The 57,671-nt window shown below is 34.6% G+C and carries 50 protein-coding genes and 1 riboswitch; of the genes, 37 read left to right on the top strand and 13 right to left on the bottom strand.

The window, feature by feature from the left end:
- Positions 1-76: 76 nt before the first annotated feature.
- The 8 genes from RMN97_RS11505 (at position 77) to RMN97_RS11470 (ending at position 7,683) form a co-directional block, all read left to right on the top strand.
- Entirely contained in the window at positions 77-1,054 is a 978-nt protein-coding gene (locus RMN97_RS11505) for a ribonucleotide-diphosphate reductase subunit beta (RefSeq protein ID WP_309614669.1), read from the top strand.
- A gap of 225 nt (positions 1,055-1,279) precedes the next feature.
- On the top strand, positions 1,280-3,700 hold the full coding sequence (locus RMN97_RS11500) for a ribonucleoside-diphosphate reductase subunit alpha (protein ID WP_309614668.1): 2,421 nt from the start codon (positions 1,280-1,282) through the stop codon (positions 3,698-3,700).
- A 191-nt stretch (positions 3,701-3,891) separates the two neighbouring features.
- Positions 3,892-4,362, top strand: a complete 471-nt coding sequence (locus tag RMN97_RS11495) for an RDD family protein (RefSeq protein WP_309614667.1) — start codon at positions 3,892-3,894, stop codon at positions 4,360-4,362.
- A gap of 9 nt (positions 4,363-4,371) precedes the next feature.
- Positions 4,372-4,596: a hypothetical protein gene (locus tag RMN97_RS11490; protein WP_309614666.1), complete on the top strand. Its 225-nt coding sequence runs from the start codon at positions 4,372-4,374 to the stop codon at positions 4,594-4,596.
- Positions 4,597-4,601: 5 nt separating this feature from the next.
- Positions 4,602-5,087 carry an RDD family protein gene (locus RMN97_RS11485; protein ID WP_309614665.1) on the top strand — a complete coding sequence of 162 codons (486 nt, stop codon included), beginning with the start codon at positions 4,602-4,604 and terminating at the stop codon, positions 5,085-5,087.
- A gap of 12 nt (positions 5,088-5,099) precedes the next feature.
- The gene (locus tag RMN97_RS11480; RefSeq protein WP_309614664.1) at positions 5,100-5,549 is read left to right on the top strand and encodes a GNAT family N-acetyltransferase; all 450 of its coding nucleotides are present in this window, start codon (positions 5,100-5,102) and stop codon (positions 5,547-5,549) included.
- A gap of 19 nt (positions 5,550-5,568) precedes the next feature.
- Complete coding sequence (locus tag RMN97_RS11475) at positions 5,569-6,321, top strand: hypothetical protein (protein ID WP_309614663.1); 753 nt, start codon at positions 5,569-5,571, stop codon at positions 6,319-6,321.
- A 27-nt stretch (positions 6,322-6,348) separates the two neighbouring features.
- Positions 6,349-7,683, top strand: a complete 1,335-nt coding sequence (locus RMN97_RS11470) for a deoxyguanosinetriphosphate triphosphohydrolase (protein WP_309614662.1) — start codon at positions 6,349-6,351, stop codon at positions 7,681-7,683.
- A gap of 236 nt (positions 7,684-7,919) precedes the next feature.
- Here RMN97_RS11470 and RMN97_RS11465 read toward each other — a convergent pair whose 3' ends face one another.
- The gene (locus RMN97_RS11465; protein WP_309614661.1) at positions 7,920-9,731 is read right to left on the bottom strand and encodes a 1-deoxy-D-xylulose-5-phosphate synthase; all 1,812 of its coding nucleotides are present in this window, start codon (positions 9,729-9,731) and stop codon (positions 7,920-7,922) included.
- Positions 9,732-9,768: 37 nt separating this feature from the next.
- On the opposite strand from RMN97_RS11465, the gene RMN97_RS11460 reads away from it, so the two are divergent.
- From RMN97_RS11460 to RMN97_RS11440, 5 genes are all read left to right on the top strand, one after another.
- On the top strand, positions 9,769-10,212 hold the full coding sequence (locus RMN97_RS11460) for a nucleoside deaminase (protein WP_309614660.1): 444 nt from the start codon (positions 9,769-9,771) through the stop codon (positions 10,210-10,212).
- Positions 10,213-10,430: 218 nt separating this feature from the next.
- Positions 10,431-16,106 (top strand): MG2 domain-containing protein, encoded by a 5,676-nt coding sequence (locus RMN97_RS11455; RefSeq protein WP_309614659.1) that lies wholly within the window; start codon positions 10,431-10,433, stop codon positions 16,104-16,106.
- Positions 16,107-16,157: 51 nt separating this feature from the next.
- Positions 16,158-18,533, top strand: a complete 2,376-nt coding sequence (gene pbpC, locus RMN97_RS11450; protein ID WP_309614658.1) for a penicillin-binding protein 1C — start codon at positions 16,158-16,160, stop codon at positions 18,531-18,533.
- A 124-nt stretch (positions 18,534-18,657) separates the two neighbouring features.
- Positions 18,658-19,425, top strand: a complete 768-nt coding sequence (locus tag RMN97_RS11445; protein WP_309614657.1) for a DpnI domain-containing protein — start codon at positions 18,658-18,660, stop codon at positions 19,423-19,425.
- Entirely contained in the window at positions 19,425-19,625 is a 201-nt protein-coding gene (locus RMN97_RS11440; protein WP_309614656.1) for a hypothetical protein, read from the top strand. The genes RMN97_RS11445 and RMN97_RS11440 overlap by 1 nt, the downstream gene beginning before the upstream one ends.
- A 224-nt stretch (positions 19,626-19,849) precedes the next feature.
- On the opposite strand, the gene RMN97_RS11435 is transcribed toward RMN97_RS11440, so the two are convergent.
- The 3 genes from RMN97_RS11435 to RMN97_RS11425 all read right to left on the bottom strand — a co-directional run bounded on the left by RMN97_RS11435 (position 19,850) and on the right by RMN97_RS11425 (position 22,815).
- Positions 19,850-20,329, bottom strand: coding sequence for a DNA N-6-adenine-methyltransferase (locus tag RMN97_RS11435; RefSeq protein WP_309614655.1), 480 nt, complete (start codon positions 20,327-20,329; stop codon positions 19,850-19,852).
- Positions 20,330-20,650: 321 nt separating this feature from the next.
- Positions 20,651-22,195, bottom strand: coding sequence for a ribonuclease E/G (locus RMN97_RS11430; protein WP_309614654.1), 1,545 nt, complete (start codon positions 22,193-22,195; stop codon positions 20,651-20,653).
- Between the two features lie 326 nt (positions 22,196-22,521).
- A complete protein-coding gene (locus RMN97_RS11425; RefSeq protein WP_290284092.1) occupies positions 22,522-22,815 on the bottom strand; it encodes an HU family DNA-binding protein in 294 nt (97 codons plus the stop codon).
- 135 nt (positions 22,816-22,950) lie between these two features.
- Between RMN97_RS11425 and mutY the strand changes: the two genes are divergently transcribed.
- Genes mutY through gldD form a run of 4 tightly spaced genes read left to right on the top strand, consistent with a single transcriptional unit; the run spans position 22,951 to position 26,370 of the window.
- Entirely contained in the window at positions 22,951-23,991 is a 1,041-nt protein-coding gene (gene mutY, locus RMN97_RS11420) for an A/G-specific adenine glycosylase (protein WP_309614653.1), read from the top strand.
- 49 nt (positions 23,992-24,040) lie between these two features.
- On the top strand, positions 24,041-24,478 hold the full coding sequence (locus RMN97_RS11415; protein ID WP_309614652.1) for a single-stranded DNA-binding protein: 438 nt from the start codon (positions 24,041-24,043) through the stop codon (positions 24,476-24,478).
- 25 nt (positions 24,479-24,503) lie between these two features.
- On the top strand, positions 24,504-25,799 hold the full coding sequence (locus tag RMN97_RS11410) for a gliding motility-associated protein GldE (protein ID WP_309614651.1): 1,296 nt from the start codon (positions 24,504-24,506) through the stop codon (positions 25,797-25,799).
- A 7-nt stretch (positions 25,800-25,806) separates the two neighbouring features.
- The gene (gene gldD, locus RMN97_RS11405; protein WP_309614650.1) at positions 25,807-26,370 is read left to right on the top strand and encodes a gliding motility lipoprotein GldD; all 564 of its coding nucleotides are present in this window, start codon (positions 25,807-25,809) and stop codon (positions 26,368-26,370) included.
- A 52-nt stretch (positions 26,371-26,422) separates the two neighbouring features.
- On the opposite strand, the gene RMN97_RS11400 is transcribed toward gldD, so the two are convergent.
- Positions 26,423-26,803 carry a heavy metal-associated domain-containing protein gene (locus RMN97_RS11400; protein WP_309614649.1) on the bottom strand — a complete coding sequence of 127 codons (381 nt, stop codon included), beginning with the start codon at positions 26,801-26,803 and terminating at the stop codon, positions 26,423-26,425.
- Positions 26,804-27,003: 200 nt separating this feature from the next.
- Here RMN97_RS11400 and RMN97_RS11395 point away from each other — a divergent pair, with 200 nt between their 5' ends.
- A complete protein-coding gene (locus RMN97_RS11395) occupies positions 27,004-27,870 on the top strand; it encodes a DMT family transporter (RefSeq protein ID WP_309614648.1) in 867 nt (288 codons plus the stop codon).
- Between the two features lie 198 nt (positions 27,871-28,068).
- Here RMN97_RS11395 and RMN97_RS11390 read toward each other — a convergent pair whose 3' ends face one another.
- Together RMN97_RS11390 and RMN97_RS11385 are read right to left on the bottom strand one after the other, a co-directional pair.
- Positions 28,069-30,123 carry a pitrilysin family protein gene (locus RMN97_RS11390; RefSeq protein ID WP_309614647.1) on the bottom strand — a complete coding sequence of 685 codons (2,055 nt, stop codon included), beginning with the start codon at positions 30,121-30,123 and terminating at the stop codon, positions 28,069-28,071.
- Between the two features lie 11 nt (positions 30,124-30,134).
- Complete coding sequence (locus RMN97_RS11385) at positions 30,135-31,466, bottom strand: pitrilysin family protein (protein ID WP_309614646.1); 1,332 nt, start codon at positions 31,464-31,466, stop codon at positions 30,135-30,137.
- A gap of 210 nt (positions 31,467-31,676) precedes the next feature.
- Here RMN97_RS11385 and rplU point away from each other — a divergent pair, with 210 nt between their 5' ends.
- A complete protein-coding gene (gene rplU, locus RMN97_RS11380) occupies positions 31,677-32,153 on the top strand; it encodes a 50S ribosomal protein L21 (protein WP_309614645.1) in 477 nt (158 codons plus the stop codon).
- A 21-nt stretch (positions 32,154-32,174) separates the two neighbouring features.
- Entirely contained in the window at positions 32,175-32,435 is a 261-nt protein-coding gene (rpmA, locus tag RMN97_RS11375) for a 50S ribosomal protein L27 (protein ID WP_309614644.1), read from the top strand.
- A 778-nt stretch (positions 32,436-33,213) separates the two neighbouring features.
- Here rpmA and ahcY read toward each other — a convergent pair.
- Positions 33,214-34,530, bottom strand: coding sequence for an adenosylhomocysteinase (ahcY, locus tag RMN97_RS11370; RefSeq protein WP_309614643.1), 1,317 nt, complete (start codon positions 34,528-34,530; stop codon positions 33,214-33,216).
- Between the two features lie 137 nt (positions 34,531-34,667).
- Here ahcY and RMN97_RS11365 point away from each other — a divergent pair, with 137 nt between their 5' ends.
- The 8 genes from RMN97_RS11365 to RMN97_RS11330 all read left to right on the top strand — a co-directional run bounded on the left by RMN97_RS11365 (position 34,668) and on the right by RMN97_RS11330 (position 42,652).
- Positions 34,668-35,327: a 4-phosphopantetheinyl transferase gene (locus RMN97_RS11365; RefSeq protein ID WP_309614642.1), complete on the top strand. Its 660-nt coding sequence runs from the start codon at positions 34,668-34,670 to the stop codon at positions 35,325-35,327.
- Positions 35,327-36,040 carry a geranylgeranylglyceryl/heptaprenylglyceryl phosphate synthase gene (locus RMN97_RS11360; protein ID WP_309614641.1) on the top strand — a complete coding sequence of 238 codons (714 nt, stop codon included), beginning with the start codon at positions 35,327-35,329 and terminating at the stop codon, positions 36,038-36,040. The genes RMN97_RS11365 and RMN97_RS11360 overlap by 1 nt, the downstream gene beginning before the upstream one ends.
- Positions 36,040-36,657 (top strand): nicotinamide riboside transporter PnuC, encoded by a 618-nt coding sequence (gene pnuC, locus RMN97_RS11355; RefSeq protein ID WP_309614640.1) that lies wholly within the window; start codon positions 36,040-36,042, stop codon positions 36,655-36,657. The genes RMN97_RS11360 and pnuC overlap by 1 nt, the downstream gene beginning before the upstream one ends.
- The gene (locus RMN97_RS11350) at positions 36,624-38,225 is read left to right on the top strand and encodes a DUF4301 family protein (RefSeq protein WP_309614639.1); all 1,602 of its coding nucleotides are present in this window, start codon (positions 36,624-36,626) and stop codon (positions 38,223-38,225) included. Before pnuC ends, RMN97_RS11350 begins: the two co-directional genes overlap by 34 nt.
- A complete protein-coding gene (gene arfB / locus RMN97_RS11345) occupies positions 38,215-38,616 on the top strand; it encodes an alternative ribosome rescue aminoacyl-tRNA hydrolase ArfB (protein ID WP_309614638.1) in 402 nt (133 codons plus the stop codon). Before RMN97_RS11350 ends, arfB begins: the two co-directional genes overlap by 11 nt.
- 54 nt (positions 38,617-38,670) lie before the next feature.
- On the top strand, positions 38,671-39,876 hold the full coding sequence (locus tag RMN97_RS11340) for a kelch repeat-containing protein (protein ID WP_309614637.1): 1,206 nt from the start codon (positions 38,671-38,673) through the stop codon (positions 39,874-39,876).
- Entirely contained in the window at positions 39,839-40,150 is a 312-nt protein-coding gene (locus tag RMN97_RS11335) for a DUF4907 domain-containing protein (RefSeq protein ID WP_309614636.1), read from the top strand. The genes RMN97_RS11340 and RMN97_RS11335 overlap by 38 nt, the downstream gene beginning before the upstream one ends.
- Positions 40,151-40,274: 124 nt before the next feature.
- A riboswitch (TPP riboswitch) is annotated at positions 40,275-40,371 on the top strand.
- 94 nt (positions 40,372-40,465) lie between these two features.
- On the top strand, positions 40,466-42,652 hold the full coding sequence (locus tag RMN97_RS11330) for a TonB-dependent receptor domain-containing protein (protein WP_309614635.1): 2,187 nt from the start codon (positions 40,466-40,468) through the stop codon (positions 42,650-42,652).
- A 44-nt stretch (positions 42,653-42,696) separates the two neighbouring features.
- Here the strand turns inward: RMN97_RS11330 and RMN97_RS11325 are convergent, their stop codons facing one another.
- On the bottom strand, positions 42,697-43,122 hold the full coding sequence (locus tag RMN97_RS11325) for a hypothetical protein (RefSeq protein ID WP_309614634.1): 426 nt from the start codon (positions 43,120-43,122) through the stop codon (positions 42,697-42,699).
- Between the two features lie 162 nt (positions 43,123-43,284).
- Here RMN97_RS11325 and greA point away from each other — a divergent pair, with 162 nt between their 5' ends.
- The 3 genes from greA to RMN97_RS11310 all read left to right on the top strand — a co-directional run bounded on the left by greA (position 43,285) and on the right by RMN97_RS11310 (position 45,481).
- Positions 43,285-43,761 carry a transcription elongation factor GreA gene (greA, locus tag RMN97_RS11320; RefSeq protein ID WP_309614633.1) on the top strand — a complete coding sequence of 159 codons (477 nt, stop codon included), beginning with the start codon at positions 43,285-43,287 and terminating at the stop codon, positions 43,759-43,761.
- Positions 43,762-43,813: 52 nt separating this feature from the next.
- A complete protein-coding gene (locus RMN97_RS11315; protein ID WP_309614632.1) occupies positions 43,814-44,203 on the top strand; it encodes an HIT family protein in 390 nt (129 codons plus the stop codon).
- Positions 44,204-44,278: 75 nt separating this feature from the next.
- Complete coding sequence (locus RMN97_RS11310; protein WP_309614631.1) at positions 44,279-45,481, top strand: transglutaminase domain-containing protein; 1,203 nt, start codon at positions 44,279-44,281, stop codon at positions 45,479-45,481.
- Here the strand turns inward: RMN97_RS11310 and RMN97_RS11305 are convergent, their stop codons facing one another.
- Entirely contained in the window at positions 45,482-46,630 is a 1,149-nt protein-coding gene (locus tag RMN97_RS11305; RefSeq protein WP_309614630.1) for a HAMP domain-containing sensor histidine kinase, read from the bottom strand.
- Between the two features lie 589 nt (positions 46,631-47,219).
- Here RMN97_RS11305 and RMN97_RS11300 point away from each other — a divergent pair.
- The 5 genes from RMN97_RS11300 to aat all read left to right on the top strand — a co-directional run bounded on the left by RMN97_RS11300 (position 47,220) and on the right by aat (position 52,815).
- Complete coding sequence (locus RMN97_RS11300) at positions 47,220-47,933, top strand: GLPGLI family protein (RefSeq protein ID WP_309614629.1); 714 nt, start codon at positions 47,220-47,222, stop codon at positions 47,931-47,933.
- Between the two features lie 85 nt (positions 47,934-48,018).
- A complete protein-coding gene (locus RMN97_RS11295) occupies positions 48,019-50,661 on the top strand; it encodes a TonB-dependent receptor (RefSeq protein WP_309614628.1) in 2,643 nt (880 codons plus the stop codon).
- 91 nt (positions 50,662-50,752) lie between these two features.
- A complete protein-coding gene (locus RMN97_RS11290; protein ID WP_309614702.1) occupies positions 50,753-51,628 on the top strand; it encodes a flavin reductase family protein in 876 nt (291 codons plus the stop codon).
- 2 nt (positions 51,629-51,630) lie between these two features.
- A complete protein-coding gene (locus RMN97_RS11285) occupies positions 51,631-52,008 on the top strand; it encodes a DUF3127 domain-containing protein (RefSeq protein WP_309614627.1) in 378 nt (125 codons plus the stop codon).
- Between the two features lie 129 nt (positions 52,009-52,137).
- The gene (gene aat, locus RMN97_RS11280) at positions 52,138-52,815 is read left to right on the top strand and encodes a leucyl/phenylalanyl-tRNA--protein transferase (protein ID WP_309614626.1); all 678 of its coding nucleotides are present in this window, start codon (positions 52,138-52,140) and stop codon (positions 52,813-52,815) included.
- On the opposite strand, the gene RMN97_RS11275 is transcribed toward aat, so the two are convergent.
- Both RMN97_RS11275 and RMN97_RS11270 read right to left on the bottom strand, forming a co-directional pair.
- The gene (locus RMN97_RS11275; protein WP_309614625.1) at positions 52,778-53,338 is read right to left on the bottom strand and encodes a DNA-3-methyladenine glycosylase I; all 561 of its coding nucleotides are present in this window, start codon (positions 53,336-53,338) and stop codon (positions 52,778-52,780) included. The genes aat and RMN97_RS11275 overlap by 38 nt on opposite strands.
- Positions 53,328-53,978 (bottom strand): queuosine precursor transporter, encoded by a 651-nt coding sequence (locus RMN97_RS11270; protein ID WP_309614624.1) that lies wholly within the window; start codon positions 53,976-53,978, stop codon positions 53,328-53,330. Before RMN97_RS11270 ends, RMN97_RS11275 begins: the two co-directional genes overlap by 11 nt.
- 100 nt (positions 53,979-54,078) lie before the next feature.
- Between RMN97_RS11270 and RMN97_RS11265 the strand changes: the two genes are divergently transcribed.
- A complete protein-coding gene (locus RMN97_RS11265) occupies positions 54,079-56,196 on the top strand; it encodes a M3 family metallopeptidase (protein ID WP_309614623.1) in 2,118 nt (705 codons plus the stop codon).
- 715 nt (positions 56,197-56,911) lie between these two features.
- Here the strand turns inward: RMN97_RS11265 and tsf are convergent.
- The coding region (gene tsf / locus RMN97_RS11260; RefSeq protein WP_309614622.1) for a translation elongation factor Ts at positions 56,912-57,671 on the bottom strand (760 nt) is incomplete at its 5' end.

Below are 57,671 nucleotides of genomic sequence, written 5' to 3'. Positions count from 1 at the left end.
ACGTTTCATTTGACAATCTTTGTAACATACAGATTTTACTAAAAAATCATACAAATACTAAAAAGACAAATTCAAAATGGCCAGCATCGAACCAATTTTACAAGAAAACAAAAACCGCTTCGTGATTTTTCCAATAAAGCATCACGATATTTGGGATTGGTACAAAAAAATGGAAGCTAGTTTTTGGACTGCAGAAGAAATCGATTTGCACCAGGATTTGTCCGATTGGAATAACAAACTGAATGATGACGAGAAATATTTTGTCAAACATATTCTGGCATTTTTCGCCGCTTCTGATGGAATTGTAAATGAGAATTTAGCAGAGAATTTTGTAAACGAAGTGCAATATCCAGAAGCCAAATTTTTCTACGGTTTCCAAATCATGATGGAAAACATCCACAGCGAAACCTATTCGCTTTTGATAGATACTTACGTAAAAGACGAAGCCGAAAAAGCGCAACTTTTCAACGCATTGGAAGTGTTTCCAGCAATTAGAAAGAAAGCAGATTGGGCTTTAAAATGGATTGGTTCCGATTCGTTTGCTGAAAGATTAATCGCTTTTGCTGCTGTTGAAGGAATCTTTTTCTCAGGCGCATTTTGCTCTATTTACTGGTTGAAAAAGCGCGGTTTAATGCCAGGCTTGACCTTCTCTAATGAATTGATTTCACGTGACGAAGGTGTTCACTGTGATTTTGCGGTGCATTTACACAATCATCATTTGGTTCACAAAGTTTCCAAAACAAGAATTACAGAAATCATAACCGATGCTTTAGACATTGAGCGTGAGTTTATTACCGAGTCGCTTCCTGTGAGTTTGATTGGTATGAATGCTACGCTGATGACCCAATATTTAGAGTTTGTTGCCGACAGATTATTGGTAGAATTGGGTTGCAAAAGAGTATACAATTCATCGAATCCTTTTGATTTCATGGACATGATTTCATTACAAGGGAAAACCAATTTCTTCGAAAAACGTGTAGCCGAATACCAAAAAGCCGGAGTAATGAACACCGATTCAGAATCCGGAAAAATTAGTTTCGACGCTGATTTTTAATCTGACTTAGTTTTAGAATCATTCAAAATTTGAACCATTAAGAGATTAAGAAAATTAAGCCTTAATGAAACTTAATGCCTTAATGGTTTTAAAAAAGATATAATGAAAAGCTGGAAAAGGCTGTTAAAAGAAACTGAACTTTTCAATAAATCAGTACAAAACAAAACCTAACAAATAACCAAAAAACAGCGAAGGGATTTTCTGTTTTTAAAAACTGACAAGCTTATGTATGTAGTAAAAAGAGACGGACACAAAGAGCCAGTAATGTTCGACAAAATCACGGACAGAATTAAAAAATTATGTTACGGATTAAACGATTTGGTCGACGCAGTAAAAGTGACCATGCGTGTAATCGAAGGATTGTATGACGGCGTAACTACATCAGAACTTGACAACTTAGCTGCAGAAACTGCTGCTTCCATGACTATTGCACATCCGGATTATGCACAATTAGCAGCGCGTATTGCGATTTCTAACTTGCATAAAAACACCAATAAATCCTTCTCGGAAACCATGAAAGAAATGTACTTTTATGTAAATCCGAGAACAAATCAAAAAGCGCCATTATTATCTGAAGAAGTGCATGAAGCTATTCAGGCAAACGCAGAATTTTTAAATTCTCACATTATTTATAATCGTGATTTCAACTACGATTACTTTGGTTTCAAAACTTTAGAGCGTTCGTATTTGTTAAAAATTAACGGTAAAATTGTAGAGCGTCCACAACATATGTTGATGCGTGTGGCGGTTGGAATTCACTTAAACGACATGGAATCCGTAATCGAAACCTACGATTTGATGTCGAAAAAATTCTTTACGCATGCAACGCCAACCTTGTTTAACGCAGGAACGCCAAAACCACAAATGTCTTCATGTTTCTTGCTAACCATGAAAGACGACAGCATCGACGGAATTTACGATACGCTAAAACAAACGGCAAAAATCTCGCAATCAGCCGGTGGAATTGGATTATCAATCCATAACGTTCGCGCAACAGGTTCTTATATTCGTGGGACTAACGGAACGTCAAATGGAATTGTTCCGATGTTGCGAGTTTTCAATGATACGGCTCGTTATGTAGATCAAGGCGGCGGAAAACGTAAAGGAAGTTTTGCCATCTATTTAGAAACTTGGCATGCTGACATTTTCGAATTTTTGGATTTGAAAAAGAATACCGGAAAAGAAGAAATGCGTGCGCGTGATTTATTTTTCGCCATGTGGACATCCGATTTATTCATGAAACGTGTTCAAGAAGATACAACTTGGACATTGATGTGTCCAAATGAGTGTCCTGGATTGTGTGATGTTTACGGTGAAGAATTCGAAGCATTATATACTTCTTACGAAGCACAAAACAAAGGAAGAAAAACAATAAAAGCGCGTGAACTTTGGGAGAAAATCCTTGAATCACAAATAGAAACTGGAACGCCATACATGTTGTATAAAGATGCAGCAAACAGAAAATCAAACCAAAAGAATTTGGGAACTATTCGTTCGTCAAACCTTTGTACCGAAATCATGGAATATACTTCTGAAGACGAAATCGCAGTATGTAATTTAGCTTCTATTTCGTTACCAATGTTTATTGAAAACGGTGAATTCAACCATCAATTGTTATACAACGTAACAAAACGTGTAACCAGAAACTTGAACAGAGTAATCGACAGAAATTATTATCCTGTACAGGAAGCCGAAAACTCTAACCTTCGTCACCGTCCGGTTGGATTGGGTGTACAAGGTTTAGCTGATGCATTCATTTTGTTGAGAATGCCATTCACCAGTGATGAAGCTAAAAAATTGAACCAGGAAATTTTCGAAACCTTATACTTCGCAGCAGTTACGGCTTCAATGGAAGAAGCCAAAGTCGAAGGACCATATTCGACTTTCAAAGGTTCACCAATTTCAGAAGGAGAATTCCAACACAATCTTTGGAACATCAAAGACGAGGAACTTTCCGGCCGTTGGGATTGGAAAGCGTTGAGAAAAGAGGTAATGAAGCATGGCGTTAGAAACTCATTGTTGGTTGCGCCAATGCCAACAGCTTCTACATCACAAATTTTAGGAAACAATGAAGCGTTTGAACCATATACTTCAAACATTTATACACGTCGTGTATTGTCTGGTGAATTCATTGTAGTAAACAAACATTTACTGGAAGATTTAGTAAAACGTGGGCTTTGGACTGAAGATTTGAAACAACAATTGATGCGTAACAATGGTTCGGTTCAGGATTTGGATATTCCACAAGACTTGAAAGATTTGTACAAAACGGTTTGGGAAATGTCGATGAAAGATATTATCGATATGTCGCGTCACAGAGGGTATTTCATTGACCAATCACAATCGTTGAACTTGTTTATGCAAGATGCGAATTACGCGAAACTAACGTCGATGCATTTTTATGCATGGCAAAGTGGCTTGAAAACCGGAATGTACTATTTGAGAACCAAAGCTGCGGTTGACGCAATCAAGTTCACCTTGAACAACGATAAAAAAGCAGAACCAACAGCACAGCTTGCAGAACCAGTAGCCGTTGAGGTTGTAGCGCCAAACGAAACAGGTGAAATGACCTCCGAAGATTTCAAAGCAATGATAGAACAAGCTCGAAATGCAGGCCCGGATGATTGCGAAATGTGTGGGTCTTAAAAAAGGAAAATAGAATAAAGAACAAAGAGTAAAGAAAAACAGCTGTCATTGATAGCTGTTTTTTTAGTATTTTTAGGAGCTATTTCCCGCTATCCGTTGCAATCTGTCATTGCGAGGAACGAAGCAATCTCATCATGATTGTCGAACGCAATGTCAGGATTTCCACTACTATCGGGGCTATTTATATTAAAATGAAAGACTTTGTAATTCCGAAATATATCTACGCGACCAAAAATACAAGAGCTATCAATTTTATTATTGATATCATTATCATTAAACTCCTTACATCTGTTGTTTTGATAATTATTGATAATATTAAACAAGAATATTCGCTGATGTCTTGGTATGATTCTCTTGATGTTTATGAATTGTATCTATTTAGTTCAGCGACAATGTTTGTTTATTATTTTCTGACCGAGAATTTTCTCTCTCGCTCATTATCTAAATTTATTACTAATACGATTGTCATTAAAGATGATGGGACAAAACCCAATACAATAGATATATTAGCACGAAGCGTATTGCGAATTATCCCTTTTGAATATTTTACTTTTTTGAGAGGAAGAAAACCTGGAATGCATGATGAATATTCTAATACCTTTGTAGTTCAAAAAAATAAATTCAAAAAAAGCATCAAAGAATTTAATGAGATGCTAAACTAAAAAAATATTATGTCAAAAGATAAAAAAGGAGTGTACACAGGAATCATCGAAAAGGATAAAGACGGCAATTATTTTTGCGGCGAATACCTATTGGATTATAAATACACCGAAGCCGGTTTCAAACTTGGTGACGAAATCAACATCAAAACCGTGATTGCCAATCCAAGTGATAAAAGCTATAATCTATACCCAAAAAAATCAAGAAATTTCTTTTTGGCAAACCAAAAGGAATAACCATTATGGAAGAAAAAAACAAAAAACAATTTATGGTAACAGAAGAAATTTTGGCATCGCATAGCCAGCGTTTTCTCAACTTACTGATGGATTATATTGCACAATTGTTCCTATTTATAATCGCATTTACGATAGCGGTCACCATCGCCGAGACTAATGGAAATAAAGAATTCGCGGCGAATTTTGTAAAAAATGACATTGCACAATACACTTTTGTTGCTTGTATATCTTTGGTGTATTACAATGTTTTTGAAATTTTCTTCGCCAGAACTGTCGGCAAGTTTATAACACAAACCATAGTGGTAGATGAAAATGGCGAAAAACCAAATAACGAAAGAATTTTAGTGCGTACGCTTTGTCGGTTGATTCCGTTTGAAATACTTTCTTTTTTGGGAATGCCGGCGAGAGGATGGCATGATAGTATTTCGAAAACCTATGTGGTCAATAAGAATTTATTAGACGAGAAAAAGAAACAGTTTTATTCTTTATAAAATTAATAAATCATGATTTCCATTCAAAAAACTACTTCTGACAATCCCGATTTTAAGCATCTTACACGACTTTTCGATGAATACCTAGTTGATATTGACGGCGATGAAAAAGATTTTTTTGCACAATTCAACCAAATTTATCTTGACTATGTTATTGTGTATTATGAAAACGAAATTGCTATTGGTTGTGGTGCATTTAAGGAATATGAACCAAAAGTTGCCGAAATTAAAAGAATGTTTGTTTTACCCGAACAACGCGGAAAAGGAATCGCCGTTTCGATTTTAAAAGAATTAGAAATTTGGGCAAAAGCATCAGGTTATCAATACACAATGTTAGAAACATCGGTCCGACTTGAAAGCGCGATTGCTTTGTATAAAAAATCAGGATATAAAGTCATTCCGAATTATGGGCAGTATATTGGCGTGGCAAGCAGTGTTTGTATGAAGAAAAGCATAAAATAAAACCTAACAAATTAACCTATTGAAGCATTTACCCAAAATAAATCTTTTTTATTGGACACTAATTATTAGTGCTAATACTTTGGGCGAAACTGCCGGAGATTTAATCTCACAAACGTTTAATTTGGGGTATGGCGGCGGAACAATAACATTGATTACCTTTTTCCTGATTGCGTTGCTGATTTCTATTTATTCAAAAAATCAAAAACCACCTTTATATTGGACAGTAATAACGCTTGCAAGCACTGCCGGGACAACAATTTCCGACTATTTAACAAGAACATTATTTAGAGATAATTTAGGATATACTGAGCAGCAAGGCTATTTATTTGGCACAATTTTGCTAATTTTTGCTTTGGGGTTAACGTTTATTATTTGGAAAACTAATGTTAAGTCAAATACAGTTGAAACCGGTCTAAACAAAACAACCGAGTTTTTGTATTGGGTAGCTATTTTAACTTCGAGTACATTAGGAACGGCGTTTGGAGATATGCTAGCACATAATACGCCATTGGGTTTTGACGGAGGAACATTATTATTATCCGCACTACTCGCATTGGTAGTTGGATTAGTATATTTGACAAAAATATCAAGAGAGTTTCTATACTGGACGGCAATCATACTGACGCACCCAATTGGAGCAACGATGGGAGATTATTTGACAAAACCTGAAGGAATGAATCTAGGAAATATAAACGCAAGCTTGGTTTTAGTTGTTGTATTTATAGTAGTAATTGTGATGGGACAATTTACTAAAAAGAAACAACTGAATTAAAAACAACAACAATAAACCACAAACAATATGAACTGGGAACAACTTTTATCACTAAAACGTCAAGGCGACACCAGCAAACGGTTACGTATTGAACAAGATGATACGCGTCTCGGCTTTGAAGTGGATTATGACAGAATTATCTTTTCGTCGGCGTTTCGAAGTTTACAGGATAAAACACAGGTAATTCCGCTTTCTAAAACCGATTTTGTACATACGCGTTTGACACACAGTTTGGAAGTTTCCGTTGTTGGTCGTTCCATTGGAAGATTGGTTGGGAAAAAAATCCTTGAAAAGTATCCGCATTTGCAGGAAATCCATGGTTTTCATATGAACGATTTTGGCGCCATCGTTGCCGCGGCTTCGTTAGCACACGATATTGGAAATCCACCATTCGGACATTCAGGAGAAAAAGCGATTGGTGAATATTTCTCTATTGGAAATGGTAAACAATACAAAGACCAATTAACCGATAAACAATGGCAGGATTTAATCGATTTTGAAGGCAATGCCAATGGTTTTTCCGTGCTTTCAAGTTCGCGTCCCGGAATTGAAGGAAGTCTGCGTTTGACCTATGCGGTTTTGGGTGCGTTTATGAAATATCCAAAAGAAAGTTTGCCCAAAAAACCAACAAAAAACATCTCGGATAAAAAATATGGTTTCTTTCAATCGGACAAGGATTTCTTTAAAGAAGTTGCAGAAGAATTGGGAATGATTTCCAACAAAATCGGAAACGATATTGGTTACGAGCGTCATCCGTTAGCTTTTTTAGTTGAAGCTGCCGATGATATTTGTTACACCATTATTGATTTTGAAGATGGAATAAATCTAGGTTTGGTTTCCGAAGATTTTGCATTGGAATATTTAATCAAATTGGTAAAAGACACGATTGATACAGCAAAATATCAAACTTTAACAACGAAGGAAGACCGAATTAGTTATTTGCGTGCGTTAGCTATTGGGAACCTAATCAATGATGCAGTAAGAGTATTTATAGAAAATGAAGAAGCGATTTTAAAGGGACAATTCCATTTTGCCTTAACTGATAAAAGCAAGTACAAAGCGCAAATGGATGACATAATCAAGTTGAGCGTAAAGAATATTTATCAGAGTCGCGAAGTAATTGAAAAGGAACTTTCGGGTTACCAAATCATCAATAATTTACTCGATAAATTCATCACGGCTTACAACAACAATCACGAAGGAAAAGCCACGAATTACGATAAATTGCTATTGAAAATCTTACCGGAAAAACATCATTTGGAAAAAGAAACTTTATACGAAAGATTACTTCACATTTGCCATTTCATCTCCATGCTTACCGATGGAAAAGCGGTGCTTTATAACAAGATTGTAACAGCTTAATGAATACTTTTTTGGCCTTAGAATCTGCCAGGCGAGTGTCAATTAATTGAAAAATCCGTAAAAAGAAAAGCTGTTTGAGCGAAGCGAGTTCTTTTCTTTTAGGATTTAAAATTAAAATTGACCGCCGAAGATTCCAAGCCTTGATTTTTTGTTTCTTTTGCATCAAGGCAAAAGAAAAATAGCATTATCGCATTGGAAAGTGTTTTAATTATAGGGTATGAAAGCATTGCAACTCCTTAATCTTCGTCTTCCTCTTCTTCTTCAAGCAAACCGGAGAAAAGCGATCGTAAACCATCCACATCTATGTTGCAGAATTGCTGGAGTTCATCAACGGTTCCGTGTTCTATAAAATAATCGGGAACACCGCAAAGGAAGATTTCGTTAACGTAATCATTTTTAGCCGAAAATTCTAAAACAGCACTCCCAAAACCACCAGTTGTTACACCATCTTCGACTGTGATAATGGTTGAAAATTTATCACAGATTTTGTGCAGTTTCTTTTCGTCTAACGGTTTTACAAAACCAAAATGGTAATGCGCAAAATGACCTTCATCTTCAATGCCGTTTAATGCTTGAGTTACGTTATCGGCAATAGTTCCTGTAGATAGAATAGCAACATTTTTACCTTTTTTAAGTTTTTTGGATTTTCCTATTTCTATCTTTTGAAAATCAGTTGGTCCCGAAGCTTCGGGATTCCAATTGGCATTTTTTCCTCTTCCACGCGGATAACGAATCGCAATTGGATTTTTTAATCCCAACGAAGCCGTGTATAAAATATTCTGCAATTCCATTTCATCTTTTGGCGCATAAATAATCATATTCGGAATGCAGCGCAAATAGGCTAAATCAAAAACGCCGTGATGTGTAGCGCCATCTTCGCCAACCAATCCGGCGCGGTCTAAACAGAAAATCACCGGTAAATTTTGTAATGCCACATCATGTATGACTTGATCGTAAGCACGTTGTAAAAATGTTGAATAAATATTGCAAAAAACAACCATGCCTTGCGTTGCCATTCCGGCCGAAAGTGTCACTGCATGTTGTTCTGCAATACCAACATCAATAGCTCTTTTTGGAAACGCCTCCATCATAAATTTCATTGAACTTCCACTAGGCATTGCTGGTGTGATGCCGATAATCTTTGGATTATTTTTAGCTAATTCGACCAGAGTCAAACCAAATACATCCTGAAATTTCGGCGGTAAATTATCTTCTGATTTTTTATGGATTTCACCGGTCGCAGCATCAAATTTTCCCGGAGCGTGATATTTTACCTGATCGTCTTCGGCTTGTTGTAAACCTTTCCCTTTAGTCGTAACTATGTGCAAAAATTTTGGCCCTTTTACTTTTTTCAAACGTTCCAATTCCTTGATTAAACCAACAATATCATGACCATCAATTGGGCCGGAATAATCAATGTTCAACGACTTAATTATATTGTTTTGCTTCGGGTTTTTTCCTTCTTTGACTGCTGTCAGATAGTTTTTCAACGCACCAACACTTGGGTCAATTCCAATGGCATTATCATTTAGAACGATTAACAAATTTGCATCCGTTACGCCTGCATGATTCAATCCTTCAAAGGCCATTCCGCTGGCTATGGAAGCATCACCCACCACCGCAATATGATGTTTGTTTTCGCCTTTGAGTTGTGAAGCAATTGCCATTCCCAAAGCTGCCGAAATAGATGTAGAAGAATGCCCAACGCCAAATGTATCATAAACACTTTCACTGCGTTTTGGAAATCCTGAAATTCCACCAAGTTGTCGGTTGCTATCAAATTTTTTTCTGCGTTCGGTTAAGATTTTATGACCATAAGCCTGATGGCCAACATCCCAAACAAGCAAATCATTTGGCGTATCAAAAACATAATGCAAAGCAATCGTTAATTCGACAACACCAAGCGATGCGCCAAGATGGCCTTCTTTTACCGAAACGATGTCAATTATAAATTCGCGCAATTCTTTTGCCAGTTGAGGCAATTGCGAAAGTTCTAATTTTCGTAAATCAGTTGGATTGACAATATGTTCGAGCAATTTTTTTGACATGCGACAAATGTACGAATTGAAATTGTATTTTTGTTTTATGGAAAACCCTTTCACCGACGACTATTTTATGAAGAAAGCTTTGCAAGAAGCTGAACTCGCTTTTGAAAAAGGTGAAATTCCCGTTGGCGCCGTAATTGTAATCGATAATAAAATCATTGCTAGAACCCACAATCTTACCGAAATGCTCAATGATGTTACGGCTCATGCCGAAATGCAAGCCATTACTTCAGCTGCGAATTTCATTGGCGGGAAATACTTAAAAGGATGCACACTTTATGTAACTATCGAACCTTGTCAGATGTGTGCTGGTGCTTTGTACTGGACTCAGATTTCAAAAATAGTTTTTGGGGCTTCAGATGACCAACGCGGTTACCAAAATTTAGGCACTGCCATTCATCCAAAAACTCAGGTAATTCAAGGTGTTTTAGCTAAAGAATGCTCGGATTTAATGTTACGTTTTTTTGCGGAAAGAAGAAAATGAAAGCTAAAAAAGCCTCCCAAAAATACTTGACTGCCACTGGCAGTTCTCCTCTTAATATCAAATGCTTTTTTGCTTCCAAAAGAAAATAATTTTACAGGAAAAATATTCCCAAATAATATTTTTTATTTCAGATAATATTTCGATACATTTAACGTTATATAGCTAATTGAGGAAAATCACTCAAGGAATAAGTTCTAACAAATAATTCTTTTACAACCATGAAAACCAACAAGATTTTCGGCTTGTTCGTTGCAATTTTTTTATTGCAATCCTGTACTAAAAAATCGGCTTCCGATTTTGATTCAGATTACGCTCTTTACAAAGACTACATTACAGGATTTTCATCAGGTTTCGTTTCGGTCAATTCCGATTTTAGGGTGCAGTTGGCCTTTAACAAAAGCGATTGGAAACCCAATCAGGAATTAGACGATGATTTATTCGACATTTCACCAAACGTAAGCGGAAAAGTTGTAGCACTTTCCAGCAACACCATTGCTTTTATTCCAAAAGATAAATTGGATCAAAATACGTTGTATCAAATCACTTTACATCTTTCAGACATTACCAATAAAGTTCCGAAAGAATTAAAGGATTTCAATTTTTCGGTAAAAACAATCAAGCAGGACTTTATTGTCAATACACAGGATTTGCAGTCCTATAGCAAAGATTGGTATTACCTAAACGGAACCATAAAAACTGCCGATAATCTTAGTTTTGAAGAAGCTAAAAAAATCATTGAAGCATCCCAAAATGACAAAGATTTAAAGATAAAATTTGACAAAGCGACCAGCACAAGCACTGAATTCAAATTCATGATTGATAGCATTCAGCGTTTTCCGGAAGATTCTAAAGTAAACATCAAATGGGATGGCGATGATGTAGATATTGATCAAAAAGGAAAAGCCGAATTCCCAGTTCCAGGGAAGAACCAATTTAAAGTATTGACCATTCAGGTTGGAGATACCAATAACCAATCGGTGCTGATTAATTTTTCTGATCCATTAAAAAAAGACCAGGATTTCAAAGGATTAGTGTCTATTGAAAATACGAGTAACCTGAAGTTTTCCACCATGGGAAATGTTTTAAAAGTATTTTACGACAAAGATCCGGTTAAGTCAAAAGTTGACAATGGAGCTTCGAATCAGTCGGTGGCCGTTGAAGCTGTTGTTGATACTGCAGCAGTTGCTGTTGATTCTACAATGGCTGTAGTAAATGAACCCGGAATTACCCAAGTAGCAGCGGCTATTGAACAATCATTTACGGGTAGTAAATTGGTTGAGGTTTTTCAGGGAATTGAAAGCATCGATGGTTATAAAATGAAAAACAACTATTCTGAAAAATTGATGTTTGACCAAATAAAACCAGGCATAAAATTATTAAAAAGTGGAACTATTTTGCCAAGTTCCAACAATTTAAAAATCAATTTTGAAGCAGCGAATCTGAATGCGGTTGATGTAAAAATCTATAAAATCTACAAAAATAACATCATGCAGTTTTTGCAGGATAATGAAATCAATGGCACTAGAAATTTAAGACAAGTAAGTCAAGCTGTAGCCAAATCGACTATTCAATTAAAACAAAATAATATATTGGATTACACAAAATGGAATACCTATGCTTTAGATATTTCAAAAATTATAAAACCGGAACCGGGGGCAATATATCGTGTTGAGTTCTCTTATAAAAAGAAATATTCCTTGTATAAATGCGAGACATCAACAGCAACTTCAGAAGATAACAGTGAGAGCGAAGATGCTGAAGAAGAAAACGAAGACGATGTTAACTACAGCGGTAGTGACTATGATGACTATTATTATGAAAGAGATTACGATTGGAGAGAAAGCGAAAATCCATGCACCGATTATTATTATTACAATACCAAAATCGGAACCAACGTTCTTGCTACCGATTTAGGCGTTATTGCCAAAAGAGGAACAGACAAATCGGTTGTCATTGCGGTTAGCAATATCGTTTCTACGGATGCTGTTTCCGGTGCTTGTGTTGATTTATATAATTACCAACAGCAAAAAATTGCCACATCATCAACTGATGGTGACGGAATGGTTTCGTTTCAGTTGGAAAAATTTGCTTATTTCGCGATAGTAACAAAAGGAGACCAAAGCAGTTACGTGAAATTAGATGACGAGCTTTCGTTGTCGGTTAGTAATTTTGACGTTTCTGGAGAGACTTTACAAAAAGGATTAAAAGGCTATTTGTATGGTGAACGCGGTGTTTGGCGTCCGGGCGATACCCTATTTTTGTCTTTTATTTTGAATGACAATGCTAATAAATTGCCTACATCGCATCCCGTAAAATTGAAACTGAATGATCCACACGGAAAAACAGTGTATCAATCGGTTCAAAAACTGAATGAACTTAATCATTACAAATTTGTAGTACCAACGCAAGACAATGCACCAACAGGAAATTGGGAAGCAGTTGTAAGTATTGGTGGAGCTCGTTTTTATAAAAGCATAAAGATTGAAACGATTAAACCAAATCGTTTGAAAATTAAAAACAGTTTCAACGAACCTATTCTTTCGGCAAGCAAAAATAATGTGAATAACATTCAGGTTTTATGGCTTCATGGTGCTGTGGGTAAAGATTTAAAAACCGAAGTGCAGGCCAAATTCTTCCAGCAGTCGACCACTTTTAAAGGCTATGACAAATATATTTTTGATGATCCAACAAGAAGTTTTTCTACAGAAGAGGTTAATATTTTCTCCGGAAAAGTTGATGGAAATGGACGCGTTTCCATTCCGATTAAACCAAACATTCAAGGGCAAGCACCGGGAATGTTGCGTACTGCGTTCATAACAAAAGTTTATGAAAATGGTGGCGATGTAAGTACAGATGTGGCTTCAATTACCTATTCTCCATACAAAACTTATGTCGGAGTAAAATCGCCTGAGCCAAATAAATACGGCATGATTGAAACTGGAAAAAACAACCGTTTTGATATTGTAACTGTTGGCGAAAACGGAAAACCAAAATCGGTTAAAAATATAGAAGTCCGTGTTTATAAGTTAGAATCACGTTGGTGGTGGGATGCATCCAATGATGATTTGTCGAATTATAATACATCAAATTCAACCATTGCCTATAAAAATTTTGTAGTTACTACCGATTATTCAGGAAAAGCAAATATTTCTTTCTCAGTGAGAAATGAAGAATGGGGGAATTATTTAATTCGGGTTTCTGATCCAACCGATGGTCATGCCACAGGAACAAAAGTGTATATAGATGAACCCTATTGGTCAGCAGAAGCCAGAACCGGTAATGGAGAATCGGCTACGATGTTGCGATTTTCTACCGATAAAACCAACTATGCGGTTGGAGATAAAGCCAAAATATTCTTCCCGTCAAGCGAAGGAGGAAGAGCTTTAATTTCTATTGAAAACGGGACGAAAGTGGTGAAAACACTTTGGGCGCAAACCAAAAAAGGAGAAACTACGGTTGAACTTCCAATCACTGGCGATATGGCTCCGAATGTGTACATCAATATTTCACTTCTACAACCGCATGCTTCGACAAAAAACGATTCGCCAATCAGAATGTACGGCATCGTTCCAATTGAAGTGGTTGATAAAAATACGGTTCTTGAACCACAACTTACCATGCCTGATGTGCTTCGTCCGGAGCAAACAGTGAATGTAAAAGTCTCCGAAAAACACGGCAAAAAAATGACGTATACCATTGCCGTTGTTGATGAAGGTCTGTTGGATTTGACTCGCTTTAAAACGCCAAATGCCTGGGATAGTTTTTATACTCGTGAAGCTTTGGGTGTGCGTACCTGGGATATTTATGATCAGGTGATTGGTGCTTATGGCGGAAAAGTAAATCAGGTTTTCAGTATTGGTGGTGATGCCGATTCCGGTGGCGGAAAAGCTAAAAAAGCCAATCGTTTCAAACCAGTTGTACTTTATTATGGGCCATTCGAATTGGGCAAGGGCGAAAACAAAAACACCAAAATTACGTTGCCTAAATACATTGGCTCTGTTCGTACAATGGTCGTTGCCGCAGATGCTGAAACCAGTGCCTATGGAATGGCAGAAAAAGCAACGCAGGTTAGAAGTCCATTGATGGTATTGGCGTCGTTGCCAAGAAAAATTTCGCCATCAGAAAAAGTGACTATTCCGGTTACGTTGTTTGCGACTGAAAAACAAATCAAAAATGTAACACTTCAAATCAAGTCAAATAGCGCTGTTAAAGTAGTTGGAAGAACTACACAAAAAGTGACTTTCACAGAACCAGATGAGAAAATGGCATACTTCAATTTAGAGGTTGGAAGTGTTACCGGTATTGGTAAAATAGATATTATTGCGACTTCAGGAAAAGAAAAATCAACCTATACTGTAGAGATTGATGTGACCAATCCAAATCCGGTAACGAATGCGTATTCTGACATTATGATTGAACCAAATAGTTTCAAAACGATTACATGGAAAACCTTTGGTGTAACCGGAAGCAACAAAGCCGGAATCGAAGTTTCATCGGTTCCAACGGTAGATTTTGGACGCAGATTGAACTATTTAATTCAGTATCCTCACGGTTGTGTTGAGCAAACGACATCGTCTGTTTTTCCACAACTGTATCTTACCGATGTGATGGATTTGGATGCCGTTCGCAAACAAAATATTCAACAAAATGTAACTGCCGGAATCCAAAAACTTGGTAATTTCCAATTACCAAATGGAGGTTTCTCTTATTGGCAAGGCAACTCCCAAGCTGATGATTGGGGAAGTTCTTATGCCGGACACTTCCTGATTGAAGCCGAGAAAAAAGGCTATGTTTTACCAATTAGTTTCAAATCAAAATGGATTTCTTACCAAGGAAAAATGGCAAAACAATGGCGTTTTGAAAAAGATTATTTCAATGATATTGCGCAGGCTTACCGATTGTATACACTGGCACTGGCAGGTTCGGCAGATTTAGCTTCCATGAACAGATTGCGTGAAACGGTAGGAATTTCTAACGAAAGCAAACTTAGATTGGCTGCTGCCTATGCTTTGGTAAAACAAAATGCCGCTGGATTGGCATTATTGAGTAAATCATTTATCGATGAGCAAAATTACGATGATAGTTATTATTACTATTATTATGGTTCGGCCGACAGAAATAGAGCAATGGCATTGGAAACTTTGATTCTCTTGGGGCAAAAACAGCAAGCCTTTGCCATGGCAACCAAATTGGCTAAGAATATGTCAAGCGACAAATGGATGAGCACACAAACAACCGCTTATGGTTTGTATGCGATGTCAAAATTTGCCAAATCTAACGGAAGTAAAGGTGTTTCGGTTCAATATTCAAATGGAGGAAAACCCGTAATCATCAATACGAACAAAACAGTAGCGCAACGAAATTTGATTGTAAAAAAAGGCGGAAATGCTATTACAATTAAGAACAACAAAAATAATACGCTTTTTGTTCGTGTTTTAAATAGCGGAATTTTACCTGTTGGAAGTGAAAAAGTGATGCAAAATAATTTATCTGCCAGTGTAGTTTTCAAAAACAGAAAAGGAAATCCAATCACTGTTACCAAAATCGCTCAGGGAACCGAATTCTATGCCGAAGTAACCTTGACAAACCGCAAAAATGAGTGGATTGATAATGTTGCTTTGTCGCAAATTCTGCCTTCCGGATTTGAAATTGTAAATACACGTTACACCGATTTTGGTGATGCAACCAGCAATGTAGCCGATTATATTGATATTCGTGATGACAGAGCCAATTACTACTTTGGTCTGAAAGCTAACGAAACACGCAAATTCAAAATTCTGTTGAACGCATCGTATTTGGGTAAATATTATTTACCTGGATTGCAATGCGAAGCCATGTATGACAACGACTTTTTGGCAAGAACTAAAGGGCAATGGGTTGAGGTTGTGAAGTAAATTTACACCTGACAGGTTTTTAAAACCTTTCAGGTGTTTAATTCCAAAATCGTGAAAACTAAACTTCAAGCGTTATACCAACGCTTCATAAATTATATCAAACGTAACCCAAAGAAGTTAGCTGCAGTATTTATAATGTTGGTAGTGTATTACTTTTCTTTGCCGCGTACTCTTTTTGAAGAACCTTATTCTACCGTTATCGAAAGCAGTGACGGCGAGTTATTAGCTGCCAAAATTGCCCGTGATGGACAATGGCGTTTTCCGTCCAAAGACAGCGTTCCCGATAAGTTTAAAAAATGTATCGTCTATTTTGAAGATGAACATTTTTACTATCATCCGGGTTTTAATCCTGTAGCGATGTTCAAGGCATTTCAACAAAACAGAAGCGCTGGAAAAGTGGTTCGTGGCGGAAGTACCTTAACACAACAGGTTATCCGTTTGTCGCGCAAAAACAAAAAACGCACCTACTTCGAAAAAGGAATTGAAATGATTTTGGCAACACGATTAGAATTGCGTTGTTCCAAGGATAAAATTCTGGAATTATATGCTGCGCATGCGCCTTATGGCGGAAATGTTGTTGGTTTAGAGATGGCTTCCTGGCGTTATTTCGGAGTGCAGTCACATCAATTGTCGTGGGCAGAAAGTGCAACGCTGGCAGTGTTACCCAATGCGCCAAGTTTGATATATCCGGGAAAGAATCAAATCAAATTGCTAAAAAAGCGAAACGGATTGCTGTTGAAATTATACAATAAAAAAATAATTGATAAACTTACCTATCAATTATCAATAACAGAACCTTTGCCTCAAAAGCCGTATTTAGTTCCTCAGATAGCGCCTCATTTATTGCAGCGGGTGGCCAAAACGGATGAAGGAAAACGCATCAAAACAACGATTGATATTTCGTTGCAGAATCGGGTGAATCAGATAGCGGCGCAGTATTACAATCAGTACAAACAAAACGAAGTGCATAATTTGGCTGTAATTGTCATCGATATTCAAAACAGAAACATTATCAGTTATGTTGGGAATTCGCCAACGGATAAAGACCACGACAAAGATGTTGACATCATTGGTGCACCAAGAAGTACAGGAAGTATTTTAAAGCCGCTGTTATTTGCTTCGATGCTGGATGAAGGTGAGATTCTGCCAAATACTTTGGTTGCCGATATTCCGACTCAGATTTCGGGTTATACGCCTGAGAATTTCAATCGTACTTTTGATGGTGCGGTTCCGGCGCAGAGGGCATTATCTCGTTCGTTGAACATTCCGGCGGTGTTAATGTTACAGGAACATGGTGTAAATAATTTTTATGAACTGATGCAGAAATTCAAACTCAGAAACATCAATAAACATCCGGATCATTATGGATTGTCTTTAATTCTTGGTGGTGCCGAAAGCAATCTTTGGGATTTGTGCCGAACCTATGCGAATTTGTCTTCAACCGTGAATTATTTCAATGCTTCCGACGGAAAATACAGAACCAAGGAATTTGCTGAACTCAATTATGTCAACGGATTTGAGCAGGATTATGGAGATGAAAGTTATCAGAAAACAATCTTGGGTGCGGGTTCTATTTATCTGACGTATAACGCCATGAAAGAAGTCAATCGTCCCGAAGGTGATGAAGCCTGGAAGTTTTACGATTCTTCGTTAGAATTAGCATGGAAGACCGGAACCAGTTTCGGGAATCGCGATGCGTGGGCCATCGGAACGAACTCGCGTTATGTGGTTGGCGTTTGGGTTGGAAATGCAAACGGAGAAGGCCGACCTGAATTGACAGGAGTTGGAAGTGCAGCTCCGATTTTGTTTGATGTTTTCAATTTGCTTCCGCGGAAAAAATGGTTTCAAACGCCGTTAAACGATTTGCAATATGCTGAGGTTTGTGCGTTAAGCGGACATTTGGGACAAGATGACTGTCCGAAAATCAGACAATTAATTAACAGAAAAGGAATGAAGACTTCGGTTTGTGCCTATCATAAATTAGTGCATTTGGATGCAACGGAGCAATACAGAGTAAACAGCAGTTGTGAAGATGTAGATAATATGGTAACCAAAAAATGGTTTGTGCTGCCACCGGTTATGGAATGGTATTATAAAAGTCTGCATATAGATTACAAACCATTGCCGCCATTTAGAGACGATTGTCAGCAAAACCAGCAAGCATCAATGGATTTTATTTACCCAAAAACAAACAGCAAAATTTATCTGGTGAAGGACTTCAACAGCAAGATTCAGCCGGTGATTTTAAAAGTGGCGCATTCCAACAAAGAAGCGAAGTTGTATTGGTATGTTGACAATGTGTATAAAGGCACAACTCAAACTTTTCACGAAATGCAGATTGAAGCTGAAACAGGAATTCATTATATTACGGTGGAAGACGAATATGGGAATGATATTAGGAGGAAGATTGAGATTATTAAAGATTAAATTAGTATACAAAAGTGAGTGTTTTTTGTTGAAAGTATATAAAAGTCTAATTCAGGTCTTCATTATTTCTTATTTTAGCACAAACCAAACTTTATGAAAGCAAGACTTTTTCTAAAATTGTAAAATGGATTTAAATCTTAATATTGAATTAGCTAAAGGATATAGCAGTAATTCACAAATTGCAAGAGTCCTTACAGAAACTTGGGTAAAACTAAATTCGTATTGTCCTAGTTGCGGTGAAAGACCATTAAACGATTTTGAAAACAATAGACCTGTTGCTGATTTTTATTGTACAAAATGTACGGAAGAATTTGAGTTAAAAAGCAAAAGCGGAAAATTTAGTACTACTATAACAGATGGTTCCTACGACACAATGATACAGAGAATAACCTCTGATACAAATCCGAATTTTTTCTTTTTAACCTATAACAAAGAGTATACTGTAGATAATTTTTTGATAATTCCAAAACAATTTTTCACCCCGGAAATTATTATTAAAAGAAAACCTTTATCTGAAACAGCAAAAAGAGCAGGTTGGACAGGTTGTAATATTGACATATCTAAAGTGTCTGAACTTGGAAAAATATTTTTAGTTGAAAAAGCTAAAATTATTAAACCAGAAATTGTTAAAACAGCCTATAATAAAACTACATTTTTAAGAAATACGAGTATCGATGCGAAGGGATGGATTTTAGATATTCTTAATTGCATTGAAAAAATACCCAATAAAGACTTTACACTAAAAGATATTTATAATTTTGAAAAAGATTTAAAATTGAAATACCCAAATAATAACTTTATTAAAGATAAAATTAGACAGCAGCTACAGCTTTTAAGAGATAGAGGAATTATTGAATTTAATGGCAGAGGAACATATAAGAAAATAGAATAATGAAAAAATATATATTTATAACACCAGAAGGCAATACAACTTCACCTATAGGTTGTAAAGTTGAAAATTTTCAAGTTATAGGAATTGTTGAAGATGTAGTAAACGAAAATGAAGCTCTGAAAAAGTTATTGTTAGAAAACGAATGGATATTTGATGCAGAATTTAATATTGCCGAATTCATTTGTTACGAAATTATATAATCCCGCTAGGGATTTCATATGGGTAGAAAATAAATCAACACAATACCAAAATCCCTTTAGGGATGATATATTAATTGTGATGCAAAGAGGATATTTAGAGTTTTTAATTCATTGAGGTTGACTATGATGATTTATGTAATAGAGCCTATGTAATTTATATCATCCCTAACGGGATTTTTCTATCAAATAATATTCTTTCTACCCATATGAAATCCCTAGAGGGATTATTTCAATGCTAAAAATCTTCCTTCAATACCACAATCTTTCAGAACTTTAGCATTTTCTTTTCCATAAGCTATAAAGACGCTTGGAGCTCCAGGAGTTCCTCCCTGAACACCTGAAACATGGTAGAATTTAATTCTTCCTTTAACAAAAAGTATAGCATCTGCATCATTCCAAATATGTTGAAAGAAGCATTTGGTTTCAGTTCTGGCAAAAATTAAGGCAATACCATTACCATGAAACTTTAATTTTTCTAACCATAATTCCATTCCTCTTCCATAGGGAGGATTCAAATAAACTCTACCGAACCATTCTTTAACTAAACCATTATCCAAAGTTGTAAAATTAGTTTTAGCGTGAAGAAAAGGGGCATTAATTGGACTACAAGGGTCTAAATCAAAATCCCCAAAGCTTTTAACCAATTCGGGAGGAGTCAACCATTCTACTTTTGTATTCTCGCAACGTTCAAAAGAAGTATTCATACCTTTTATTTGTTGCAAATATTAGATCAATATTTCGATTTTGCAAATCTAATATGATCATTTTCAGCATTTTATAAACTATTTGGTGTTTGTAAATTGGAATTAACTGAATAACAGAAAGCTAGAGTCTGATAGTGTAGATTTTTTAATCTGAATAGACATCTAAAATTTAATCCTTATCTGGAATAAAATTTTGAAATCAAAACCCCTAGCCCGGATTGAAACGGAAATCCTTTTTGTTTTTACAAAAAGATTGTAGTGAAAAGCCGGAAACAGCTTCTAATAAAAAAACCGCCAAGCTTTAGCAAGGCGGTTTCTTATTTATTGCTTGATTTCCTTTCCTTCACCATCGAAGAATTGGTACTCAAAATACGTGTAAGCGTCACGAGGTATGATTTTCACCCACTTTTTATGTTCAAAAAACCATTTTGAACGTAATGATGGAAAACCTTTGGTAAGGTATGCTGCCACAAATGGATGAACATTTAAGGTCACTTTTTTATGGTCTTTAATTATTTTTTCAAGAGAAAAGGCAATCGTGTCGATAATCTGAATTGGCGCATCAATGTCGCTCGTCAAATTATTTGGATTTTCTTCTCTTGTTTCAATATTTACTTCTGGTCTTACTCTTTGTCTAGTGATTTGGACTAATCCAAATTTACTTGGCGGTAAGATTTTGTGTTTGGCTTTATCATCGCTCATTTCTTCTCTAAGGAAGTTGAACAACACTTGGCGATTATCTGGATCTTTCATGTCGATAAAATCGACTACGATGATTCCGCCCATATCCCGAAGACGTAATTGTCTTGCGATTTCTGCTGCGGCTATCATATTAACTTCCATGGCAGTATCTTCTTGATTGTTGGCTTTGTTAGAACGGTTTCCGCTATTCACGTCAATAACGTGTAAAGCTTCAGTGTGTTCTATAATCAAATATGCGCCTTTACTCATGGATACTGTTCGTCCAAAAGAGGTTTTTATTTGTCTTTCGATATGGTATTTTTCAAACAATTGCGTGTCTTTCGATTGATAAAATTTAACAATTTTTTGTTTCTCTGGAGCTATTTCGGCTAAATAGTCCTTTGTTTCTTGGTACAACTCTTCATCATCAATTTGAATACTGGTAAAAGTATCGTTGAATACATCTCTAAGTATCGAAGAAGCTTTGTTAAGCTCTCCCAATACTTTGGATGGATGATGTGCAGTTGGTAATTTTTTACTCATTGCAGTCCATCTATTCATTAAGTTCTGCAAATCTTTTTCTAATTCGGCTATGTTTTTGCCTTCTGCTACTGTTCTCACAATAACACCAAAACCCCTTTGTTTGATAGATTGTACAAGTTTTTTAAGACGGTCTTTTTCTTCTTTGGATTCTATTTTTTGCGAAACAGAAACGCGATCCGAAAAAGGCACTAAAACTAAAAATCGTCCGGCGAATGAAAGCTCACAGCTTATTCTCGGACCTTTTGTAGAAATAGGTTCTTTTACTACTTGTACTAATATTGACTGGTTGGCACTCAGTAAGTCTGCTACTGCACCATCTTTGTCAATTTCTTTCTCAAACTGGAAGTTTTTTAGGGAGAAATCTTTTAGTTTACCTGCGCTTACAAGTTTTATGAATTTCAAATAAGAAGCGAAACTTGGACCTAAATCCTGATAATGTAAAAACGCATCTTTTTCGTAGCCTACATTTACAAAAGCAGCATTCAATCCGGCAACAGGTTTCCTTATTTTGGCAATAAAAATATCGCCAACCTGGAAGTTGCTTGTTTCTTTTTCTTTGTGTAATTCAATTAGTTTTCCATCTTTTAATAAGGCAAAATCTACAGCGTCATCACTAGATCTAATGATAAGTTCTTTATTCACTTTGTAAATTTTTATCTGTATTTGGTGTTTGTAGTTTATGGTTTGTAGTTTATAGTTAAGAACCATAAACCATGAACCCTAAACCCTAAACCTTTTGGTACAGATGGATTAAACATTTTAAACAGGTATTGTTATTACCCGGCGGAATCTTTCGATTCCAATTTCAATGAACGTTTTCTAAAAAAAGAAAAGTAGTTTAAAACTACTTTTTCTTTTTGTGTCGGTTAGCTCTCGCACGTTTTTTACGTTTGTGCGTTGCTACCTTATGTCTCTTTCTTTTTTTACCACTTGGCATACGTTGGTTATTTTGTGATTAATAAATGAGTTTATACTGCTACTTCAGTATTAGTTTTTATAGCTTCTACAAATACTTTTGCAGGTTTGAATGCTGGAATATTGTGTGCTGGAATTTTGATTGTCGTATTTTTTGAAATGTTTCTACCAGTTTTTTCAGCTCTAGTTTTGATAATAAAACTACCAAATCCTCTTAAATAAACATTGTCTCCAGTTTCTAAAGAAGTTTTTACTTCTTCCATAAACGCTTCAACTACTGCTTGAACATCTCCTTTTTCAAGTCCTTTTCTTTCTGAAATCTTTGCTACGATATCTGCTTTCGTCATTTTCTTTCGTATTTAATATTAATTATGTGATTTTTTTGAGGTTGCAAATATATGAATAATAAAAACAATATTTCAAGCATAATCTATTAAAATTTAATCACATAAAGATTTATTTTTGCAATCCACAATTTAACTATGAGATTCTCTAAAACACTTATCCAATGGTATTTACAAAGCAAACGTGATTTGCCGTGGCGAAACGACACAAATCCCTACACGATTTGGCTTTCAGAAATCATGCTTCAACAAACACGGGTTGCTCAAGGATTGCCTTATTATTTGCGTTTTACAAAAGCATTTCCTACGGTTTTTGATTTGGCAAATGCCGATGAAGAAGAAGTGCTAAAATTGTGGCAAGGTTTGGGCTATTATTCCAGAGCTAGAAATTTGCATAAAACAGCGAAACAAATTGCTTTTGAACTCAATGGTGAATTTCCAAAAACCTATGCGGCATTATTGCATTTAAAAGGAATTGGAGAATATACAGCGGCCGCAATAGCATCGTTTGCCTACAATGAAAATGTTCCTGTAGTTGACGGAAATGTTTTTAGAGTTTTGTCGCGTTATTTTGATGTGGAAACCGATATCGCTTCGGCTGGAGCCAAAAAAGAGTTTACACAATTAGCAGCTGAATTATTGCCAAAAGGCAACGCCAATATATTTAACCAAGCCATAATGGAGTTCGGCGCTTTGCAATGTGTGCCAAAAAATCCGGATTGTGGCGTTTGCGTTTTTAATGATAGCTGTTTGGCTTTGCAAAAAGGTAAAGTCTCACAACTTCCGGTAAAATCTAAAAAGACTAAAGTCACCAAACGCTATTTTAATTATTTGGTTTTTTTGGATGAGAATGAAAATACGATTATTAGCAAGAGAACCAAAAAAGGAATCTGGCACAATTTATATGAATTTCCATTGCTTGAAACTAATGCAGCAGAAACTGACAAAACGGTTTTGGAGTTAATTCAAAATCAAAGTTTTGTTGAAAACGCTATTCAGGAAATTCAATTATGCAATCCCGAAGGTATTGTTCATAAACTTTCGCACCAACATCTGTCTATAAAATTCTGGAAAGTTAAGGTTGAAGGAGCACTGCTCAGTGGAATAGATTGTAAATCAGCTTCTAAATTCCCATTTCCTATTGTTATTTATAATTTTATTGAAAAAGAATGTTTCTAATCTTCAAAAAAAGTAGTAAATTTGAGGGAAGCTAAATTTAGTTGAAAATATGAATGGCACCTTAAATAAAGTAATGTTAATTGGTCATCTTGGTGACGAAGTAAAGATGCATTACTTTGATGGTGGAAATTGTATAGGCCGTTTTCCTTTAGCGACCAATGAAGTGTATATCAACAAGCAAACTAACGAAAAAATCACCTCTACCGAATGGCATAATTTAGTAGTAAGAAATAAAGCTGCCGAAATTTGCGAAAAGTATTTATCAAAAGGGGATAAAATATATGTTGAAGGCAGAATTAAATCGCGCCAATGGCAAGCCGAAGATGGGACGACAAAATATACTACCGAAATACAAGTTACCGAATTTACATTTTTGACTACCAAAAAAGAAGTTGACGGATTAAAAACAACACAACATTTAGAGCCAAAAAGCACTAATTTTGAAACGCCCAATCTTGCAACTCCCGAAAACGATTTGCCGTTCTGATATTGTTTAACTAATCTTTACTTCATTGGACTTTGAGCCCAGTACTAATTTTTTAGCAACTATAGATACCAATTTACTTTTTGGAATTATAGCTATTACGTTTCTTCTATTTTGTTCTGCCATGGTTTCTGCCGCAGAAGTTGCTCTTTTTTCTCTCACGCAACAAGACTTAAACACCCTATCAGAAGAAGATTCTTCAAAAGCTAACCTAATTTCGAAATTGCTGCAACGACCAAAGAAACTTTTGGCAACCATATTGGTAGCAAATAATTTCAGTCATATTGGCGTTGTGATAATTTTCTCTTTTGTTGGGAACAATCTTTTTTCAGCAATAGAATCTCCAATTCTAAAGTTTATAGTTGAGGTAATACTCGTAACCTTTCTTATTCTTTTATTTGGTGAAGTATTACCAAAAATTTACGCAAGCAGAAACAATATCCGATTCTCAAAGTTTGTTGCCAATCCGTTATCGTTGTTAGACAAATTGCTTTCGCCAATAAGTCTGCCAATGCGCTCGGTGAGTATTTATTTGCATGATAAATTAGGAAAGCAAAAATCAAATATTTCGGTAGATCAATTATCCCAGGCATTGGGATTAACGTCTACAGAAGACACGACTTCGGAAGAACAAAAAATATTAGAAGGTATCGTTTCGTTTGGGAATACAGATACAAAGCAAGTCATGAGTCCAAGAATTGATATTTTTGCACTTGAAATGGAAGAAACTTTTGCCGAGATTTACACTAAAATAGTGGACAAAGGTTATTCCAGGATTCCAGTTTACAGAGAAAGCATCGATCATATTGAGGGCGTTTTGTTTGTCAAAGATTTGATTACACATATTAATAAAAAGGAATTCGACTGGAATACACTGATACGAGAACCCTTTTTTGTACCCGAAAATAAGAAGTTGGACGATTTGTTAAAAGAATTCCAAAGCAAAAAAAGTCATTTGGCAATTGTGGTCGATGAGTATGGCGGAACTTCGGGATTGGTTTCGCTAGAAGATGTAATCGAAGAAATTGTTGGCGATATTTCGGATGAGTTTGATGATGAAAATTTGAATTTCTCCCAAATTGACGATAAGAATTTCCTGTTTGAAGGAAAAATAAACCTCAAAGATTTTTATCGAATAGTTGATGTTAATGAGGAACTGTTTGAAAGTAGCAAAGGCGAAGCTGAAACATTGGCCGGATTTATATTAGAAATTTTAGGTAATTTCCCCAAAAAAGGACAGAAAATTCATTTTTCAGATGTGCGTTTCACCATTGAAGCGGTCGATAAGAAAAGAATAAAGCAATTAAAAGTAACTCTCGAATAAGTTAAAAATGACAAAAAAAATCAACGGGTTTTTTGGAATAGCATTGCTTTTGGTTTTTGCCAACGGTTGTAAAGATGATGTTTTGCCAAAGCCCGCAAGCCAATTGCGATTGGATTATCCGGTTGCTAAATATGCCTCATTCAGCAATCATTGTCCTTTTGAATTTGAAATGAATGATGATGCCATTATCAAAGAAGATAAAAATTGTGGCTTCTCAATAGAGTATCCAAAAATGAAAGCGACAATATATTTGACCTATAAAACGGTAAACGGCGACATTAATAAATTGTTGAGAGACGCACAAAAACTAACTTACGAACACGTTATAAAAGCGGATGATATTTTAGAACAGCCCTACATAAATAATGGCAATAAAGTATACGGAATGTTTTATCAAGTTGATGGAAATGCAGCTACAAACGCCCAATTTTACGCCACGGATAGCATCAAGCATTTTGTAACTGGTTCAGTATATTTCTATGCCAAACCTAAATTTGATTCTATTATGCCGGCAGCGGATTATGTAAAAAATGACATGCAGCGTTTGTTGGAAACTATTAAATGGAAATAAAAAGTCCTCTCATTTTTTAATAAGAGGACTTTTTTATAATATATTTTTGAAGTTATACTTTCCCTTTTGTCTGCATTCCCGAAACTTTGTAAGTTTCACCATCACCTGTAGTTTCAACCGCTTTTGTTAATTTTTCCGGAGTTAAAACTGAAGCATCAAAATCAACGGTTGCTTCTTTTTTATCAAAATCAACGGTTGCTTTTTGAACGCCATCCATTTTTGATAATTTAGTTTCAATGGTTTTAGCACAACCCATGGCGCATGTCATTCCTTCAATTTTGAAACTTGCAGTTTCCGGTTTTGCAGCAACAGCAACTTCTTTTTTAGTGTTAGTTTCATCTGTTCCTGAAACAGGTTTGCTTCCAGTATCTTTACAGCTAAGAAGTAAGGTTGAGGCAAGACCAAAAGTTAATAGCGATTTGGTGAAATTCATAATTTTAGAATTTATTAGTTATGATTATTTTAATCATGGACAAAATTAGTAAAAAATAAAAGTGATTATTCTTAAAATAATTACAAAATTTGATGTCTTGAAAAACATATATGAAATGAGCTTACGTAAACGTAACAAATTATAGAAGAAATTCAAGAGCGAATTACATATAACGAATAAAAATCAATAGATATCTTAATATGAAATCACTGCAGTTAAAATGGGTTATACTAGTTGCTCTTGCTCTAATTTGGGGGAGTTCTTTTATACTTATTAAAAAAGGATTAGCCGGATTAGATCCTTTTCAGTTGGGTTCTTTGAGAATAATTTTTTGCGCCATTTTTCTTTTGATTATTGGTTTTAAAAACATAACCACAATCCCGCTACACAAGTGGAAGTATATTGCACTGACTTCTTTATTCGGAACATTTATTCCGGCGTATCTTTTTGCAATTGCCCAAACAGAGATTAACAGTTCAGTGAGTTCGATACTCAATTCTTTAACGCCTTTGAATACCCTAATTTTAGGCGCGATTGTTTTTGGTTTGGATTTTAAACGAACACAAATTTTTGGAGTAATCGTTGGATTAATCGGGACGATGTTATTGATTTTTAACGGAGCTATTCATAATCCAAATCAGAATTATTGGTACACCATATTGGTATTGATTGCGTCGATTTGTTATGCGATGAATGTGAATTTCATAAAAAAATATTTATCCGATTTAAAACCACTAACCATAACGGTTGGTAACTTTTTAGTGATGTTGTTTCCGGCTTTACTAGTTCTCTCTTTTACCGATTTCTTTACCGTTGTTCATGTAGAAAAAGTACAACATGCCATGATTTTTGTGGCGGTTTTGGGAATAATAGGGACAGGTATTGCCAATGTGCTTTTTTACAAATTGATACAAATTTCGTCTCCGGTTTTTGCAACTTCAGTCACTTATTTGATTCCAGTAGTAGCTTTCTTTTGGGGACTTCTCGATAATGAAATGCTCACGCCATTGCAGTTTATTGGTGCTTTTATTATTTTGATTGGCGTTTATCTTTCAAGTAAGAAATAAAAAGCAGAAAGATTAACCAAAATCCCGAATCCTCGGAACACAAAGAAGGCGCAAAGAGCGCAAAGCTTTTAGTTTGATATTTTAAAATTTGCTTTTTTGATATTTTTTTGCATTTTGTTTTTTTGCATTTGGAATTTATAACAATAAAAAAGACCGCTATTGCTAACGGTCTTCTTTACTTTATTTAATAAATTTCAACTATTGAAAATCGGAATCAGAAACACCTTCGTTGATTTTTACATCACTCATTTTGATATCTAATTCAAAACCAACATTCATTATAGTGTTGAAAGGCACTTGAACTCCTTTTACAGCTCTATAATCATTGAAGTTTGTAACTCTTGTCATTTTTTGTCCACCTTGCTCCTCAATAGAAGCTTCGGCAGTTTTCAGACCTGTTTTCACATCAAAATAATACGTAGTAGTACCATCAACAACGGCATAAGAATCAGCACCATTCATTGGCTCAATCCCTGAAACGGTTACACCTGCTTTTGTGGCCAATAAAGTTTCGTTGAATAACACTGCGCTCTCTTTCATTTTTGCAAGAGCATCACCTTCTAAAACTTTTTTCTGCCCTTGTTGCATCATGTACCCAGTATTTCCGTTTACCACTTGCTTCATTATAGAACCCATTCCGGCCATAGAAAGCTCAATAGCCATTCTTCCTTTGTTATCCATTTTTGATGTGTAAGACAAAGGCATTGGAGCTTGAGGAATTGTAGTAGAACCTGTATAAGCTATAGATTTAACTGCTTTCACCGCTTTGTCTCCACCAATCGCAGCTACATAAGCATCGATTACTGTTTTTGCTGTAACTCCAGCAGGAACTGGTTTTTTCATAGCTGGTTTCTCAGTAGGATTACCGAATTTATCGAAATAGAACATTGGAATTTTTAGTTTTTCCAATCCTGAAATAACTTCTGAACCTTTTCCGGTAACTACGATACGTAAATTATCAGCTAAGAAATATTTGTTTGCAACTCTCATAATATCTTCAGGCGTAACGGCATTGATATTTTTGATATAGTTTTCATAAAAATCAGCAGGCAAACTTTCTGTTTCAATATTCAAAGCGTAACGGGCAACGGTAGCCGGTTTTTCAACTTGCATTACAAAACGGCCAATGTAACCAGCTTTTACACCGTTTAACATTTCTTCTGAAACTTTCTCAGTTCTAATTTTGTTTAGTTCTTTCAAAGATTCTACTACAGAACTATCTGTAACTGCATTTCTAACTTGGGCATTTGCTTTGAATTTGCTGTAGATGTTTTTGTCAAAACCAACGCTTGAACGAGCACCATAAGTCCAACCATGTTTTTCTCTCAGATTCATATTCAAATAACTATTGAAATCACCACCAAAAACTTGGTTAGCTAAAATCACAGGAAAGAAGTCAGCATCTGACATTTTTAAATTTACAGTGTTAACCAATGAGATTTCTGATTGAACCGCATTTGGCATATCTACAAAATTGATTTGTGTATACTGAACGTTGCTTGGATTAGAATACGTTAATCTTGGTGCAGTAGCTTTTACCCATGAACCAAATAGTTTTTCAACCATTTTTTTCACATCTTTTGTTTTCACATCACCAACGATTACTAAATAAGCACGTTCCGGAACGAAGTAAGATGCATAATTTGCTTTTACATCAGCTAACGTAACATTATTAATAGTTTCTTCAGATAAATATTCTCCTGATGGATGATTTTTACCATAAGCCAAAACATTTTCAACTCTTCCGGCAACTACAGGAACACTTTTTTCTTGTGTTTTTAATCCGTCGATAAGTTTTTCTTTTTCTTTCTCAAACTCTTCCTGAGTGAAATTTGGTGTCAAAGCACCTTCAGCCATCAACTCTAAAATTCTTTTCGAATATTTAGACAATCCGTTGGCAGCAGCTCCAGAAGAAAAGAAATTGATATCAGCTCCCATAAAATCGATTTCTTCATTAAAAGCATCTTTTGATGTTTTTGTTGAACCGTTTCCGATTAGGCTACTGGTTAAATCATCAACTCCTTTTTTGTTTCCTTCAGCATAAGGAGCATTGTCAATACTTAAATTGAATGAAACTCTAGGAAGTTTGTGGTTTTCAACTACTAAAACTTTTAATCCGTTTGGCAACGCAAAAGTTTCAGGTTTTTTAATATTAATTGTTGGCGATGGGCCAGGTTTCGGTTGTGTTCTGTCTTGTGCTTGCATAATAACGGTTAAAAACAAGCTTGATAATACTATAATTGATTTTTTCATTTTCTTACTGTTTATTGTTTGTTATCAGCTTTGTCTTTTGCAGGTACATAATCCAAAATCAAACGTTGGTTTGGATTAAGATATTTTTTAGCAGCGTCTCTCATTTCTTCACGAGTTACAGAGCGTAAGATGTCGATATTTGTATTAATCAAATTAACATCTCCATACAATAAATAGTATGTTGCTAAGTTTTCTGCAACACCTTCAATGCCTGAATTTTCGTCAACATAATTGCTTTCGTTTATGTTTTGTAATTTTTGAAAATCTTTTTCAGAAATTAAATCCGTTTGTAATTTCACAATTTCTTCATCAACTTCTTTGATTATGTCAGCTGAGGTGAAATCTCCTTGTGGCATTCCGTAAAGAATATATTGTCCGTAATCTTCTTGCGCATAATTGAATGCTCCGATTTGCAAAGCCATTTTCTTATCGTCAACGATTTTTTTGTATAATTTAGAACTTTTACCATTGCTTAAATAAGTAGAAATCATATCTAAAACTCTTGCATCACGAGTTTTCATAGATGGAATTCTATACGCTGCAACCACCATTGGTTTTTGGATGTTTGGATCTTCGTATTGTGCTTTGATTGTTTCAGTAATTGGTGCTTCTGTGAAAGTTTGTTTTTTTAATTCAACTCCTCTTGGAATTGGTCCAAAATATTTTTGAACCCAAGCTTTTGTTTGTGCAATGTCAATTTGCCCGGCAACAACTAGAACCGCATTGTTTGGAGAATAGAATTTTTTGTTAAAATCTTGAAACTCTTTTAAAGTTGCCGCGTCTAAATGTTCCATAGAACCGATAGTTGCCCAACGGTATGGGTGAACTTTAAACATGTTTTTCTTTACCTCGGCAATTAGATTTCCGTATGGTTGATTGTCAACACGAAGTCTCTTTTCTTCTTTTACTACTTCGTTTTGTGTATCAACTCCAATTTGGTTGATAACCGGATGCATCAATCTTTCTGATTCCATCCACAAACCTAATTCTGTATTATTCGAAGGGAAAACTTCGAAATAATAGGTTCTGTCTTCTGTGGTGTTGGCGTTGTTAGTTCCTCCGTTTGAAGTTACCATTTTAAACCATTCACCACGTTTGATGTTTTCGGTTCCTTCGAACAATAAATGTTCAAAAAAGTGAGCAAATCCAGTTCTTTCCGGATTTTCATCTTTTGCACCTACGTGATACATAACAGAGGTAATTACAACAGGTGCCGATGAGTCATTGTGTAAAATTACATGAAGACCATTTGGCAAATCGTACTCCTCAAAAGCGACCTTTTGGGCGTGAGCTACTCCTCCAAGCATAAGCATTGAACTTAAAGCGATTAATGAATTTTTCATAAAAAATTAAATTTTTTCAGTTGATTGTTCAGTTAGTTGTCTAACCGTTTAATTTGTTACACCAAAGGTATCTTTTTTTATTTATTTCCTTAAAAATATTTCTGTTCGATAACCTCCTGATTGTTAACACTAATTTTTTTTTGCGTAAGGGTTGCGTGTGTGGAAAATAGTCGTATATTTGCCCACTTAAAAAAATTAAATAATAACAATATGTATGCAATCGTAGAGATAGCAGGGCAACAATTCAAAGTAAGCAAAGACTTAAAGGTTTATGTTCACCGATTGGCTAATGAAGAAGGTTCAAAAGTTTCTTTTGACAAAGTTCTTTTATTAGACGATAATGGTAGCATTACTTTAGGCGCCCCAGCTATAGAAGGTGCTTCAGTAGAAGCCAAAGTGATATCACACTTAAAAGGAGATAAAGTAATCATTTTCAAAAAGAAAAGAAGAAAAGGTTACAAAAAGAGAAATGGTCACAGACAATACCTAACACAAATCGTGATTGAAGGTATATCTGCAACCGGAAGTAAAAAAGCAGCTTCTAAAGCAGAAAAAGCGACAGTAGCAGCAACTGAAGAAGTAGAAGCTCCTAAAAAAGCAAAAGCTCCTAAAGTAGAAAAGCCAGCAGATGAAGCAGCTCCAAAAAAAGCAGCTCCAAAAGCTAAAAAAGAAGATACACAAGAATAATAACAATATAACTCATACGTCATGGCTCACAAAAAAGGTGTCGGTAGTTCTAAGAATGGTAGAGAATCAGAATCAAAACGTTTAGGCGTTAAGATTTATGGTGGTCAAGCTGCAATTGCAGGTAACATCATTGTTAGACAAAGAGGTTCTAAACACAATCCAGGTGCAAATGTTTACATTAGCAAAGATCACACGCTACACGCAAGAGTAGATGGAGTTGTTAAGTTCCAAAAGAAAAAAGATAATAAATCATACGTTTCTATACTTCCGTTTGAAGCATAAGGATTAGATTTATTTATACTATAAAAACCCATTTCGAAAGAAATGGGTTTTTTGTTTTTAGACCTGTCAGGTTTCATAAACCTGACAGGTCTAGCTTTATTTTTCAGGAGCGAATGGTTCCGGCATTTTTGGTATCCATGTTCCCGCTTTTCGTTACAATATCTTTGTCAAAGTTTTACTTTGACAAAGATGATTTACGCTACAATCGGGGCTAGTTAGGATTTGTCTTTTGTGTCAGTCCATTATATCGTCCCTAAAGGGACTTTATTTTACATTGATTATTTAGCTACACATATTAGATCCCTAACGGGATTGAAAACAAAAAACCCTCACATCACTGCATGGGTCAAATAAAAAACTAACCAAAAACCCATTTATGAAGAGAGCGGCCTTTTGTGTAATAAATCAGCCAACAGATGGTAAATATCTGAGTTCTCTTCTTTCCTTATTTCCTTTTTTAGCTTTTCTATAATCTGGTCTCTCATGTAGTCGGCCATATTTTCCAATATTCGTTGCAATGCCTGTAAGGTTGCGTATCTGTAGGGTGCTGCCCTGAGTCGTTCAATGATATAATCTGAGTCCATGATATTTTTAACTTAATGATTAATACGATTTTTTATATTAAAGTTACGACCGAAAACCAAAATAGCAGTTACATATTGTTTCTGATAATTTATAAGATTAAGTCCTTCCAGCAAACAAAAAACCCTCACATCACTGCAAGGGTTTCTTTTTTATAGGATGAGATTCCCGCCTGCGCGGGAATGACAAATTTGGACTAGTATCTATAATACTCCGGCTTAAACGGTCCTTGAACTTCAACACCAATATATTCCGCTTGGTCGGCTCTTAAAGTTTCCAATTCAACTCCTAATTTTGCTAAGTGTAACATCGCTACTTTTTCATCTAAATGTTTTGGTAACATATAAACTTCATTGTTGTATGCTGCACTGTTTTTCCATAATTCAATTTGAGCTAAAGTTTGGTTTGTAAAGGAGTTACTCATTACAAAACTTGGGTGACCTGTAGCACAACCTAGGTTTACCAAACGACCTTCAGCCAAAATGATGATATCTTTTCCTGCGATAGTATATTTATCAACTTGTGATTTGATTTCTACTTTAGACGCACCATGGTTTTTGTTCAACCAAGCCATATCAATTTCGTTATCAAAGTGACCAATGTTACAAACGATAGTTTTGTCTTTCATTTTCTCGAAATGAGAACCTAAAACGATGTCTTTATTTCCGGTTGTAGTGATGATGATATCAGCATTTTCAACAACAGTGTTTAATTTTTTAACTTCAAAACCGTCCATTGCTGCTTGTAAAGCACAAATTGGATCAATTTCAGTAACCGTTACAATAGAGCCAGCACCACGGAAAGAAGCCGCAGTTCCTTTTCCAACGTCGCCATAGCCACAAACGATTACTCTTTTTCCGGCTAACATTAAGTCAGTTGCTCTACGAACAGCATCAACAGCCGATTCTTTACAACCGTATTTGTTATCAAATTTCGATTTAGTAACCGAATCATTAACGTTGATTGCAGGCATTGGTAATGTTCCGGCTTTTACTCTTTCGTATAAACGGTGAACACCAGTTGTAGTTTCTTCTGATAAACCTTTGATTCCAGCAACCAATTCTGGGAAACGGTCAATAACCATATTGGTTAAATCACCACCATCATCCAAAATCATGTTCAATGGTTTTCTGTCTTCACCAAAGAATAAGGTTTGCTCAATACACCAATCGAAAGACTCTTCATCAAGACCTTTCCAAGCATAAACCTGAATTCCAGCAGCAGCAATAGCTGCAGCAGCCTGATCCTGAGTAGAGAAAATGTTACAAGATGACCAAGTAACTTCAGCTCCAAGAGCAATTAATGTTTCAATAAGAACAGCCGTTTGAATTGTCATGTGAAGACAACCAGCAATACGTGCCCCTTTTAAAGGTTGTTCGTTTTTGTATTCAGCTCTAAGAGCCATTAATCCAGGCATTTCGGCTTCTGCCAATTCAATTTCTTTTCTTCCCCAAGCTGCAAGCGAAATATCTTTCACTTTAAAAGCTACATAAGGTAATGTTTGTGTACTCATCTATTATGTATATTTGTTTTTTTTATTTCGGTGCAAAATTACAACATAGGTTAGAATTAAAAAAGCGTTTTCTGTTTTTTTATGAATTGTTTAGCCACTTAATTTTCTGAAATACAAACAGATAATTTAAAACTCGAATGCCTCTACTAAAAACAATAGCGTTAAACGATTACACGCATTTGCTGGTTTGGAAAATAACCGAAACCTTTGACGAACTGTTTCGCAGTCTTGCCCTAAAAGATGTTTCGTTAGCACGAGTAGAAAGCATGAAAGCCGAAAGCCATCAAAAAGGGTTTTTGGCTGTCAGAAGATTATTGATGGAAGCGGGTTATACCGACTTTGATTTGTACTATGATGAGTTTGGCAAACCACATTTAAATGATGGTAAACACATCTCGATATCGCATTCGAATGACTTTTCGGTGATTGTTTTAAGCGATGTTAATATTGGTGCCGATTTAGAAATCCTAAAAGACAAAACACTAAAACTCGCACCGCGTTATATGGATGTTTCGCATTTAGAAAATCTTTCAAAGGAAGAGGAGATGATAAAAGCAACCGTGGTTTGGGGTGTGAAGGAAGCTGTTTTTAAAATCAAAAACGAAATTGGCATTAGTTTTAAAGACCACATTTTTGAGGATGATTTCAATTTGGCAGATAAGAAATGCACCGTCGAATTACGTGTAAATAGCAAAGTCGAACACTTTGATATTGTATTCGACTTTATTGAAAACTATGTTTATGTGTGTGCTTTTAACTCCGTTCCGTTCGGCTTTGCCTCGGGTGAAAAGAAATAATGGGAAAAATCTACAATTACATATTTGAAGCAAAATTAAAGAACCAAAAACTCTTAGCCATTTTAATCGATCCGGATAAAGTTGCTGTGGAAAGTATTTCAGTTTTGACAGAAAAAATAAAGCAGTCTCCAGCTACTCATATTTTTGTTGGCGGAAGTTCGTTTGATGGCCATCATTTGGATGAAATTATTATTGAATTAAAATCAGAAATCAAATTACCGATTCTGCTTTTCCCCGGAAATCCATCGCAGATTTCGGCCGAAGCTGATGGAATTTTATTCCTGATGCTGCTTTCGGGAAGGAATCCTGATTATTTAGTGGAGCATCAAATTAACGCAGTTCCAATTTTGGAAAAGACCAAGTTGGAAATCATTTCTACTGGTTATATTTTAATAGAAAGTGGAAGCGAAACAGCTGTTGAACGCGTAAGTAAAACCAAACCCTTGTCAAAAACCAATGCCGAATACGTTGCCCAAACGGCAAAAGCTGGCGAATTAATCGGAAACAAAGTAATCTATCTCGAAGCAGGAAGCGGAGCACAAAATGCGGTTCCGATTGAAATCATAAAAGAAGTTTCGAACAGAATTTCTGCACCATTGATTGTTGGCGGCGGAATCCGTTCCAAAAAACAAATAGATGAAGCTTATGCTGCTGGTGCCGATTTAGTCGTAATTGGAACGGCGTTTGAAAATGACCTAAACTTTTTTGGCTAATGTTCGAATTCCTTTTTAATCAATACAAAGACTATCCAACCTATGAAATCGTGCTGGAAGTAACTGCTATTGTTTTCGGGTTGTTGAGCGTTTGGTATGCAAAAAAAGATAACATTTGGGTTTTCCCAACAGGAATTATCAACACGGCAATTTATGTCTATTTGCTTTGGAAATGGTCGTTGCTGGGCGACATGATGATTAATTTTTACTATGTAGTAATGAGCATTTATGGCTGGTATCATTGGACACGAAAAAAAGATGATGTAGTCGAATTCCCTATTTCGAGAATGAATACTTACGAAAAGAAAGGTTCCGTTGTCATTTTTGTGTTAACGATAGGATTTGTGGTAGCTGTTTACACATTTTTTGATAAATTTACCCACTGGACATCATACGTTGATACCTTGGTTACCGGAATTTTCTTTGTCGGAATGTGGTTGATGGCGAGACGGAAAATCGAGAATTGGATTTTATGGATTATTGGTGATATCATATCCATTCCGATGTATTTTGTCAAAGGATATTCGTTTACGAGTATTCAGTATTTAATTTTTACAATAATTGCCATTTTTGGTTATTTAGAATGGAAGAAAACATTACAACAAAAGATAGTTTAATAAAACAGTACGGTTTTTCAGAAGCAGACTTTGCACAAATCAAAGCTTTAGGTATTTCTTTGGATAAAATCGAAGGTGAACTTTTGTTGTTTCAATTGGGAATTCCAAAAATCACGCTCGAAAAACCTGCTACTATAAATGATGGAATTGTAAAATTATCAAACGAAGAGTTTCAAAAATACGCCGATTTTTTTGATTCCAAAAAAGATAAATTAAAGCTCAAAAAGTTTGTTCCGGCTTCAGGCGCAGCGAGCAGAATGTTTAAATTTTTAAGCGAGTTTCTTAACGATTTTGATCATGAAAATGAAACGATAAATGCTTACATAAACAGAAAAAAGGACAAAAATTTACCAATATTTCTTGCCGGAATTGAGAAGTTTCCATTCTATGAAGAAATAAAAGCAAAATTAAAAGAGCTATATCCGGATTATTATTCTTTAGAAAGCCACGAGAAAAGTTATAGGTTCATTAAAACTATGTTGTCGCCGGAACATTTCGATTTTTGCAATAAGCCAAAAGGCATTTTGGATTTCCATAAATACGACACAGAAATTACAACGCCAGTTGAAGAGCATCTAAATGAATGTGCTTTTTATGCCAGCTCGAAATCGGTTTCACATTTGCACTTTACTGTTTCTGATCATCATGAAGATTTATTCCAAACTATAATTGACAGGGTAAAACATAAAGTTGTAGAAAAGTCTAAAACAACACTCCATGTGAGCTATTCCCATCAAGATAAAAGTACAGACACGATTTCGGTTACGCCAGGAAATGAGCCATTTCGCAATGAAAATGGTCAGTTAGTTTTTCGTCCCGGTGGTCATGGCGCATTGATTAATAATCTAAATAATCTTGATGCTGATGTGCTTTTTATCAAAAATATTGACAATGTAATTCAGAATCATATTCAGGAAATAACGTTGTATAAAAAAGGATTGGCAGGCATTTTACTCGATTTGCAGCAACAGATTTTCAAAATTCTGAAAGCAGTAGAAAATGATGAAATAGCAGAAAGAAATATTCCTGAAATCATTGCATTCATAGAGCAAAAATTAAATATTGATGTTTTGAAAGATTTCCATAAATATACTATTGAGAATAAATTAGAGTTTATAAAAAACAAATTAAACCGTCCGATTAGAGTTTGCGGAATGGTGAAAAATGAAGGCGAACCCGGCGGTGGACCATTTTGGGTAACAAGTTATAAAGGCAATGTCTCGTTGCAAATTGTAGAAAGTTCGCAGGTTGACAATCACAATCCGGAACAGGTGGCAATATTGGCAAAAGCCACCCATTTTAATCCGGTGGATTTAGTTTGTGCTACCAAAAACTATCGTGGAGAAAAATTTGATTTAACGCAATTTATAGACATGAGTACTGGTTTTATCGTTCATAAAAACAATAAAGGAAAAGACTTAAAAGGCTACGAATTACCTGGACTTTGGAATGGTGCCATGGCAAAATGGATTACCGTTTTTGTTGAAGTTCCGTTGGTAACTTTTAATCCGGTCAAAACCGTAAACGATTTGCTAAAACCTGCGCATCAACCACAAAATGGAAACTGAAAAAATCATTGCTGAACTAAATTTTAAAGCAGTCAGAAGCTCCGGTCCAGGAGGACAAAATGTAAATAAAGTTTCTTCTAAAGTTGTCCTGACTTTTGATTTGAATACTTCTCAAGCGTTAAACGAAGAAGAAAAAGTTTTGATTGCAACCAAATTAGCTACGAAATTAACTTCCGAAAATCTACTGATTTTAAACTGTGACGAAGACAGAAGTCAACTCAAAAACAAAACAATCGTCACAAAGCGTTTTTTAGACTTAATCGAAAAAGCTTTGATTGTTCCCAAAAAAAGGAAAGCAACCAAAATTCCAAAAGCAGTTGTCGAAAAACGACTCAAAGACAAATCTGTTGTTTCAGAAATTAAAGAAAACAGAAAGAAACCTGAAATTTAATTTTTAGCTACTTTTGCCAACTAATTATATATTAATATACTTATGATTAAAAAAGTGAAATCCTATATTTTAATAATGATTGGCTTATTGACTGTAAACTATCTAAATGCACAAACATGGACACAAGTGGCAAGTATGGGAGAAAGTACATGGGGAGCTGTATCATTTTCTATCAATAATAAAGGATATGTAACGACTGGACAAAACGGAACTGTAACCAGACAGTCAACATGGGAATATAACCCAATAACCGATACTTGGTCACAAAAAGCTAATTTTGGTGGTGGAAATCGCAGAGTTGCTTCTGGCTTTTCTATAGGAGATTATGGTTATGTGGGTACTGGCAGAGACGATAGTAATTCGACAGGAGTTCTACATGATGATTTTTGGAAATATGAGCCTGTAACAAATACTTGGACACAAATCACTAATTATCCTGCTGGAAACAGAGAAGCTCTAATTACATTTAGTATCAATGGTTATGCTTATGTTGGTTTGGGACTTTCCTATAGTAGAAAGACTGAGTTTTATAAATTTGATCCAAGCACAGATAGTTGGACTCAATTGCAAAATATAAATTACAATTTTCATCTATATGATACTTCAAGTTTTGTTCTAAATGGCAAAGGGTATTTGGCTACAGGAACTATAAATAATCCTGCAACATCAAGCGGAATTAGTACAAATGCTGTTTTTATGTATGATCCAGCAAATGATACTTGGACGCCCAAAAACAATTTTCCAGGTGGTGCAAGACATTACGGGATTGGTTTTACAGTTGCCAATAATAGCTACATCGGTCTTGGCTTTAGCGGAACCTTCCAAAGTGATATATGGAAATATAATGAGGGGACAGACTCTTGGACACAAGTAGATGATTTTACAGCAGGTGGAAGGATTTTTGTTTCTACATTTACCTTAAATGATAAAGCTTATATTGGAAATGGACGTTCCTTTACCTATGCGGCTGTAAGCACTTTTTATAAGTGGGAGCCATCACTCTCTACTTCTGAATTTCAAAATCAAACACTTGAAACAGTAGTTGAAAAAGACAAAATTTTATTTTATTCACATCAATCTTTTAGTAATTATCAGTTGACAGTATATAATTTAGCAGGACAAAATGTATTATCTTCTCTACTTAATGATGATTTAAAAAGTGCTAGTGTATATCATAATCTTCAATCAGGAGTTTATATTTTGCAATTAAACAATATAATAAATGGTAAAAAAATCAGTAAAAAAATTATTGTTCCTTAGCATTATCATATTTCTTTTTTTGAGTTGTAAATCCCACCAAAATTTTGTAACAACTTTTGCAACATCTAATGGCTGGGGTTATAAAATAAAATACGCCGGGAAAGAATTAATTATACAAGAAAACATACCAGCAGTAAACAAAAAGATTTCTTTTAAATCCAAAAAAGAAGCTAAAAGAACAGGAAATTTAGTTTTAATAAAACTAATAAAATCTCCCTCTGCATTTCCAGATATTTCAATTAATGAATTAGATAGCTTAAAAATATCTTATTGAAATTACAATTAGGAAAATAATTTCTACATCTTAGAGTCAAGTGGCTTCGCGTTTTAATAATAATGAACTTAATAGTTTTTAAAACTTCTTTTTGATTATTATCAATTATAATGTTATTTTTGTTCCGTCTCAAAAGGGGTGCTCTAAATAACGAGCTGAGATTATACCCAATGAACTTAGAACAGGTAATGCTGTTTAAGGAAAAGTGACTTAGTTTGTCATTCTGAACTTGTTTCAGAATCTCTTTGTCACAGGAAACAACATCAATTTTTAACAAAGAATAATTACCTCTTTTTATTCGTAAACAATTTACGAATGGAAATTTTATTCAACTTGAGAAGCAAGAAGCAAGAAGCAAGAGAAAAGACAATTCTTTCTTTGTTCTTTGCTCTTTGCTCTTTCCTCTCCTTTTCACAAGAAAAAGTACAAGACACCACCAAAGTCAACCAACTTGATGAGGTCTTGGTTTCCGGAGTTCGCGCCAACAAAAAAAATCCGGTTACGTTTACCAATGTGACCAAAGAAGAGCTTGCACCACGAAATCTGGGGCAGGACATTCCAATTTTATTAAACTATTTGCCTTCGGTTGTTACCACAACGGATGCCGGAAATGGTGTTGGTTACACTTATATGCGAGTTCGTGGCGCTGATGGTTCGAGAATTAACGTAACGCTGAACGGAGTTCCTTTTAATGACAGCGAAAGTCAAGGCACTTATTTTGTTGACTTGCCCGATTTTGCGAGTTCATTAGAAAGTGTTCAATTGCAGCGTGGCGTTGGAACTTCAACGAATGGCGCAGGTGCTTTTGGTGCGAGTTTAAACATGCAAACAAAATCCTTTCAGGAAAAAGCATATGCAGAAATCTCAAATTCCGGCGGAAGTTTCGGAACCAGAAAACACACTTTAGCTTTCGGAACTGGCTTGTACGATAATATAGAAATCAACGGAAGAATTTCACAAATTGCATCAGATGGTTATATTGACAGAGCTTCAACAAATATGTTTGGCTATTTTTTCAATATTAATTATATAAAAAAATCAACATCAGTACAATTCCTTGCCTTTGGCGGAAAAGAAAAAACCTATCAGGCATGGAACGGACTTGAAGATACGTATCTGTTAGAACATGACAGAACGTTCAATTCGGTCGGAATGTATACTGATATAAATGGGAACACCAAATTCTATGACAATGAAACCGATAATTATTGGCAGCATCATTTTCAATTGCATTGGTCTGAAAAATGGTGTGAAAAATGGACGTCGAATGTTGCGCTTCATTATACTTTAGGAAAAGGATATTACGAGCAATTCCGTGAAGATGCAGATTTAGCCGATTATAATTTGCCTGATTTTCAAGGAAATGCAACCGCTGATTTAGTGAGACAAAAATGGTTAGATAATGATTTTTTCGGAACAACATTTTCTTTGAATTATAAGAATAACAAAACTGATATTTTGTTTGGTGGAGCAGCCAACCGATATTTAGGGAAGCATTATGGAGAAGTAGTTTGGACGCAGTTTTATGTTCCAAACTCAAATCGTTATTATGATAATTATGGAAATAAAGACGATTTAAATTTCTACGCTAAAGCATCGCAGACATTCGGAAAGATAAATTTCTTTGCCGATTTGCAGTATCGAATGGTTTTTTACAAAGCAACCAGTGAAGCCTTTGCGGATGTACATGATACGTTCCGATTTTTTAATCCAAAAGCGGGAATCAATTATCAATTGAATTCCAAAAGCGCGATTTATGCTTACGCCGGAATTGCCAATAAAGAACCAAGACGTGATGATTACGAAAATGGAAGCATAAAGCCTGAACGTCTGTTTGATTATGAATTTGGATGGAAATACATTGCTAAAAAACTAACAGTAAACACGAATGCTTTTTATATGCAGTACAAAGATCAGTTGGTTTTAACTGGAGCGTTAAACGATGTTGGTTCGCCAATTTTTACCAATAGTGGTCACAGTTATCGTTACGGAATCGAAATAGAATCGGTAATCAAAGCAATAAACAAACTGACTTTTCAGCCTAATATTACTTTGAGCCAGAACAAGAATAAAGATTTCTATTTTCAGCGTGATGGGATTTTGCAAAATTTGGGAAACACCAATATTGCTTTTTCTCCGGATATTGTTTTTGGAAATGCCACAACGTATTCGCCAATCAAAAATCTAAATCTTACCTTTTTAAATAAGTTTGTCGGAAAACAATTCATGGGAAATATTGATTCACAAGCGTCTGCTTTGAAATCATACAACGTGCACGATTTGAATGTAACCTATTTATGGAATATCAATAAGGGAATAAAATCGATTCTTTTTTCAGGATTAGTAAACAATATCTTTGATTACGAATATGAATCGAATGGTTATTTCTATACGTATGATGATGATTTTTCAACGCCTGGAGTTACAACAACTATAGAGGGAACAGGCTATTATCCACAAGCAGGAACTAATTTTTTAGTGGGAGCAACACTGAAGTTTTAAAATAAAAATCCCTTATCCCGAAGTCTCGGGAGGAGCTTTTTATATTAATTGGTAACATATAAATAACCGCCGCTAACTTGCACTCGGTATTGTTTCATAGGATAAGGCTGTCCCGGCGATTGACCTGAAAATAAATTGTAAGTCGTATTGTCGCAAGTACATTTTGCTTCAATACCTGTAATAGTCATCGGTGATGTGCACGTGTTGTAAGGCTGATTCGGACATGCCAAATCAAAAGCATTAAATCCGCTGCCACTGTTAAAAACTACAATTCCTCTGGCACCGGAACCTGGAGAATAATCTACAATATGATTGCTCGGGAATTGTAAATTGCTATAAGCAGGCAAACTCAAATTGAGTTGTAAATTAACCTGATAATTAGGGATGTTTGGATTGTTGTTATTAATACTTCCACCATCACAACCGATGATAAGTGTAAAGAATACCAACAGAATTAAAATCTTCCTCATATTAAAATTATTTGAAATACATAGCGAAACAAATTTAAATTAATTAACTTTGACAAGCGTTAAAAAAACGCCAACAATTTTGAAATAAAATTAAAATAATATCTTTGCAAAAAGAAATCCCGTTGCGATGGGATTTTTTCTATTTATATAAAAGAGGAAATCATGAGTACAGTATCGTATTACACAGTTGAAGGATTAAAGAAATTGAGAGATGAATTAGATCAATTAAAAAGCATAGAAAGACCTAAAGCTTCACAAGCTATTGCTGAAGCAAGAGACAAAGGAGATTTGTCGGAGAATGCAGAATATGACGCAGCAAAAGAGGCGCAAGGAATGCTGGAAATGAGAATTGCCAAGCTAGAAGAAGTGCATTCAAACGCTAGATTAATAGACGAAACACATCTTGATGTTTCAAAAGTTTTGGTTTTATCTAATGTAAAAATTAAAAACCAAGCTAATGGAATGGAGTTGAAATATACGTTGGTTGCCGAAAGCGAAGCGGATTTAAAATCCGGAAAAATTTCTGTTACGTCACCAATTGGTAAAGGATTATTAGGAAAATCAGTTGGGCAGGTTGCTGAAATTACCGTTCCAAACGGGAAATTAAACTTTGAAGTTCTGGAGATTTCACGTGATTAACATTTGTCACCCTGAGCGCAGTCGAAGGGCTTTTTAAAAAATTAAATCCGTAATGAGTTCAATATTTACCAAAATAGTCAACAGAGAAATACCGTGTTATAAAATAGCCGAGGATGAAAATTATTTGGCTTTTTTAGATGTAAATCCAAATGCAAAAGGACACACACTTTGTATTCCTAAACAAGAAATCAATAAGATTTTTGATATGGATGAAGAGTTGTATTTGGGCTTAATGAAATTTTCCAGAACAGTTGCCAAAGCGGTTGAAAAAACAGTAGAATGCAAACGAATTGGTGTTGCTGTTGTTGGACTTGAAGTGCCACATACACATGTGCATTTAATTCCGTTACACGATATGGACGATATGCGTTTTCAAAGAAAAGTGTCATTAACTAAAGATGAATTTGAGAAATTGGCTTCGGACATTCGTGCTAATTTGTAGTTAAAATCTATATAAAAATAAGAGAACCCTGCGACTTTTTTAATTTTGGCAGGGTTTTTTATAGTTAAAAAAACCATGAAATCGAAGATTCACGAACTCCGTTTAAAAACAAATAACTTACTTGTGAGTAAAAATAAGTTAATCCTCATGTTGCTCTTCCTTGTCCATATTTCGATTGGGCAAACTATTCCAAATTATGCTTACGTTGACAACAAAATGGTATCTATTCCGGAAAATTTGACCACAACGACATCTGAAATTGCAGACTATATTAATTCTAATTTCACCAGTCAGGATGAAAAAATTAGAGCTATTTATTATTGGATAACATCAAACATTAGTTATGATATTCCGAATATGTATGCGCCGAATAATCTGGATTCGCCAGAGGTTAAAATTACGAACACATTAAAAACCCGAAAAGGAGTTTGCATTCATTATGCCGAAGTTTTCAATGACATTGCCACTAAAGTTGGTATTAAAAGCTATATTATTGGAGGCTATACAAAACAGTTTGAAGAAGTCGCAACGATTTCTCATGCATGGAATATATCGCAAATAGATGGAAAATGGTTTTTATTTGATGCGACTTGGGGTGCCGGATTTGTTAATGGTAAAAAATTCGAAAAGAAACAAAACAACACTTATTTTAAAAGAGATCCGGACAGAATGATTGTTAATCACATGCCGTTTGATTACTTGTGGCAACTTCTGAATGAGCCTTTGACCAATAGTGAGTTTATAAGTGGGAAATCAGATGTTGCAAAGCCTAAGATAAATTTTGATTATAATGCGGAGATTGAAAAATACGAAAAACTATCTGACGCAGACCAAGCTTTTGAAGCTTCTAAAAGAATAGAAAAAAATGGACTTTTAAATAGCATGATTCAGGAATATTACAATTTAAAAAAGAAAGAGTTCACCGTTATAAACCAAAATAAAAGTGTCGAAAAATTGATTGCAATTACGGCTAATTTTAATGAGGCAATCCGAGATTTAAATGATTTTATCCTTTTTAGAAATAAAAGATTTAAACCGACTCAATCTGACGAGACACTAAAAAGAATGATGCAGGATGTTAGGGACAAAATGAACAAATGCCAGGAAGATGTTTATAAGGTTGGTTCAATAAGTCCAGAAAATGCTGCCAATTTGAATAGCTTGAAAAGAGCAATTTTGGCCGGACTTGAAAAAGCCAAAGAAAGTGAAGATTTCCTGAAAGAGTATTTAAGTAAAGGATCTTTGGGAAGAAAATTGATGTTTACGAACTTGAAATAGTTATCTTTTTTTAAAAGAAATTTGTATCGTAGTTCCCTTTCCAATTTCAGAACTCAAAACTTTTATTTTCCCTTTGTGGTATTCTTCCACGATGCGTTTGGTAAGAGACAAACCTAATCCCCAGCCACGTTTTTTTGTAGTAAAGCCAGGTTCAAAAATACGTTTGAATTGGTTTTTCGGAATACCATTTCCGGTATCGGAAACTAAAATTTTAACCAAATTATTTTCATTTTCAATCACTACCGAAATTTTGCCCTTTCCTTTCATAGCATCGATAGCGTTTTTGACTAAGTTTTCTACCGTCCAACTATGAAGTGTCGGGTTTACAGAAACCATAATAGGTTTTTTGGGTGCTTTAAAGGAAAATTCCACTTGCTTTGAAAACCGCGATTTTAAATAATCGAAAGATTGTTCTGTTTCTTCAATGATATTCAAGCGTTTTAAGACAGGTTCAGAGCCAATTTTTGAAAATCTATCCGTGATGGTCTGCAATCGGTTGATGTCTTTTTCAATTTCGGTAATCGTTGTTTCATCTACATTATCGGCTTTCATTATTTCCAACCAACCAATTAAGGATGACAATGGCGTCCCAATTTGGTGTGCTGTTTCTTTCGCCATTCCGGCCCAAAGTTTGTTTTGGGTTGCCATTTTGGTGCTGCGGTAAAAATTGTAAACCAAAGCGCCAAAGAGGAAAATAATCAAGAGTAAAGTAATAGGATAATATTTTAATTTGTTAAGTAATGAGGAATTCCCATAGTATAAATACTGCACTTGTCCCGGACCAATTCTTATAATAATCGGGTCATTTTGTTTTTTTAATTTTTCCAAAAAGTCAGCCAGTCGAGCTTTATCTTTTATAATGTTTTCATCAATATTGGTGGTGTTGATAATGACATTTTTTTCGGTTAAGATTATTGGAATCGTTTTGTTATTACTCATAACCTGACGGGGAAGTTCTACATCGTCCAGTAAAGGGTCTGCGTTGAGCAAGGTTTTTAAACTTTCAGCCCAAACTTCCATTTTAACACGCTCATCATTTTTAAAGATTTGAAAAAAAGAATAGGTATTCCACAATATCAAAATCACAATGACAAAGGAAGCCATGATGATAAACCAGCGGGTAAGGTTTCGTTTTTCGGAAAACTGCATTGACAAATTTTTTATAAATATAATTAAAAGCGATAAAAATGCAATAGGTTAGTCTTAAGCTCTAGTTTAGGAATTAAAAACTGGAAATCTAAAATGTCACTCTATAAATTTGGATTTGATGTATAAATCTTCTAATAATAAATTATTTGTAAAAAAATTTGTACAAGTCGTTTTTTTTTGTTGCTTAGCATGTATAATTTTAAAACTTTATACAATGAGAAAAATTTTATTGATTACAGCGTTTATGTTTTCATAAGTTACTTTTGCTAGTACTATGGAGAAAGAAAATTTATTAACAGATTTTCAGAAAACTGAAAATCTAGGTTGTGCATATACAAGTCAATATACTTGGTATCGTCTTGTACCAAGGCAAGTTTTCTCAATGGCTGATGGAGGAACAACAACAGTATATGACACTGTAATTGACCGTGTTTGTACTAATTGCTATTCATTAGGAGGAAATGCAACCACAGTAACAACCACATGTGTTAACTATTAATTTTTTTAAAGATATCCTGAAATTTAAACATTATTTATTTATACTCATGAATAATTTCAGGGTATCTTGACTAATAAAAAAATAAAAACAATGAATAAAATATTTTTTCTATTCCTGCTTTTAAATTTTAATTGTTTTTCTCAAAATGTTGAGGTAAAATATTTTGAAAATGAAATTAATTCAAGCACTAATCAATTTAAAGAATTACCAAAAAACCTCCTAAAAGCGTATAAGCCAAATTTTTATTCTTATAAGCTATTAACAGATGGTAAGCTATCACAATATCAAAACGAAAAAATAGATCAAAAAAATGAAGAGGAAGCGTCAGAAACGACTATGGTGACAGAAAGTGGTGACACCATTAAAACTATTGTTACTTCAACAGGCTTTGATACAAGAGTGAAAGAAAAATTATTTATTAAAGACTATAAAAAAAATAAAATATATGATGAGTTTTTTTTTAATGAAAAGATAAAAATAGTTGATAATTTCATAGAATGGAATTGGAAAATTTTAGATGATGCTGAAACTGTTTTAGGATATAAATGTAGAAAAGCAACATCTAATAAATTTGGAAGTGATATCTATGTATGGTTTACTGATGATATTCCAATTTCTGATGGCCCAGGAAAATATTGTGGTTTACCTGGTTTAATATTAAAAGTGAAACTTAGGTCTTATGAAATTATAGCTTATGATATAAAATTTAAAAAAGAAAAACTTGAAATTCAACAACCTGTTTTTAATGGAAAAATTTATACCTATAATGAATTTATTGAAGAGATAAATAGAAGGAATAAATAGTCAAAACAGAAATACAATTGTATTAAAGGTTTTAAATTTTACTACAAAGTCGCTTAAACTTTTTCTATAAATACAGATTTAACAAATGAGGTTTATAGTTTTTTTATTATTATTCATAATCAATTCTTATTCTCAGGAATTAAAGGGTAGTGTAATTGATGAAATGCAAATGCCGATTTCTAATGCAAATGTTCAATTACTAAAATTAGAAAATAACGAGTTAATAACCTTTTCAAAAACAGATGAAAAAGGTTTTTTTTTATTTAATCTCAAAGGAATTTCTTTCCCTTTGAAGATCAAAATAACCCATTTTTTATTTGAAAATAAAGAACTTAAAATTTCCAGTTTCAAAGAAGTAAACTTGATTTTAAAACCTAGAATTACTGAACTTAAAGAAGTAATCATTGAAAACAAACAGCCAGATATTGTTGAAAAAAATGATACTTTAACCTATAATTTAAACACTCTTTTGGTTGGTTCTGAGTTAAAGCTGAAAGATGTTCTCGAAAAACTTCCAGGAATAACAATAGATGGTAATAAAAAAATTAAATTTAAAGGAGGCAAAATAGAAGCTCTCTTGATAAATGGGGATGAATTTTTTAGAGACAATCATCAATTAGCGATAGAAAATTTAACTGCTGAAATGGTTGAAAAAATTGAAGTGCTAAAAAATTATAAAGATTTATCAAACATTGACGGTTTTGAAAATGAAGGGCAAACTGCTTTAAACATTAATATAAAAAAAACTTTCCGTGACAGTTATAAAGAAAGTTTTGATGCAGAAGGAGGAGTTAAAGAACGCTACAAACTGCACAATAATTTATTTAATTTTGGCAATAAAAATAAACTCAATATAATTACTGATATTAACAATCTGAATGACAATGTTTTTTCTCCTATTGATTACATCGAAATGAGAAAAATTACTGGGAAAAATTTATTGAAAGATAAGTTATCCATAGGTATTGAATCGTATGTTGAAAATACACTTCCCCCATTTATATTCTCTCAAGATAATATCAACACTATTTCTACAAAAAACAACACTATAAATTTTGCAAGAAAGCCTCAAAAAAACAAACGTTATGAATTTATTTCTATTCTAAATCAAACACGCTTAACAGAGAATAATTCTAGTTTGCAAACTTTTTTAGATGGAACTAGTTCGGACATTTTAGATAAATATCAAGCTATTGGAGAATCATTATATAGTTCAAATGTTTTCAAATTTGAAAATAAAATTAGTGATAAAACCTATTTTCAAACAAATGCCTATTTTTTTTTAAGCATAGATAAGCAAAATCAAGTTGTAAATAATTTGATTTTAAGCAATCAAGATGAAACACTTTTTGATAACAATAATGATTTAAATAGTTTAAAAACAGGATTTAATACTTTGTACAAATCTAAAATTTCAAAAAAGATTTTATTAGAAGGAGTTATATTTAATGACTATAGTTTTACTAAAAATTATAAAAATTATAATTCAAACAAAAATTTTATTGGTTTTGGTTTTAATGAAAACAAAATCAATCAAGATACAAATTATCAATCTGTCAGCTTTGGACTAAAAGCGAAAGCTACAATACACTTTTATAAAAGTGATTTGAATGTTAAATTTATTTCTACAATTGATAATGAGACTTTGTCAAACTATAGCAACATAAATTCTACTTTTTTGTTTGATGATACATATAGTATAGCTAGTAATAATATTAGCTTTTTATTCTCATCAAGCTTAACAAACAGAATTAAGTATAACGTTGGAGTTGAATTTGCTAACAATAACCACAATAAATCCAATAGTTTTGAAAGAACAATTAATTCTTGGTTACCAAGTATTAATTTAAGTTATAAATTTACAGATAAACTTGGCTCGTCTGTTGGTTATTCTATTAAACAAAATAATCCAAACATCAATAATTTTATATCTGGTAGACTAGTTGAAAATCAAAGAGCATACTGGCTTCAAAGTAATTTAGTTGCTCAAGAAATGTTGACAGATAGTTTTAATACTGGTTTATTTTATACAGATATTCCCAAAAACGTATTTGCAAGTTTTTTCATATTGTACAGTAATAACAGAAATCAAATTACAAATAGTTTTTTTAATTCAAATGTAGTGACCCAGCAAGAATATAGATATATCGACTATGGTAATAGTATCGTTTTGAATTCTTTTTTTAGTAAAAAATTCAAAACGATTCCCATGGGATTAAACTTCTCTGCAATGAATACATTTGCAAACCGTAAAGCAATAGCAAATAATAGTCAAAATAATAATAGATATAATCAAAATACATTCGACTTTAGTTTGAAGTCCTATTACAAGAATAAAGTTAATTTTGATTTAGGAATTATCCTTTTAAGTAATTTTAATTCACTTAAATCGCAAACAAGTTTAAGTAGTAGTAAATTAATTACTACAAGTCCATTTGTAAAGCTTGAAGGAACCGTATTTGCAAAAAAAATAAATTGGAAATTAAACTCGACATATCATATTTTTAATTCTAGTTTTAGTAGCTCAAATACTATTTTTGACACAAGTTTTAAGATAAATTATCTCACTAAAAATAAGATAGACTTTTTTTTGAATGCAAATAATATTTTTAATATCAGAGATAACAACACAAAAAACAATTTCTCTCAAAATGATTTAATGACACAACAAATAATTATGAATACTTTATCGGGTTTTATTAACCTTGGTTTCACTTTTTCATTCTAATCATAAATAAGTATTTAAGTTACAAACAACAATACCCAAACCTTTCTTTCCAAAATAAATTAAAATTGTATTTTTGAAAAAACATACAACGATGCTCAGTTTCGAACCACACACACTTTCTCCGGCGCAGTTACAAGGCTATTTGCAAAGCGCGGTAGCACCAAGACCAATTGCTTTTGCGAGTACGATGGATAAGAATGGAAAGCCAAATCTATCGCCTTTCAGTTTCTTTAATGTGTTTAGTTCTAATCCGCCAATTTTGGTTTTTTCACCGGCACGACGCGTTAGAAATAACACTACTAAACATACACTCGAAAACTGTCAGGCAACCAAACAGGTTGTTATAAATGTGGTGAATTATGATATGGTGCAACAAGCATCATTATCGAGTACCGAATATCCTGATGGTGTAAATGAATTTCTGAAATCAGGTTTGACGATGTTGCCTTCGGATATGGTAAAGCCTTATCGTGTGGCTGAAAGTCCGGTACAATTAGAATGCAAAGTCAACGAAATTATTGCTCTCGGAAATCAAGGCGGCGCCGGAAATTTAATTATTTGTGAAGTCGTTAAAATTCACATCCACGAAAACATATTGGATGACAAAAATATGATAGACCAAAGCAAAATTGATTTGGTTTCCCGTCTTGGTGAAAATTGGTATTCGCGTTCCAATCAAGGTTTGTTTGAAGTCGAAAAACCACTGACAACACTGGGAATTGGAGTAGATGAAATTCCGGATTTTATCAAAAAAAGTCCTGTTTTTGACGGGAATGATTTGGGGAAATTAGGTAATGTAGAAGCATTGCCAACACAAGAAGAAATTACTATATTTGTAAAGCAAAATTTTGCAATTAAAGGTGTTTTGAGTTCGGATGATGAAATGAAAATCCACCAAAAAGCAAAAGAATATTTGAATAATAATGACGCGCTTTCGGCTTGGAAAGTGCTTTTAGCAAAACAATAATTATGGAAGTTACAGGAAAAATTAAGGTGATCAATGCAGAGCAACAAGTTTCTGCTTCATTCAAAAAAAGAGAATTGGTTGTGGCAACAGAAGAGCAATATCCACAATTTATCAGCATCAACTTTGTGCAAGACAAATGTGATTTGTTGAATAATCACAATGTGGGTGATGCCGTAAAAGTGTCCATCAATTTAAGAGGAAGAGAATGGACAAATCCACAAGGAGAAACAAAATATTTCAATGATATTCAAGGTTGGAGAGTTGAAAAAATCCAAGCTGAAGCACCAAGTGCTGCAGGAATGGCTCCAATGCCACCGGCTGAAGCATTTGCCCCTGCAACCAACTTCAATGAAGAAGAGCACGATGATTTGCCTTTCTAATGAGAGAATAGAATATTGAGAATAGAATATAGAAATCATTCTGATAAATAACTTAGTTTAAATATCCGGAATGATTTCTTTTTTTACAATATCTCTATTTTCTTTTTTCTATACTCTATTTTCTAAAAAATGTATTTTCTATCCAAAGATTTATATTTCCCGCCAGTTGATGAAGCTTCTATAGAAGGCGTTCTTGCCATTGGTGGCGATTTGTCTGTGGAGCGATTGCTACTTGCTTATCGCAACGGAATTTTTCCTTGGTTTAATGAAGACGAACCTATATTGTGGTGGTCGCCACCGGAAAGAATGGTTGTTGCACCCTCTATTTATAAAGTTTCGAAAAGCATTCGGAATCTAATCAATCAAAATAAATTTCGAGTTACGTTTAATCAAAATTTTAAAGACGTAATTCTTGGTTGCCAGCAAATAGAACGTCCAGGTCAAGAGGGAACTTGGCTTTCGGATGATTTTATAAATTCCTATACCAAACTCCATGAAATGGGAATCGCAAAATCGGTTGAGGTTTGGCAAAACGATGAATTGGTTGGCGGTTTATACGGTGTTGATTTGGGACACATTTTCTGTGGAGAAAGTATGTTCTCTAAGGTACCGAACGCAAGTAAGATTGCATTTGTTACTTTGATTCAATATCTAAAAGAAAACAATTATAAACTACTGGACTGTCAAGTGCATAATGATCATTTAGAAAAATTGGGCGCTTTTGAGATTTCGAGAGAGACTTTTATGAAAGTACTGAAATCATCAGCAATTAATTTCGCTTCCAACAATCTGCCACGTGATCATTAACCATTCCTGTGGCTTGCATATGTGCATACACAACAGTTGAACCCACAAATTTAAATCCACGTTTCTTTAAGTCTTTGCTAATTTCGTCTGAGAGTGGTGTCGTAGCCTTAATATCACTCATTTTTTTGATGTTATTTTCAATTGGTTTTCCGCCTGTAAAACCCCAAATGTATTTTGAGAAACTTCCAAATTCTTTTTGCACTTCCATAAAAGCCACAGCATTAGAAATTGTCGCTTTTATTTTTAATCCGTTGCGAATGATTCCGGCATTCAGCATTAATTTTTCAATTTCTTCATCACCATATTTAGCTATCTTTTTATAATCGAAATAGTCAAAAGCCTTTCGGAAATTGTCACGTTTTTTCAAAACAGTATACCAACTTAAGCCTGCCTGAAATGTTTCCAAAACTAAAAACTCAAATAGTTTATCATCTTCATAAACCGGGATTCCCCATTCGCTATCGTGATAATCTCGGTACAAATCGTCTTTTTCGCACCAGGCGCAGCGTGTTTTATTTTCCATCTTTAGCAATGTATTTATCAATTAAGTTATGCCCTACATAAATCATCGGCGTCATCAAAACCGCAATCGCCAATTTTACACTATAACCCGTCATTGCCGAAAGTAAAAATGTTTTTGTATCCATAATTCCTGGCAACCAAAACGCAATTCCCAAAACGATAAAACTATCAAACAATTGTGAAATTACCGTAGAACCAGTGCTTCGCAGCCAAATCATTTTGTTCCCTGTTTTTCTTTTGAAGAAATGAAAAATACTAACATCTATTAATTGTGAAATTAAAAAGGCAGTAATGCTTCCCACAATTATCAATTGACTTTGCCCAAAAACAGCATTAAACTGTAATGTAGAAACGGTACTGATACCTGACGATGGAATTTTCATTGCAAAAAACAAAACAATAAAAGTATAGGCAATTAAACAAGCCGTAATTATGGAAAGTTTACGAACACCTTTTTCGCCAAAATATTCATTGATTAAATCGGTAGTGACAAAAACAACTGGCCAAGGCAAAATACCGATACTCATTACGGCCGGACCGACATCAATTAGTTTTCCACCGATAAGTTCAGCCACAACAGCATTGGTAATAAATATTCCGGCAAGAATGACATACACAATGTCTTTTCTGGATTGAAACATAGTTTTTCTTTTTTCTCAAATTTATACAATTTTGAGTAATGATTATTATGTAATGAGATGATTTGATTTTTCATTACTTTTGGTAAAAAACAAATAAATAATGAAAAAAATAATTTTAACATTGATTATGATTGCTCCGACTCTTATGTTAAATGCACAAGCAAATCAAAATTCCTTCTTAAATAATTGGACCGGACCATATGGAGGCGTTCCTGCGTTTACCGATTACAAACTAAAAGATTTAAAACCCGCACTTGAATTTGCCATTCAAGAGAAATTGAATGAAATTTCTAGAATTGCCAACAATCCAAAGCCGGCAACTTTTACTAATACCATTGTGGCGTCGGAAAAAACAGGTAAAAGATTCAGCCAAATCAATGCTGTTTACGGAATTTATAGTTCCAATATGAACAGTCCGGAATTTGAGCCTATCGAAACCGAAATGACACCTAAGGTATATGAACTCAATAATAAAATTTATCAAAATGCAAAGTTGTTTGCTCGAATTTCCAAAGTGTATAATTCGCCTTCAACCAAAAAACTAACCAAAGAACAGCAACGATTGGTTTGGTTTCATTATTCCAACTTTGTTCGTGAAGGTGCTAAAGCAACTGCAAAAAGCAAAACAAGAATTGCTACCATCAATCAGGAATTGGCTGGTTTGTTTACCAAGTTTAGCCAAAATCAATTGGCAGATGAAAGCAATTATTATTTGGAATTAAAATCCGAAGCTGATTTTGATGGTTTACCTGATGAATTAAAAAATGCTGCGATTTCTGATGCCAAAGACAGAAAGCTAAGCGTAATGGGTTGCATTGCCAATACACGTTCTTCTATTGAACCGTTTTTAACATTTTCAAATCGCAGAGATTTAAGAGAAAAAGCATTTCAGATTTTCACTAGCCGAGGAGATAATGACAATGCCAATAACAATAATAAGATATTAGTTCAAATTTTGAAACTTCGTGCAGAGAAAGCCAAGTTATTAGGGTTTAAAACTTTTGCTGATTGGAGTTTGTCAAATACGATGGCGCAGAAACCACAAAAAACATTAGATTTAATGATGTCTGTTTGGACACCAGCAGTTGAAAAAGTACATGCTGATGTTGCTGATATGCAAAAAATGGTAGATTCTGAAGGTGGAAATTTTAAAATTGCTGCTTGGGATTATCGTTATTATTCTGAAAAAGTTAGAAAAGCAAAATACGATTTAGATCAAAATGATTTAAAACCTTATTTGCAATTGGAAAAATTGCGCGAAGGAATGTTTTGGGTTGCTGGCGAAATCTTCCATTTAGGATTCAAACAAGTTAGCAACGTACCGGTTTTTCATTCTGATGTAAGAGTGTGGGAAGTTTATAATAAGGACACTAAAAAGTTAGTTGGTCTTTGGTACTTTGATCCTTATGCGAGAAAAGGAAAACGTTCAGGCGCATGGATGAATGCCACGAGAGAACAAAGCAGAGTGAATGGTGATGTGATTACAATTGTATCAAACAATTGCAATTTTATTAAAGGAAAAGATGGTGAGCCAATATTGATTTCATGGGAAGATGCTAGTACGTTGTTTCACGAATTTGGACATGCATTACATGGGTTGAATTCGAATGTGACGTATCCAAGTTTATCGGGAACCAATACACCGAGAGATTATGTTGAGTTTCCTTCGCAGGTCATGGAACGTTGGTTAGCGACGCCACAAGTGTTGAATCAGTTTGCGTTGCATTATAAAACAGGTGAGCCAATGCCAATGTCTTTGGTAGAAAGAAATGATAAAGCTGCAACCTTTAATGAAGCGTTTTCAACTGTAGAAACTATTGCTAGTGCTTTGGTTGATATGAAATTACATTTGTTGGAAAACCCGGATATTGACCCAAAACAATTTGAGAAAGAAACGTTAGATGCTCTAAAAATGCCAAAAGAAATCGTGATGCGTCATCGTATCCCACAATTTGGGCATATCTTTTCTGATGACGCTTATGCTGCGGGTTATTATGGTTATTTGTGGGCAGATGCCATTAGCGCTGATGCGACAGAAGCTTTCACCGAAACTAAAGACGGTTTGTATGATAAAGTAGTTGCGAAACGATTACATGATTATGTTTTCAGTATAGGAAACACGATTGACCCTGCAATTGCGTATAAAAAATTCCGAGGTAGAGATGTAAATACGGATGCTTTGATGCGTGCAAGAGGTTTTGAAGTTCAGAAGAAATAATAATAAACAAAAAACCCGATTCATTAGAATCGGGTTTTTTTATTTCAACTTCGTACAAAATTACCAGTCAAATCCCTTTAGGGATTATATTCGGGTAGAAAACAAATAATGTAATAAAAAACCAATCCCGTAAGGGATGATATCTTGCAAAGGAATATTTTGATTTCATTGAATCAACGAAAATTATATCATCCCTAAAGGGATTTTGCCATTGTTCAACATTTATTTTCTACCCGAATATAATCCCTGACGGGATTGTTTATGTTTGGTGATTAGGGTATTTTCTTCAATGTCGAACAAAACAACCAGCCAAATCCCGTCAGGGATAAAATATTGGTAGAAAATTGATGACGTAATTAAATCAATCCCGTTAGGGATGATATCTTTTCAGAGCAATGTTTTGAATTCGTTGAAACAATGGAAATTATATCATCCCTAAAGGGATTTTGCCATTGTTCAACATTTATTTTCTACCCGGATTTAATCCCTGACTGGATTTTTTAATGTTTGAGGATTTAGAAATGGGATGTTTTCTTGTGAAAACCTTGCGTGTCTTTAGCCCCGATGGGAGCGAGCTACCGTGTAGCGCGGACAGCGGGAAGAGAGGTGAAAACCTGCCTGCCGGCAGGCAGGGAAGACTAAACGTGTGCTCCTAAAAAAGAAAAAACCCGAACCAAATGGCTCGGGTTTCCTTATAACCTTTATTAAATAAGGATTATCCTAAAGCAACTCTTCTGAAACCAGTTACGGTCAAACCTGCATCAACAGATTTAATGTAATTAGCAACACTCATTGAGCTATCTTTAATATAATCTTGGTTTACCAAAGTATTGTCTTTAAAGAAACGACCAAGTTTACCTTTAGCAATATTTTCAATCATTGCTTCTGGTTTTCCTTCTTGACGAAGTAAATCTTTAGCGATTTCAATTTCTTTTTCAACAATAGCCGCGTCAACTCCAGCTTCATTCAAAGCAATTGGCGACATAGCAGCAGCTTGCATTGCAACGTTTCTTGCAGCTTCATCAGCACCAGCAACGTTAGCAGACAATGAAACTAAAGTAGCAATTTTGTTTCCAGCGTGGATGTAAGAACCAACAAAAGCACCAGACAATCTTTCGAAAGAAGCGATTTCAATTTTTTCTCCAATAACACCAGTTTGCTCAATTAATTTGTCAGCAACAGTAATTCCATTGAAATCTGAAGCTAAAAATGCTTCTTTAGAATCGAAGTTCAAAGCTGAATTAGCCATTTCAGTAGCCATTTTAACGAAGTTTTCATTCATACCAACGAAGTCAGTTTCGCAGTTTAATGTGATTACTACACCAGCAGTTTTATCAGCATTAACGATTGCAATTGCAGCTCCTTCTGTAGATTCTCTGTCAGAGCGATTAGCAGCAACTTTTTGTCCTTTTTTTCTAAGGTTTTCGATTGCTAAATCAAAATCTCCTTCAGCTTCTACTAAAGCTTTTTTACAG

The organism is Flavobacterium sp., assembly GCF_031381455.1.
Classification (GTDB): Bacteria; Bacteroidota; Bacteroidia; order Flavobacteriales; family Flavobacteriaceae; genus Flavobacterium.
This window is presented reverse-complemented; position numbering and strand designations above follow the sequence as displayed.

Excerpts from the sequence above, each read along its gene's own strand:
- mutY (WP_309614653.1), top strand. The coding sequence starts at position 22,951 with ATGAGATTCTCTAAAACACTTATCCAATGGTATTTACAAAGCAAACGT.
- RMN97_RS11500 (WP_309614668.1), top strand. The coding sequence starts at position 1,280 with ATGTATGTAGTAAAAAGAGACGGACACAAAGAGCCAGTAATGTTCGAC.
- RMN97_RS11335 (WP_309614636.1), top strand. The coding sequence starts at position 39,839 with ATGGTAAAAAAATCAGTAAAAAAATTATTGTTCCTTAGCATTATCATA.
- RMN97_RS11455 (WP_309614659.1), top strand. The coding sequence starts at position 10,431 with ATGAAAACCAACAAGATTTTCGGCTTGTTCGTTGCAATTTTTTTATTG.
- arfB (WP_309614638.1), top strand. The coding sequence starts at position 38,215 with ATGGAAACTGAAAAAATCATTGCTGAACTAAATTTTAAAGCAGTCAGA.
- RMN97_RS11360 (WP_309614641.1), top strand. The coding sequence starts at position 35,327 with ATGGGAAAAATCTACAATTACATATTTGAAGCAAAATTAAAGAACCAA.
- RMN97_RS11395 (WP_309614648.1), top strand. The coding sequence starts at position 27,004 with ATGAAATCACTGCAGTTAAAATGGGTTATACTAGTTGCTCTTGCTCTA.
- gldD (WP_309614650.1), top strand. The coding sequence starts at position 25,807 with ATGACAAAAAAAATCAACGGGTTTTTTGGAATAGCATTGCTTTTGGTT.
- RMN97_RS11400 (WP_309614649.1), bottom strand. The coding sequence starts at position 26,803 with ATGAATTTCACCAAATCGCTATTAACTTTTGGTCTTGCCTCAACCTTA.
- greA (WP_309614633.1), top strand. The coding sequence starts at position 43,285 with ATGAGTACAGTATCGTATTACACAGTTGAAGGATTAAAGAAATTGAGA.
- RMN97_RS11330 (WP_309614635.1), top strand. The coding sequence starts at position 40,466 with ATGGAAATTTTATTCAACTTGAGAAGCAAGAAGCAAGAAGCAAGAGAA.
- RMN97_RS11470 (WP_309614662.1), top strand. The coding sequence starts at position 6,349 with ATGAACTGGGAACAACTTTTATCACTAAAACGTCAAGGCGACACCAGC.
- RMN97_RS11445 (WP_309614657.1), top strand. The coding sequence starts at position 18,658 with ATGGATTTAAATCTTAATATTGAATTAGCTAAAGGATATAGCAGTAAT.
- ahcY (WP_309614643.1), bottom strand. The coding sequence starts at position 34,530 with ATGAGTACACAAACATTACCTTATGTAGCTTTTAAAGTGAAAGATATT.
- RMN97_RS11385 (WP_309614646.1), bottom strand. The coding sequence starts at position 31,466 with ATGAAAAATTCATTAATCGCTTTAAGTTCAATGCTTATGCTTGGAGGA.
- RMN97_RS11285 (WP_309614627.1), top strand. The coding sequence starts at position 51,631 with ATGGAAGTTACAGGAAAAATTAAGGTGATCAATGCAGAGCAACAAGTT.
- RMN97_RS11495 (WP_309614667.1), top strand. The coding sequence starts at position 3,892 with ATGAAAGACTTTGTAATTCCGAAATATATCTACGCGACCAAAAATACA.
- RMN97_RS11350 (WP_309614639.1), top strand. The coding sequence starts at position 36,624 with ATGGAAGAAAACATTACAACAAAAGATAGTTTAATAAAACAGTACGGT.
- RMN97_RS11480 (WP_309614664.1), top strand. The coding sequence starts at position 5,100 with ATGATTTCCATTCAAAAAACTACTTCTGACAATCCCGATTTTAAGCAT.
- pnuC (WP_309614640.1), top strand. The coding sequence starts at position 36,040 with ATGTTCGAATTCCTTTTTAATCAATACAAAGACTATCCAACCTATGAA.
- RMN97_RS11485 (WP_309614665.1), top strand. The coding sequence starts at position 4,602 with ATGGAAGAAAAAAACAAAAAACAATTTATGGTAACAGAAGAAATTTTG.
- RMN97_RS11365 (WP_309614642.1), top strand. The coding sequence starts at position 34,668 with ATGCCTCTACTAAAAACAATAGCGTTAAACGATTACACGCATTTGCTG.
- RMN97_RS11290 (WP_309614702.1), top strand. The coding sequence starts at position 50,753 with ATGCTCAGTTTCGAACCACACACACTTTCTCCGGCGCAGTTACAAGGC.
- RMN97_RS11300 (WP_309614629.1), top strand. The coding sequence starts at position 47,220 with ATGAATAAAATATTTTTTCTATTCCTGCTTTTAAATTTTAATTGTTTT.
- RMN97_RS11440 (WP_309614656.1), top strand. The coding sequence starts at position 19,425 with ATGAAAAAATATATATTTATAACACCAGAAGGCAATACAACTTCACCT.
- RMN97_RS11270 (WP_309614624.1), bottom strand. The coding sequence starts at position 53,978 with ATGTTTCAATCCAGAAAAGACATTGTGTATGTCATTCTTGCCGGAATA.
- RMN97_RS11325 (WP_309614634.1), bottom strand. The coding sequence starts at position 43,122 with ATGAGGAAGATTTTAATTCTGTTGGTATTCTTTACACTTATCATCGGT.
- RMN97_RS11415 (WP_309614652.1), top strand. The coding sequence starts at position 24,041 with ATGAATGGCACCTTAAATAAAGTAATGTTAATTGGTCATCTTGGTGAC.
- RMN97_RS11425 (WP_290284092.1), bottom strand. The coding sequence starts at position 22,815 with ATGACGAAAGCAGATATCGTAGCAAAGATTTCAGAAAGAAAAGGACTT.
- RMN97_RS11435 (WP_309614655.1), bottom strand. The coding sequence starts at position 20,329 with ATGAATACTTCTTTTGAACGTTGCGAGAATACAAAAGTAGAATGGTTG.
- RMN97_RS11310 (WP_309614631.1), top strand. The coding sequence starts at position 44,279 with ATGAAATCGAAGATTCACGAACTCCGTTTAAAAACAAATAACTTACTT.
- RMN97_RS11305 (WP_309614630.1), bottom strand. The coding sequence starts at position 46,630 with ATGCAGTTTTCCGAAAAACGAAACCTTACCCGCTGGTTTATCATCATG.
- rplU (WP_309614645.1), top strand. The coding sequence starts at position 31,677 with ATGTATGCAATCGTAGAGATAGCAGGGCAACAATTCAAAGTAAGCAAA.
- RMN97_RS11275 (WP_309614625.1), bottom strand. The coding sequence starts at position 53,338 with ATGGAAAATAAAACACGCTGCGCCTGGTGCGAAAAAGACGATTTGTAC.
- RMN97_RS11295 (WP_309614628.1), top strand. The coding sequence starts at position 48,019 with ATGAGGTTTATAGTTTTTTTATTATTATTCATAATCAATTCTTATTCT.
- rpmA (WP_309614644.1), top strand. The coding sequence starts at position 32,175 with ATGGCTCACAAAAAAGGTGTCGGTAGTTCTAAGAATGGTAGAGAATCA.
- RMN97_RS11315 (WP_309614632.1), top strand. The coding sequence starts at position 43,814 with ATGAGTTCAATATTTACCAAAATAGTCAACAGAGAAATACCGTGTTAT.
- RMN97_RS11465 (WP_309614661.1), bottom strand. The coding sequence starts at position 9,731 with ATGTCAAAAAAATTGCTCGAACATATTGTCAATCCAACTGATTTACGA.
- RMN97_RS11460 (WP_309614660.1), top strand. The coding sequence starts at position 9,769 with ATGGAAAACCCTTTCACCGACGACTATTTTATGAAGAAAGCTTTGCAA.
- RMN97_RS11265 (WP_309614623.1), top strand. The coding sequence starts at position 54,079 with ATGAAAAAAATAATTTTAACATTGATTATGATTGCTCCGACTCTTATG.
- RMN97_RS11390 (WP_309614647.1), bottom strand. The coding sequence starts at position 30,123 with ATGAAAAAATCAATTATAGTATTATCAAGCTTGTTTTTAACCGTTATT.
- RMN97_RS11505 (WP_309614669.1), top strand. The coding sequence starts at position 77 with ATGGCCAGCATCGAACCAATTTTACAAGAAAACAAAAACCGCTTCGTG.
- RMN97_RS11490 (WP_309614666.1), top strand. The coding sequence starts at position 4,372 with ATGTCAAAAGATAAAAAAGGAGTGTACACAGGAATCATCGAAAAGGAT.
- aat (WP_309614626.1), top strand. The coding sequence starts at position 52,138 with ATGTATTTTCTATCCAAAGATTTATATTTCCCGCCAGTTGATGAAGCT.